Genomic DNA, 57671 nt, shown 5'->3' on the forward strand with positions numbered 1-57671 from the left:
TCGCGTAGTCCGTTTTCACATCGCTGAGCACATACCTCGATCCGCAGTAGGTCAGCCAGGCAGTTGCTAACCCGGCACCCAATGCGCCGATTGATCCAAGCAGTAGTTCCAGTTGTCCGTTCCCGAGCATGAGATTTACTCCCTCTCAATCCTGGCTGCTTACTCCAGCCCGCAAATTTGCGCTGTGCCAATGCTCCCACCATCGCAACCAATCCCAAGGATTTAGTGCGCTCCGAATCCGCTGTCCGCCCTCTCCCCGCCCGCAGGTGCTTGCTCACTTCCGATACACCCCCGTCACCCGCTTCGCGACACAGGTTCAGGAAAACCGCCCTCACACCACCTCGCTTGCTTATGGGAGTCTGACGGTTCACCTCACATAGAGAGAAAATCGCGTTGGGGCTAGTTTCATACGCGCCGCTCTGAAAGGCCCGAGCCACGGGGCGTGTAGCGATATCCACGCCAGATGGTTGCCGTGAAGGGGTGTCGTCATCGCCAAAGGGGTGTCGTGAAGGGGTGTTGTGAAGGGGTGTTGCTGGCCTGAAACGCCCGCCCGTTAAGGCGTCGCGGCTATTCAGTCGGGGCAGTTTGCAGCACGCGGTACTGTGAAGAGGTGTCGTCATCGTCGAAGGGTGTCGTGAAGGGGTGTTGTAGGTCGGAGCCCTTGATTTTGTTGGGCTCCACCATTTTTCGGCACCGTTACCTGGCGACGCGCTTAGTCGGACGTTGCGGGGTAGTCATGAGTGATGAACGCAGAAATCGAGCCGTCAACCACGCCAGCTTTCTTCACCGCAGGGACAAGCTGACGGCGGACTCGCTGAATGACTGAGCACGTTTCCCGGATCTCGGCGAGCTGGATTTCGTAGGCCCGAACGATGTTCTTCAAGGGCTCCCTCACGAATGAGAAAGACGAGACCGGGTACTTGCTACCTTGACCCTTGTTGATTGTCCGGATGACCCGCGGTTTCTTGGCTTCGCCTTCCTTGAGCCTCGGCAAAATGACTTTCGCCCATTCGATGGTGACGGCATTCGGGCTGGATTGCCGGATACGGATCACGATCGGTATGTGCCCTGGCTTGCCTGCGTGCAGTGAAAGGGCTGTCTGGAAGAAAGAGTCGCGCAGCTCCTCCGCTCGGCCGACAAGGCTGGAATAGACGCGATCAAGCTCCGCTACTGCTGGGTGCTTGGGGGCTTCAGAGGGTGAGTTCATATGTTGCTCCTTTGTGGATGGGAGCATTTTGCGGGTCGACAGCGAAGGCGTGGATCGTTTTCAGACGCTAAAACGTCCTGAAAACGAAGCCCAAAGCTTTCAGGAACGCTGATTATTACGGTGCGTCGTCATCTGGTGACCGGGTGATGCAGATATAGCGCTTGGGATTCTTCGGATGTGGGGTTTCATGTGCTGCGGGGTCATTTGCGTCGTCATTTGACGCACTTCTTTTGTCATTTTTTGCTGGGAGCGGCATTCGAATGGGTAACGCCTTAGGTCTGGATATTGGTTACAGCAACGTGATTGGCGTTTTTGGCAGTGGGGATGGGCATCCGGAGTCGATTACTCGCCCATCGCAGGCCGCTCCCTTGAGCGTTCTGCCTGGGGATTCTGGGTTACGCGCTGGTGAAGTAATTGTGGAGGTTGATGGAGCGCCCTGGGTGGCATTTGCCGCGCCCGGCCGTGTTCAGGATGGACGAGAACTGCACGAGGATTACACGTCTTCGCACGCATATGAGGCCCTGTTTAAGGGAGCTCTGCTGCATGCTGCGGGTGATAAAGACGTGATTGACTGCTTAGTAACTGGTCTTCCTGTCTCGCAGGCTCGCGATAAGGCCTATGTGGAAGCCCTAGTAAAGCGTATGACTGGGACACATCGCATTACGCCAAAGCGAGAGGTTACCGTTAAGCGAGTAGAGGTTGTTGCTCAGCCGATCGGGACTCTGACAGAGATCTACTGCAACTCAGATGCATCGGAAGTTATTGAGGAGTCAGTTTCGATCATTATCGATCCGGGATTTTTCAGTGTCGATTGGGTCGTATTTGACCATCGCGAGTTGGTAGTCAATTCCAGCAGCAGCAGCCTCAAGGCTATGTCTGTTGTACTTGAAGCGTGCAATGAAGAAATTGCGAAGGATCATGGCGGTATTCCTGGCGTAGAAAAGATTGAACATGCGCTCCAGTCGGGTAAGTCATACATCCTGATTTATGGCCGCAAGGTTGAACTTGCAGAATATCTAGAGCGTGCTGCCGAACGTGTTATCCCATCCGTTTTCACTGAGATTAAACAAGGACTTCGATTCCTGAAGGGCCGTGCTATCGACTGTGTGATCCTCGGCGGTGGGGGAGCCTCATTGTATGAGTCATTTGCCAGAAAAGAATTTCCCGATGCATTGGTAGTCAAGCCCGTGAACAGCGTAAAAAGCAATGCCGAAGGTTTCTGGCATATCGCACGCTCTTAATCTAAACGGGTGCGCAAGGACGCGCTGAGGAGGGAATGTGGATAAAACGATGAGACTACAATGTCGAGTCACGCCAGCGACACAAGAATTGCACGCGCATCTTGAAACTATTGACCCCGATTATCGGGGTAAAAGACTTGTTGCAATGGCAGCGTTATATCTAAGCATGATTAGTGCGACCGAAGATGCTAAAAGCAAGCAAGCAGATATTCAGCAAGACAATATTGTTGCTGATGACAAAAAAGAACAAATCAATAATGAGCAAGTCTCCCGCCCAGTTGCCAGCTGGATAAGGGGGGCAAATGTTTAATATTCGTGCCAGCTCTTTTATTGCAGTGTCTGCATGCATTGCCATATGCACTTCAGTGAGTGCTAAAGCTAATGGTTTTTCATTAAAAGGTACGATGTGGGAGCGAGCGTCCATGGCCTCCGTATGCAAGCCGGACCCTTTGCTTCTATATTCACTAGCTCTAAAGGAATCTAAAACATCTGCCGGTAAAGGCATGATTGCACCACACCCGTTTGCGCTTCGCAATGAACCTAGTGGCGCTCTGTACCCTAATACCTACATGGATGCCAAGGCTGTACTCGGCAAATATATTGCCGAAGACATCCTCACCGACATAGGAATTATGCAAATAAACTATCGTTGGAACGGCAATAGAGTAGCACGACCGGAGTTTCTTCTTGACCCCGAGGTGAACATCCGCGTTGGTGCTCAGATACTTTGCGAGTCGATTGCTCAATATCCTGTCGATATGCAACTTGCTATTGGTGGGTACCATACACGAAACCCAAAGCGTGAACTTGACGCACGCGAGTATGCGAGTAATGTGCTCAGCATTTGGCGTTCACTACAGCGTTTAAAGTAAGGGCAGGGACATGCGAGTTAAGATCAACGCATCGATGATACAAATGGGTCTGCGCTGGCTGACATCTGGCTTGCGGGATTTCAATGTCATTCTCGCCGAGCAGCGCTTGACTCAAAGCGATATGGTTTGGCTTTCGTCTTTGAGCGCGAACCAGCGTCAGTTGAACGCTGTAGATGCCCTTCCCGTTTCTCTCTACCGTGTTCACTACAACACCCTGAAAGTCGGCAGGGGCTACCTGGACGATGAGGAGTTCAGGGAGATTGGCAACAAGATGGTCATGTTTATGGAGTTTTGTCATTTCTCCCGCGTCAACGAAACAAGCCCTATTCTGGCTGTAGGCCTCGACGATGTTGGGTATAGGGTGTTCGAGGCAGGATCTTTCGACTCTCGCATGATGCTGGTGAGCCGCGGCGGGTTCTCGATTGGCACCAGGTGCAACCTCAGGAAGCTGAGGATGAACCTATCATCGCCAGATGATCAACTGAGAGACGTAACCACCGTATTGCTTGGCGACCTTCGGTACTTCCTAAAGCCTGGCGTGAGTGGCATAGGCCGGGTTAAAGACTATCCGTCTACGATGCCCCTCGATGTGGTTGCGACCGAGTTGCTTCAGCAGAAGCTACAGCCAAAGCTGGTCGCGCAATGGACAGGATTGAATGCAGACGAGGTAGTACGGATGAAGCGCTCCTTGCTACGGGATACCCCCCTTGTCCAGTCCCAAAGCGGGCGAATACAGGCACCGAATAAGACACTGGCTGAAAGCCCTCTTCACAGCCTGCTCTACCTCACTGTGTACAGGCTGCTCGCCGACAATCCTCTTCGGCGGACGAATGCTCGCGCGGTGGTTGCGGCTCATCGTGAGTATATGGAGTTGTGTAAAGCGGTTGGCGTCAAGGCCAGCGATATGATCTCCCCTTCCAATGGCTACCAGCTCAGCAACGCAATGAAGACCGGAGACATCACCCTCACCCCGTGCAGCAAGTGCAAGGAGATAAATGCTCGTTACGCGCTCAAGCCCGGCCGATGCATCTGGTGCAACCACTGAAACCCATCCACGAGAAGCCGTCTGCTAACCTGGCGACCTGGTAAGGCCTTGCGTTTGGGTTCTATTCAAGACGTGCGAGTATTTAGCTATAAAAGACCAGAGACTGGTGTCCAAGATGAAAAACGACAAGGTGTTGTGCCAATGCTGCGGCAAGATGATGGTCCCTACCGTCGTTCGGAGCCGAGGTCTTTGGATTAGCTGGGGAATGCGCATGGACGGTCACGTTTGCAATTCAGTTTGCCCTTTCTGTCTCAGCGAAAATTGGGACGGCGGCAAACGGCCTCAACACCGTTCGATGGCGCAAAAAACTGTGATCCTGCTGGGACTGATTTTTGTTGTTCTGGTTATTTACGGCGTCTGGACCGAATACGCCGGCATTGCCCAGATCACACTTCCCAAGAATGTTTCTATGGTCGGCCAATGGGCGATAATCCTCGGAGCCGTGTTGCTCTACAGAAAATTCAGGTACAAGTAAAAGGGGCCGTAAGGCCCCTTTTACTTAGTCGATTTTTGGGCTTTTTGGCCCGTCAGAAAGTATCTTTTCAGCGATGTTATTAACCGAGTCAGATATTTGAGCTGCTCCCATCTTCGCTGCCTGGACCGGAGATGTGAACGCATTTCGAGCGCTCTGCACAAACGCGTTGTCTGGCTCAGCACCAGCAAGGCTAGCCGCGCCATCAACCAATTGGCCAGCACCCGCGCCAATGGCAGAAATCGGATCTTGGACGTAGTGGCTAGCAGTGTCGGAAACAGGCGTAGTTGTGGCTACGTCAATATCTGGCGCGCTTAGTGGTTTGGCGTGCTCCTGCGCCTTAAGCCGTTCACTACTCATATCTGAATGTTCAGCCACGCGATTCTCTGCTGCACCAGCGTTCCCACTTACAACTAGGGCGCCATCCGCCTTCGTAGACGCATAACCATCGCTTGCCATTCCTACCGCTCCTGCGTAGGCAGAGCCAGCACCGGAGCTCGCAGCATTGTAGCGCGACGCAAGTCCCTCGGAGTCAACGGACGGGGCGCTCAGGCCAGCGTTTGCATTGGCATTGCCTGTAGCCACGTTGAAATCGAACGGATTCAAATTCGAGCTAACCAACTCACCTAACCTTCCTTGTTGCATCATAAACAAGGTGGAGGCCGCGATCTGCTGTTCATGTTGATCCGTAGACGTGCGTAAGATTGTTTCGGATTGCATTAGTCCTCGGATTGCATCGCGCTCACTCGCCGTACGGCCGGCCATGTCGAGCATTGCTCGTGCAGCCTCGGGCCGTGCCATACCGCTTTTCTCAAGCGTTCGACCAGCGGCCGTACCGAGGTCCAGATTTTGCTGCTGCGCCCAGGAGTCTCGGCTTTGCGCAGCTATCTGGTACGCCTCATTGGCTGACTTGGCGTTGGAAAGCGATTTAGCTAAGGTCTGAGACGTACTCGTCTGCTCTGTAGCTTGGCTACTCTGCATGAACGTATCGCCTGCCGTCAGTGTTGTGCCCTCGGTACTACTCGATTGCACTGCGTCACTCAGTTGAGAGGCTGCCTCCCTCACTGCGTTTTGCTGGGCCGATGACATTTGCTGGAATTTTTCTGATTGTTCCAATCTGGTGCCCGCGAGCCCAAAAGGCGCAGCTACACCCGACGAGGCAGCGAAAGTACCGGCAGCAATTTCGTCTTTGCTGATTCCGTTCGATTCGAGGGTCCTTGCAGCCGAGGAGTACTGCGAATTGCTCGACAAATTCAGCTGCTGGCTAACCTGAGATCCGAGGCCGGCCATGGTTTGCATACCGGAGGATGTTGAAGCCAGTTGTTGAACTCCCGCCTGCAGCGTTTCCTGGACCTGAGATGTAGCCGTTTCTGCAACCTGCCGACTGCTTTGAACCATCGCATCAGCTCCCTGAGCTGCTGAAAGCTGAGGCCCAGTGGAACGTTGCCCTGTCACGCTGACGCCTTGTGTCAATTGATCCGAGGCGTAGGTTGCTTCGGTGGTAAGCACGGGAGTGCTATTTTGGGCTCGAGGAGTAACGTCTTCGGACTTGAATTTGTCGCCTGCCGCCATTTGGCTCATTACGCTGTTGGCAACCATGGCAGAGCCGGAAACGATGAACAGTGCCAATGGAGGCACGGACGCCGCAAGCAGACCGCCAATACCCAGTGCCTTGCCGATGGCTTTGTCTATGTCCATGAGTTGAAGCATTGCGAAACCAGAACCTGTGGGGTCGTAGCCGTTGAATACGGCTTCCATCTGAGAGCCTGCATACCAGAGGGTAAAAGCATTCACGATACTCAACAGCGGCATCCATAAACCCACCGCCAGCGGCAACACGAGATACTTGCCGAGGATAGAAAGGCCAGGCCCACCCAGGAGCAAAGCAAAGGCCATGAACGGCGTCATCGCGTAAAGCATGCCCTCGAAGAAGGCGATCATCGGTCTCATGTAGTGTTTGAAGCTGTCGCCTTTCCCTGCCCATTGAATTTCTTGCTGGTTGAGCGATTCGCGAAGAGCCATTGCGGCTCTCTGCTCTTGCCAATGGTTCATGGCATCGACACGGGAATCGTTGAAAATCGGGGCAATTAGCGAAGTCAAAACGTAATCCTGAGCCGACTTGCTACTCAGTGCGAGGCTCTGAATAGCTTGGTCAGTAGCGGCTTGAACCTGGATACCGCTGGTCATGCGGTTGGTCTTGGCCTCTTCGCTGAACCCTTTCTGGAGAATGTCCTCTAGCACGTCTGTATAGACGTTCTGCAAATGGGCGTTGAGAAACGACCGCGCCTCAGCACAGCTTTTCATGGTGCCGGCGGTACCGTCATAGACGTAGATGAACATCGATGAGTTCTGGTTTGACAGCACCTCCGCCCAGCCAGGCGATCGGTACAAGTCGGTCAAGGTCTTATCCGTTCTCAGCGCCACGGGGTTCAGTGAACAGAATGTCATGTACTCGTTCACCGATCGGGGCAGATCCCACCCGTCCGCTTTTCGGTAGTTTTGGAAGCCGTCCAGTGCCATCGGGTTCCGAAGAGCGTCGCGCACTTTCGACAATGTGCTCAGGCTCGAGAACAGCCCGTAGTCGGTCATGCTTGGAGTAGAAAATGCCTGCTCCGCGGTTTTTGTAATACCGTAGGCCACCGTTGAGATGACTGAGCCGACAAAGGCAGGGCCGAGAGGCACGTTGTCCACCACCCGCACCTGCGACGACACCGTATCCTCGATAACAGTGGTGGCTGTAGGACCGTAGAACATCATGTAAAGGACGAGCACAAGGCCCGCCTTACCGAAGGTAATGGCCTGGTTGTTAAAAACTGCTTGGAACGCCAACAGAAAGAGGCCTATCAGCGCGCCAATACGGGCAAGATCTTCTGCGTCACCGCTGCCTGTGATCATTGCGCAGGCATTGAGCATGATCTCAAGGAACTCGGCGCTGCCTGTCGTGTAGATAGTGAAGTCCATGGATATCTCCGTTACGCGCCTGCGTTATCGTTGATGGTTCCCTGTGGCAGGGTTCCGCTATCAAACACAGGGGCCATCTGGAGCATTTTTTCTGCTTGGCCATCGGCATCTTTGCCCTGCATTGCGTCCTCGATGTACGAGCGGTATTCGTCCATGAGCTCACCCTTTGTAGCCCGCAGATCCTCGATCACCTTCCCAGCATCCGCCATGTTTAGGCTGGTCAGGCCCTTCTCTGTGTGCCCAAGCAGCTGGTAGATCAGGCTCATCGATGCATCAGCAGCAATTTTCTTGGCGAACTGATTCAGATAGTCATAACCGGATTGAGCCCCTGCCTTCTGGGTGATTTTCATCAGATTCACCCCTACGCGGCTTGATGCGAGGTATGCAATCCGGTTTCCGTCAGCAGCGGTTGCAGTGCCGTTGGCAAAACGCTCAAGGATTCCATTGTTTTGAAGATCCTCAAGGATTCGGGTTTCGAGGCCCTTGAAGCTGGTGAGAGTACGGATGTTCGGGTCTGAGCAGTCAGGGTCATCCTGGTCGCACTGGTAGACCTTGACATCGAGATTGGTTGAGCCCTCAACCAGAATCTTCAGACCTTCGCCGGTGATGAGCTTCGGCATGGGATGCGCAGCGAAGTTTTTCCCCCCGCTGGCGTCGTTGGTGAGCGACACGTTGTAGCTGCCAACCATCGACATGATGAATTCCGCGTTTTCATCGCTGCCGAATAGGATCTGCGACTGGAGGCCAGACTTCATCATGGCGCACCACAGAACGTTCCCTGTGTTCTCGCATTGAACGGCCTTACCAGAGGCAGCAATCCGGTTCGCTGGCGAGTCTTCTTTGGTGGATTTCGCGGTAAAGAAGTCAGATGAGACGTTCGACCCGAAGGCCGTCATCGCGGATTTGAAGTCGGTGCTTTCTTCGTATGCCTTTTTGGCATTCGTAACCAACCCACTCGCCAGCTGGCAGCTGTTGGAAAACATTTGATTGAGCGCCTGGATCTTGTTGGCCAGGTTGCGGATCACGCCACCTGTCTGAGCGTCCATCGCATCGAGGGCCAACTCAAAGGCAAAGCCCGAAACAATGCCAGCAGCGTTCGACGCCACATTCCTCATGAGCGCTACGAACTCTTCGCCGTTGATAAAGGAGAACGAGCCACTGTAAAGGTTGATCCCCCCGCATCCACCCTTAGCGCTTGGCGGGGTAATGCTGATGAGGTTGGCAGTGGATATCCGATTCCGAAGGACAACGGAGCCGCCGGTAATAACGCCGCGTGTGGCTGTTTTATATGCCCCTGGACTGGTGACGTTGATCATGCCGCTGAACATTTCGTTGACCTGCTGTTGAATGTTCGCGTGAGCCCCGAAGGGCACCATCAGCGCTACAGCAAGGGCGATCGGTTTGATTTTCACTGGGCACCTCCGTTGTCTTTTTGAAAGGCGCGACGAGCTTCATCGCGCATCCGATTCACGAATTCGTTAGGGTTTTTTATTGCGTCGGGCGGTGCGTCAGCCAGTTTCGTGGCGTCGATCAAACCCATGGTGTTAAGGCGGGATGTGGCGTTGTATTCCTGATCGGATATCAGCCCCGCTTCATTCGCCGCCATTAGAATCCGAGTGGTTGCCGTCTCCATTGAAACGGTGCTGAAGCTGACGATTTTCACGTCATTCGGTGGGATGACTAGGGCCAGCGCCGGCGAGGTGATGATGCCCAGCTGCTCTGCGAGCCCAGTGTCGTACTGTGTGTTTGGGTATTTGCCGCCAGGAAGGGGGGCCCCATCCATCGAGACGGGCATGACAGTAAACCCGTACCTGAACTCGAGAGCAGAGACCGCTGCCAGGGCCTGTTCGCACAAAATGCAGTCATTACCGTTGTAGAAGAACATCAGCGCAGAGCTGCCAGCGATGAGCTTCAACAGGGTTTCTTTCTGCTTGCCGGCCGCAGTTGCTAGAGCGTCAGAAGCGGCGTTGGAGGCGGGATAACGCATATCCTCGTCGAGGAATGGGTCATTACGGATTACGTCGACGGAGTGACGTGAGAATCGCTCGGCCTTGTCGAGCATGATTCGCTGAGCCCAGAAGTACGCACTCACATTCTCCTTGGTTGGGTTATCCATGGCTGCATCACGCAGTTTCGGAAGCATTTCGCGAATCCACGCCACGCTGCCGGTCGGTGGCAGCTCGGGCGCGGCTGGCTCGGAGGCTTCCGTTTCGGCTTGAGGTGGGGGCGCTGGAACCGGCGCGGGCTCAAGTTTTTCGGGGTCCTGTTCAGGAGGCGGATCTTCGTACCAGAACCAGCCGCGCTCTTTGTCCTGGTAGAACGAAGAACCAGCAACCTGGGGCGTTTTTGACTCGGCGGGCTTGGTCTCTCCCGCAAGGGAAGTGCTGCTTATAGCGGCAGCAAGCAACAAGATGGGAAATTTTAGGGGCGTCATGAGTCCGTCTGGCCAAGATGGGGATGCTCGAATTGTGAGCGTTGGCCAACAGGAGGGGGCGCGTTTTCAGGCGCTTTTACGGTCGGAAAAAGAGGGGGAAGTTGAGAAGGCCAGAGGCCTATCGCTGTGCGCGATAGACCTCGTGGCCGAGGAAGCCGAGAGAGCCACGTTCACGAAGAACGTCATTCCAGTCGACACCTTTGGAGCCGTCAGGGATGGGCATGTCGGGCAACATTATCTGTGCCTTGATCCCCATTTCCCACAGACGTTTTTTTAAGGTCAATGCCGCTTTCTGGCCACCCTCCTTGCGGTCCTTGTCAGCCCAGATTCGGACTGCTTTGGTGCAGGCTGGTGGTACGAAGCTCTCCAACAAGTAGGAATTCACCAATGGCCATACTGGTATACCCATGGCTGTTTCCACCGACAGAGCTGTTTCCAATCCTTCACATACATCCAAGACTTCTCCTGGATGCGAAGTTGGCACCGCACAACCGGGAAGCTTGCGGTTGCTGGGAATTGGAAACATTTTTTTCGGCTCCGCGAGATCGGCTTTCTCACCCTTCATCGTCAGGTAGTGACGGTTGATGGTCACAGCCTGGCCTTCAGGATCGATGAGCGTACACACTATCCCTGGATGCTTAGAACGCTTGCCGGCTTTGTCCTTGTAGGTCAATTCCGGGTGAAAGCGAACGTAGCGGCTCAGCTCTGGTCGATCCCAAGCAAGAATGCCTCGGGAGCGAAGATAGAGCCTTGCTGGTTCCGCTGATGGGTCTGTGAGAGGAACGGTTCCCTTCCACAGGTTGCGCATAGCTTCACGCAGCCAATCGTCTGAAGCCTCGGGTTTTGCTGGGGCTCGCTCCTTTCGGATTACAACGCTTGGGATAAATCCATCAGCGGTGCGTCCATACGGGTCTTTGACCCGGAGCAGTGCCCCAACCTCCTGTAAAGCATGGTGAAAGCTCCAGCGGTTTACCCACATCAGCAAGGCTATGCCATCAGCCTTGACTCCGCAGGTACGGCAGATACCACCGCTCGACGATCCAGCCGTCTTGCGGAAAATCTTAAACCCGTCTTCCCCACCATGCACCGGACATGGAACCCCACGTCCTGCTTTTTTGTGTGCCGCCACCAATGAAGATGCGAGGCTTGCGTAAATGTCATGCCAGCGGCCATCAGCGGCTACCAGCACATCTTGCTTCTCTGGGGCGTAATTGCCTTCTGAGTCTTTGGACATGGGTACCTCCGTTTGGTTGAGATGCGCCCCGAAGGGCGCATTGCTGGCTATTTCACGATCTTGATTTCCCAGGAGTTGCGGTAGGTATCAACCCACTCCTGTTCTTTCTTACCGTCGACAACGACCTCTTTGAGCACACTCACGGCGGTTTTGCCAAGGAATGTCAGCGAGATCTTGTCACCTTGTTGCGCTCCAGATTTGCGTAGCTGAGCGTTGAGCTCGATCCCCCAAACCAGGTGTTCACCGATACGCAAGAAGAACGACTTTCCGTTCTTCTTGAGAAACCGATAATGGGCAAAACCTGAACCGCGGTATTCGCCGGTAACAGACCTGCCAGCAACGCCTTGGAAATTGAGTTCAGGTACGCGCTCATCTTGATCTTCATCGCTTTGGGCGACTTGGATCTCTTGAGCTGTTTCTTGATGCGCGGGCTGGGATTCGCGAGGGATGAACTCCCCTTTGATCTCGCCCTGCTCTTGGTTCTCGATCGATGCAACCTGGTTGCGGCCTTCCGGCCGGTACAGTTTGTTGATCACCACCGGTTCAAGCGCCTGATGCATCGTTTCATTGGTTTCTGGCTCGGGAAGCTTATGAGCCAGGCGCTCTGAAACAATGCATAGCCCTTGTGGCAGTCGGAGATAGCTTGGAACATCGAAGTCAACACGGATCATTTCTCTTCTCCCTGGCGACGCAGGTAGGAGGGAATGTAGTAGTTGTCATAATCGACGCTGCTACACCAACGGGCGTTGGGTAAGGTCTTGGTTGCTTGAGGAGCCGAAGCCTTCAGACAACCGCGTAGGTAGCTCAGAACACCACGCAGGATCTGCTCAGCATTCAGGATCACCACAGCGAGGAACACGCAGAGTGTCAAAGGCAAAACATGCTTTGCAAACTGCGGTGCGTATACAGCTCCCAACATAGCAACGAGGAAGCCAAACGCGGTCAGCACTTTAACTTTGAGGGTTGTAGATGCCATTTTCAGTTCTCCATTTTTTGGAACGGAGAACGCCCTAACGGGAGTTCCCCGTCAGGGTTTTTTGACACAAAAAAAGGAAGCCAAATGGCTTCCTTTTTTGATCGGCGCTACGCGAACGTAGGCTTGGTTTTTAAGCTGATAAGCTCAGCTTGGCTTGCTCCCAGACGCATACACGTCTTGGGTACCAGTGGCAGCAGCATGCTGTCACTTAGGGTCAATGGCCTCCAGGAGGCAAATTCTTAATCGACCTTGGCCGATGAGTGCTGCAATTCTCGCTGCCATTTCAGTCTGTCGTCAACCAGAAAAACTCACCTCAAATTCCGACGCTATTCGTGCGTGAAATCGAAATCCAGAGGCTCCGCAAGCTGGTGCAATAGTCTGGCCACCAACATCCGGAGAAACCGCTAATGGCGACCGCTCAACCACAACCGACGAAATACCAATACTCCAAGCCATCCCTCAAAGGAAAAATGGTATTGAACACGGAGCAGGCAAAGTTCTTCGCCGGCAACCGTTTCGATAGCCTCATGACGGCCCTTTTCATCATCGACGTTACGTCCCGCAAACTGGCGAAACGCCTCAAGACCTTTGATCACAAAGCGGTGGTTGATGCGGTCTCGAAGAAGATCGAGCGCATGGAAGTAGCCGTGCGTGACGAGTCTGAGCGGATCGACGCGCTTTTGAAAAGCTTGGGCATCAAAGAGCTTGCCGGGTACAGCTCCCCACTGACTCGTGAGTTCGAAATCACCAGCCCAGAAATCAAGCGGATGAGCAGTCTGCTTCAGGCATTTGACCATCTGATCATCCAGGTCGATACCGCCTGGCTGCATGAAAAGATCGATAGCTCGGAAGCTGACGAATTCCGCGCAACCAAGAGCAACCAAATGGCCCGGCTGATCCGCTCACTGGTTGGCCTCGGTCAGAGCGCGCGAGCAAAGGCGTACGCAAGCAAGGTTGCAGAACTCCAGGAAGATATCGAAAAGGCAGAAGCCCAGGCCAGCGCCGAGAAGGAGCAGCGCGAGGCTTCCGGTTACATCGAGCCGGACGGCAATGCAGACGCACTCGATTCGCTTCCTGAAGAAGCGGTTGCCTGATAGCTCCAGTAATGAAAACGCCCCGCATTGCGGGGCGTTTTGCTTAGGAGGTTCATTATGCTTGATGATCTTACTGTCACACCGGCCAGATCCAGTAGAAGACGCAAACGAGCGACGGATCAGCCTCCTCCACGCGAAGCCACCCCACTGTGGACAGAAGAGTTGGCCACCGACGAATCACTTGAAGCGCCGCCAGAGGCAGTATTTTGGGATACGGTCGCGATCGTCTCTGTCACTGCTGCTGTTCTTGTTGGGGTGGCGATAGGTGTTCCTCTCGGGGTCTATCTTCATGGCACGTTGTAGATCCATCCTCGCCTCGGCGCTTCAGCTTTTCGACATGCCGTCTTGCAGCCCAATACCCCCCCTTGATTCTGCGCTCACTCAGCGCCCGGCAAATTGACACCACATGGCCCCGAGTAAAAACCGGGGCTTTGTAGGACTGGATTTTACGAATCACGCCCCAAATGCTGTAGACCCGCTCAGGCATTCCATAGGTGAAGCTGGCCTGCCCTGCCATCACTGCGTAGCTGTGGATTTTCTGAGAGTGGACTCCGGTGACCTTCTGAACTGCCTTCACGTGCGCGTAGTTCTGCATCAGCGGGTTTTGCACGCGATATTTCCTTCGGCCGACGATCTGCAACCAGCTCTCGGGGGCTTCTGGGTAGGTAATGATCTTCCCCTTGAAACACTTCGTTTCCAGGACAAAGATCCCGTAGCGCGACACGATGATGTGGTCAACCTGTGTTGACTCTCCCCTTGTCTTGCCACGATAGATCGCGTTGGCGAACACCTTGTATTCGCCACTGAGGCATAGGCGGAGCATGAAGTTCACCTTGTACTCCCCCCACCACCCTCGGTAGGCAGGGAATTCAAGTAGACGAACGTGGGCGATGCCCGCGAGAACCCCCAGAATCAAAACCGGGGGCAGGTACAGCATTAGAAAATCATTCATACCATCGCAAATCCGCCCTTAGGGGCGGATTCTCCATTAGAGCTTCGAGCAGCAATCTGTCCATCGCCAGAACATGTACATGGCATCGTTCCCAGTACCTGGAACATGCCGACTAGGCCCACCCTCCCAAGTCTGCGGCGGTTCTCCGAGCCACATTGCTCTGCTGTTCTGCGACTTTGGCCAGAACTGGGTCACTTTGTACTGGCTTTTCGGAATCGTCGGGTAGATACCCGCCTTGCACACGTTTTCATCACCCATAGTGCGTCGAGCGAGGCCCCTGCGGTGTTGCTGAGCGATCACTCGCGCAGCCAGCAATGCTGTCGTCCGGTTTGCATCTTGCGCCACGGTTACGCCGGCAAATGGGTAGATGCTCCCCCATGTACCGGTACACCACCAAAGCGACTCAAGAGGTTCCTTTCGAGCGGTAACCAGCGCGGATTCGGCAGCACAGGCCGCAATAGCGATTGGGTTTGCCACGGCCGCGGACTCAGGGTGCTGGAAGAAAGCCAACGTACCGTTGTTCCAGGTCGGGTCGATCTCAGTGAAAGAGATGATATCGAGGTCGAGATAACCGTCCGGGTTGCATTTGGTAGGCGTGTAGAGATCGAGGATCTGAAGTAGCGGAAATGCATACAGATGCGCGTGGTAGAACGACCCGGCAGCCTGACCTGTCTGGGTGCTGTTGTCCTGCCGAAGTCGGCCATAGCTGCGCTTGTTGCCAAGCGGCAGCGTGACACCACCTAGGGTTGGCGAGCAGCCTGGCTTACGGACAGTTTCAACCATCCGTGCCGGCTCCCACATTGCAGTGATGATTCCGGGCTTGTAGATCGAGGATGAGCCTTGCTGGCAGATGCAGAAGACCATTTTTGTAGCCTTCGCGGGGGCTGTGCCGGGGGTTATTTGCACACCAGAAACACGAATTGGGAAGAGGCACGCCCAGCAGATGTCGGTGAACAACTTCGGACCAAAAAGGCCAGAGTCCTCACACATCACCTCTCCGGAAGAGGACGCCTCAGCCGCTATCCCTGGCATGGAAAACATGCCTGCAATCACCAGAATTGCGGCGGTTATTACCTTATTGATGCTCATGATTGGCCTCCTCGAAGGCTGTTTGAGCAACCTCGCGGACGATAAAGTTTTTGGTGTCGGCTGTTACGACAGATGGGGCTCGACGGATTTGGAAGCGCTCCGCCATGTCAGGCGGCAGCAGGTACAAGGGCGCATCCAGGCTGTCCTGAACGCTGTTGAACAGATCCCAACCAGAGGCAGTGGGTATCTGAGTCGCCATCACAGTGACGGTCAGATTTACCCCATGGTCTGCATATTCACGCTTCGCCAGGGCAACCTGCCAAGGTTGCGTCGGATCAATCACGACCAGTTTCTGGTCAAAAGGCATCATGTCGAGTGGATTAATCCTCCCTGCCTTCTGAACAACCCTGCCTTGGCTATCGAGAATGTCATCGGGAACAATGACCGATGCATCGACGAGGCGGGTGGCACTCTCCGTTACCGGCGGCAATGGATGCCCTTTGTGGTTATCCCAAAACCGGGCGATTGCTCGCTTTTTCATGGCGTCGGTGTCCAGCTCTGCGATGCGCTGTTTCGCAACCTCCATGAGGTCTGGCTCGATGATTTCCTGTGTGGAGCCAATAGTGCCTAAATCCCCCCGCTTGCCCTCCTTAACCGCTCCCTCGATATAGCTGACAGAAGACGACCCAGCAGCTTTAGCGATCAAAGCATCATTCGGTGCTTCGAGAGCGACGGTGGGGACGGCTGAAACGCTATGACGCTGGAATGCGAGAGGATCGAGCAGAACACTCACTGTGCTTTGCGTCTCTTGCGTGAGGAGGTGCATTTTGGTCACAGCATCGCCCATCGACATACCATCAGGAATGCCTCGAAAAACGATGCCAACACCAGGCAGTCCGTCAAAGGACAGCAGTATGTCTTTGAGGGCAGTTGCCCCCATCGACCACGACACGAAAATTAGAGTGCGGTTTCCATCGCCCAGGGGATGTTTTTTCTCGCGATCTGAGCCATCTGCGCTGGCGAGCCCTGAATCGTTCTGCTGGGCTTCTTCATCACTGCCTTGAACGATGGCCTTTTCGGCCATCTCACTCACCCAGCTCATGTTATCTCGGCCGCTTACTTCTTCGCGCGCGGCTTTCGCATTTCGGCTGATTTCCCTGACCTGATCGAGGAGCGCAGGATCGAATTCATTTATGTCGTACTTGCGAATGCCAAGGTCATCGCCGGCGATGGCCATCGTGCAGCTGAAGGCCAGCCCAATGCACATGGCTAGTTGCTTTTTCACCATATTGGATACGCCTTCCCGATGATTTGGTCTGTCGACGCTGAGCCCCAGTAGCGGGAGTCGAATGAGTCTGGCGTGCGGCCGAAGAACCAGTAACGGCCCTCGCCTATTTCCCCTTCCCGAACGTATTTCTGGGGATCAATCCCGTGCTGGCTGGCTACCAGAAGCCCTTTGCCTACGGACACGCCATTGATGGTTGTTTCATCAAGCGTGACCTTGGCGCGATCGCCAGGCATTCCCTCAAGCACCTTCACGATGATCGTGCCGTCAGCAAAGATCGGACTCAGACCTTTGGAGTGAAAGGCATAGATTTCCCCTCGCACCAGGTCATCCTGCTTTTTATCGATGATCCATAGCCTGTAAGGGGGCAGGCATAGGGAGTCCTGGCTAGCGATAGCGATCGAATAACGGGATGCCAGCAGCACAACGCTGCCGGCAACCACTGCGGAAAAGAGTAGGCCTTTGCCGAGAAAAGCTGCCGAGAGTCGCTTTGGAGCTCGATCTCGCTCAACCTTCGCCATTGCCCTTCGCACCTTGGCCTCAATGCTGAAGGGGTTCGACAACGCCATTACGCGACTTCCGCCGGATTAGAGCTGTACTCGACACCTCGGTCACGGAGCACGCGCAGAATTGCCTCATCCTGCGGAACGCCAGTGAGCGTGTAGTTTCGGATCGCCTGCACATCTTCAGGTGCGGTCGAGTAGAGGAGGATCGAATATGGGTCCACCGTGAGGCGCACGATACCGGCCCCGCGGGGGGTGAGCATGAAGATCTCTGAGTAATGCCCCTTGTACGACTTAACAGTCTTCAGGATTCGATAGCCACCCTCTCCCAGCGGCAGACGCTTGTTTTCCTGGATAGCATCAATAGCTTCGGCCTTTTGACCGAGTAGGAGGGTGAACGCGGAGTTTTCAGCAATGGCCTGTCCGACTTTGTTCTGATAGAGGTCGTTGACCCCCTGGGTAATGACAATGGCACTACCGCCATATTTCCGGAATCGCCGGTAACCGTGCTCAATGAATTCACCAACGTTGCCCTGGGAGAGCAGCGACCAGGCTTCATCAATGATCACAATTTTCGGGCGGTCACGCTCACCAAGGTACATGTCCTGCTGGATTTGGTAGATCAGCTGAAGGAGCACAACTTGCTGAAGGTGTTGGCGACCCTTCAGCTCCTCAAGCTCGAGTACGGTGAAGGGATTCTTGAAGTTGAGATTGTTCTTGCCGTTAAAGAAACGGCCGTACTGCCCCTTCGAGGTGAATGCGAAGAGCTGATGGCCAATGTCTTGAATACGCGGGTCTGGGTCGCCAAGCAGAGAATCAGCGATGTTGTCGACGATCATCGTCTTGCCCAACTCTTCCCAGCATTGCGTGAGGTGCCTTTTTAGCCCGGCGGTTTGGAAGTCGATCAGGGGCACGGTTGGGGCAGCCATAGCAGAGAGCAGCCCAACCAGGACATCCTCTTCCTCGCTGTAGTCTTCAATCAGCTCGAAGGGGTTGAGACAGAGATTCGACTCCTGGTCAAAGCGTGCAAAGTCGCCCTTGTACGCCTCAGACAGCTTTAGGTAGGACAGGCCCACGTCGATGACCCACACCTTCGCTCCAATGCTCAGATACGACGTGATGAGATAGTTGGTCGCAAACGACTTACCGGAGCCCGACTGGGCCGCGATCATCGCGTTGTAATTGGTGTCGGAGTCAAAGAGGTTGAAGCTAACCGGCTGACCGTTTCGGGAAATGAACGGGGCCACCTGGGTTCCAGTGCCCTTCCAATCGCCATAGATCGGCAGCAAAGGTAATGCCTGGGTGAGGCTCAATGTCTTGAACCGGAACAGCTCCCTCATCGCATCCGGGTCGGCACACATAGGCAGGGAGTTCACGAACACGGGCAGCACACAGAACTTGTCCTCCATGAGGCTGAAGCCCTGCGTGGCAAAATGGCTCTTCGCATTCGACGCTGCCTGAATGAGGTCTTCCCGGTTCCGGCCGAATACCACGAGGGTCATTGTCGCCTGTACGTTGGGAAGCCCTTTGTCGAGATCTTCAAACAGCGTGTCATAGGCTTCCTTCGTCTTCCGTAGAACGGGTACGAAATGCACCATCGGGCCGAAGCTCTGGTTGATGGCCCATTGGCGGCGCTTCGACAGCTTGTCCTTTGTGTCCAGCTGGGGAGGGAAATACAGGGTCATGTTAATGATGCAGTTACCCCGGATTCCGCCGCGCTGGGACAGAATGTCAGCGAGGTACTGAGAGGCATCGCCCTGCCACATGACATCAGGAAAGCGCTTGGCCGACAGCGTTTTCACAAAGCAGTCATCTCCGATCTGAAGGTGGTCTTTCTTCACGTCGAGGCTGCGGTTGTAGTCGAGGATCTGCTCATTCAGGGGCTTGTCTGTGTCCGCCTTCATGTCCGGATCTTCGCGCCACGATGCTGATGGCCCCTGGTTCAGGATGGAGGAGAAAATTTCCCGGTAGGAGTCGTTGGTGAGCGGCACGGCTGCCAGGTTGCAGCTGTCCAGCGAGGTTCGCAGTCCGTCGAAAAGCTCCTTCGCCGCGTTCGCTTCTGTCTGGGTAGGCAACGCATTGGCGATCGGAATTGTTACGGATACGACCAGGCTCTGTTCACGAATGCGTACACCTGAGATTGAATCAACTGGGCGCATGGTTCGGTCACTGAAATACTCGGCCCGCGCGTTCGTCACTTTCTCCAGCAAGGCTTGGGTTTCCACGGGAAGGTCAGTGCGGCCGGATTCACGGAAGGCCCGACGCAGACGAAGGAATCCCGTCTTCATCTCATTGATATTTTCAGTGCAAATCAGGCTGAACTGGATCGTTGTCTTCTCAGGCCAGTCGACCGTCAAACCAGCTTTCAGGCGGTCGCCTTCATCCCCGTTTGAGCCTGAGAGCGGGGAACACAGGAATGCGAATCCTAGGCGGTTCCCTTCCAGCTGGAACAGGTAAAGATTCGGCTCGTAGGCGAGGCCGTTGATCAGCTTCGAGAGCCGAGGTGTTGAGCGGATAAGCGCTTTAAGCATTTCTGAATTCCTTAGAGGGTGCGATTCGATTCAATCCAGGCGCGCAGGCCTTCTTCAGGCTTGCCTTCTCGGGTCAAACCGTCATCACGAATGAGGAAAGGGACATTTCGAGCGCCAAGAAACTGAGCTGTCATCCGGCGCTTCGAGATCACATCGAGATCACACTGCGCGGTTGGGAGCTGTTCGAGAGGAGTTTTCATGTCGCCGGAAGCGCCAGCCTTCCACGCAGCAACCTTGTCTTTCGCGCAGAGGAGTTCTTTGGTGCGCACCGCGCTCTCTTGGCTGAGCAGCGGCAACATCAGCACGTCGAGTCGATACCCCTCCGGAAGGGATGAGCGGGCTTGTTGAATGATCTCTTTGCAGAAACCACAAGCAGGGTCGGAGAACATGGTGATTGCTTTCTCACCGTTGCCGACTGTGAGGGGGGCGAGATCCTTGAAACCGAGGTTGGTCTTATCCACTGGGATGTAGTGGGCGGCGATCCGAGCATCCTCGATGGTTTTTAACTCTTTCTTCGCCCACACGTCATAAACCGTTCCCTGGATGATGAATCGGCCGGTATCGCTGATGATGGCGAATTTGCCGTTCTTCTCGATCGCCAGCATTGCAGACGCAGGAAGCATCACTACCTTGTCTGCGTTCTTGTCCGCAGGGCTCGCTGCTACTGCGGTGCCAGCCAATGCAAGCAGCGTCATAGCAAGAATGGTTCGGGTTGGTTTGAACATGGGCTTACCTCCTGAGTCGATTCACCCAGAATATTTGGCCCGGAAAAGAAAAGGCCTCTTTTTCAGGACGTTTTAGCGTCGGAAAAAGAGGCCTTTCAGAGAGGCGTTCTGACTGAGATCAGAAGCCTACAGGCAGGGCTTGGAGAGCGTTGGTGACTACAGCTGCTGGGATAGTTGCCGACATTACCGACTCGATAACATCCGGCGCAGCATAGAGGCCAACACCGCCGCCAACGCCAGTAACGAACGGCATAAGCGATTGGCGGAGAACGCCCGCGCCGATGCCGGTGAGGATCATCAGACCGATCAGAATGCGGCCGAGGGTACCTTGCATCCACTCAGTCAAGGTAATCCACACGCTATCGAACGTATCGCCGCCGGTACCCGCGAGCGCGGTACCGGCGACCACCATTGCCGCTGCGATGGCCATCGTTTGGAGGGTTGCTTTGTTGACGTGCATTGGTCTTGCTCCTAGAGGTTGACATGCGCAGGGGCTGCGCTCAGGAGACATTTTTCGTGCTTTCCGTAAGCCTGTGTTTCGCTTTCAGGCGCATTTGTCGACGGAAATTAAAAAGGGCCGCTTTATGCGGCCCTTCTCTTTTACTTGTTGGAGACTGGAGGCGATTCCGCGCCGGAGTTATCGATACCTACCAGCGTAATTACCGGCTCGCCATCTGGATAACGCCACATGGGCACAGAGATGCTGTTTGAGCTGAGAGCCTGCTGCTCACCATTGATGAACCAAAGGTTTTTGGCCATGCGGCCATCTTCATCAGTACAAACGGCTTTTGCCAGCCAGGAGGTTCGACCGACCACAAGCTCCAGCTTGCAGACCGGGGGCTTATTCCTTGCCACCGAGATGTCAACCTGGCCTGTTGCTGTGTGCCCCATTGCGCTGGCGACATCCAGTTTCACCGTATACACGCCCTCCTCTTCAAGGGTCGCTCGCCCATAGTCCCCTGAGCTTGATAGCGTCTCCCCGTTGAGACTGAACGTTTTGCTGAGTATCTGATCCTTGGGATGCCCGCCGGTGATTGATGGTCGGATCAGAACGGCCAGCGGGGCACGATTCGCGTCGTTATCCCCACTCCAGGACAATTTCACATCCCACGGTATTGGCTCCAAAAACTCCATCTCTGCTTCGGCATAGCTGTAGTTGCCCCGCGAGTCGGTGATATGAGCACCGAATGTGTAGATCCCCGGCTCAGTCAGTCGAACGATGCGACTGGTCTGGCTGGAGTCCTTGATCATTTCGAGGCCGGCGTAGGGTGGGATATCCCACTCGATGGTCAAGCCCTCGAACTCTCGGAACAAGCCAAGAGAGCGAGCCGTCATGGTCAAGTCTGCCGGCGCATACTTGGCTGAGTATTTGGTGTTGATCTTCCACTCAGGCCAGTCGTACGACCAGAAAATAAGACGGTGCTGAGTTAGGCCCAAACCGCCTCGATCCTCATACCCATTGATCCAAGATCGGACGCTGATGTAGCTCTCTTCTTTCTCCATGTCCTCCCGAGTTGGGGTGTACTTCACCTCAGTGGAGTCGACGACTGTGCCGTCAGGCAGGATGAACTCACCATCCATTGTCATATCCATTTTCGGGTACGGCATCATCAAGTTGGCGACCCAGGTAGCTTCCTTTCCTACCTCAGGACGGCGCGGCCCGATGATCTGGACACGAGGCGGCCGGACAGGTCTAAACGCAACGCCTGCGCGGAGGGTTTTGTAGACGCGCTTATCCTCTGGTGAGTCTGAGTATTTCAGCCTGGCCGTGAGGTACACACGATCAGCAGAGTTGCGGCTCAGCCGGTAGGAGCCCTCCCCAGCGGCCCAGGTTTTACCGCGATCCTCCGACCATTCCACAACAATTCCGGTCGTATCGAGCGCATTACCTTTGAGGTCAGTGAGCGTGAACGTACCGCTATCACCAATAAACACGTTTGCTGGGCCTTTAATGCGGGCAACGGGCACGACATAGGCAATAACTTCAACGGTAGGGGTCATGGATTTCGCGCCGCTATGGCGGTTCGTCAACTCTGCCCTCAGCAGATATGTACCCCGCTGAAAGACCATGCTGAGCCGTTGCGGCAGCTTCGCATTGGCCTCAACGTCTTCCCACGTCACGCCGCCGTCCTTGCTCATTTCCCAGCGCACGTCACCAAGGTCTCCTGACTGGTAGCGATCGTTGGTGACGGCGTAGAAGCTGCTGCGAAGAGGAGCTGGGCCGATAACCCGCAATGCCTGGATTGAACCATCGAGAGATTCGCCGTTGAGAACGGAGAGAACCATTGGCGAACCCGACTCCCGAGTCAGCTCGTATTCCGGCACAGGGGAGCGAACACGCGCTTCAGCAATGATGCGAACCGCTTTGTTCGTCAACGATTGTAGATCGATCTCAAACTCAACCTCCCCGTTCTCGTCGATGGGCTCCCAGTTTGTCATCGGCTCATAATTCACTCCGGCAGTTGTCGAAAGCAGGCGAATATCCCAGTCGCCCATGCTGCTCAGCCGATATGCATCCTCCATGTAGCGGGTGTCTTTGATGGCCACGCGGATTGGAAGGCTGACCGTATCCAGGACAGTTCTCTCGTCGTTGAGAATGACAGGGAGAATTTTGTCGTGAGGGACCGCCAGGAGTGACGCGGTTTTGGTCGACCTCATCTCTGGCAACGCGGTGTATCCAACGTCAACGGAGTATGGCGTTACGCTCCACAGGGGAGCCTCGGCCCCCTCGATGTAGCGCCTAAACCGCTGGGCACGACCGTAACTCGGAATCGTAGACCGTTCGATCACTGCATCCGCCCGATTGATCGCCACGTCCAAGGAAGCTGCGATTGCAGTCACTGATGCGCTACCAACATAGCCGCCGAGTTGTGAGACCGAATACAGCCCTTCTTTCACCAGGTTGCTTGCCGGCATATCGATTTCGATTGCCGGCGGCTCGATCACGTTTACGGTGTGCTCTCCGTAGCCAATATCGATTTCCTGACCACTCGGCGTAAACATGGATGCCTTCCAGGAGATGATGTTCGCTCCAAGCAGGGTCATTGTTCCTTCCGCGAGTGGCGTGACGGTGTTGCGTTGCTGGGCCATGCCTTCTGGCATCTGCATCCAACGGATAAGGCACGATGGGCGGCTCGACCATTGCTGAGCCGTCTTTTTCGCAACGCCTTCGTTCGCCGTTGCATCACACACAGGACCATCCGTGTGACGGAGCAACAAGGAAAGTTGCTGCACATTCTGATAGGCCTCTGCCGGTGCTGGCTTCAGGCCAAAGCGGATCTGATTTGCAACCGGAAGGATCGTCAAGTCACGAGTGAAGCTCGCAATCTTGTGCTTCACGCCGCTAGGGTCAAACACATAGGCGGTAGCCTCGATAGTCTGGTTTCCCAAAGAACTCCCGCCGGCATCCATCATCAGATTGGCCAAGGTACTAGCGTTGCGCCATTCATCGGGGGTTTTCGTCCAAGTGACGTAGCAAGCACGATCTTGAAGTGCATTTTTCGGCTTCGCGACAGCTTCGCTGGTCAAGATGCTGCATGCCCCATTGCTCGGGCTGAAGCTGATTTGAGCACGGCCGGACGCTTGCAGAATCTCCCATGCATCAGCCGTCAGTACGCCCTCCGGAGCCCATACGGTTACCGGCACGGAATAGACAGGGCCGGTCATATCGGCGCGACTGAGATAGACCAGCGCCTGGCCATCGACCCCAACATCCAGGCCACCTAAACGGGCCTCCAGCAGATCGGCAGTCATTTTCGTAGGTACCAGACGCATACCCGTGCCTTGAGAAAGCTCACGATGCTCCAGTGTCACCCCAACTTTCGAGTCAGGCGTGACGATGGCGATGATCTCGCCGCCGAGAGCCTGAATCACTTCTTGGTCGGGAATTCGGAGCGCATAGGCACCCAAACGAGTCGTCATTTGGTGCTTCACGGCCGGGATGCTCGGGGCCACCGAGGTAGGCTGAACTTCGCGGTCTTTGAACATCTCCCAGGCCGGCAAAAGCTTCAGGACAACATCTTGATCGACATAGAGGCCATCCTGGTCAATGGCACGAATCTGTACTGAGGTTTCAGCCTGGCCGTCGGTCTTATAGGTGATGCTCATTCCCTCCACCGTCACGTGGCCATGTGCTGGCTGTTTGACGACTTGCAAGGTGTGCGAACCCCAGTTGTTCGGATCGATCACTTTCAGATCGGCCGTTCCACCGATTCCTGCGTACATCTTCAATGTCGAAGGGGTGATACCCGTTGGTGCAAAATTGAACTGAGTAACAGTGACCTTCCCCTCTCCTTCTACACTGAGCCCTTCCTGATCCGTGGCGCTGAAAGTGAACGAATCTTCCCCATAGAAACCCGGATTAGGGGTGTACTCCATACGGCCATAGAACACTCGGACAGTCCCGTGCGTCGGGTTCGTGAGGATCTTGAACGTATGGCTGTCCCAGAGATTGATGTCATGCACCTCAGGATCAACTTGGTCACTAACTTGCCCTTCACGGGCCTGAATGGTTACTCCCGTCCAGGTAGGGGCGTAATTGAACTTCGCGACATTCACAACCGCGGTGGCTTCAGCCTTCATCCCAGACACGTCCTGCACGCGGTACCTGAACTCATCGGGGCCAACGTATCCAGTGTTCGGGGTGTAGGTGAACCCGGTAGTGGTCGCTACTACAGAGCCCTGGGACGGGCTCGACAGAACTGAATAGGTTTTCTTCTCCCACGCCGCCGGGAAATCCTCTACGGGAGTTGCGTCCACCGATGAGCTTTCGTTGACGCTGACCGTCAGTTTCGTTGTTACAGGCGGCTCTATTACCTGAATGACCGATTGCCCCTCTTCGAGGGTGATCTTTTTCCCGGTTGTGTCGTAGACGCTAGCCGTCCAGCGGATCGGATGCTGCCCGGAACGGGTGAAAACTCCTGCCAACTCAAGAGGATCGAGCGCTTTGATGCTCAGGTCTTTCGGGATGACCGAGAACTCAATCAAGCACTTCAAGGCACCGCCGCTCATGCCAGCAGTCTTTGCCGCTGCGTCATCACCAGTGATCGAACACGTTGGGCCCGAGCGCTGCGTCATGGTGACGGATGCAGTCTCAATCGCACGAGTAACACTTTTCTCATGCAGCGATTGGATGAAGGTTGTTGAGCCGGCCGCAGCTTTGACGCTCAGCATTTCCTCACCGCTGCTCAGCAGTACCTTTTCCGTACCCTTGTTGAATACATAGAGGGAATAAGCGACCTTCTGCTGGCCTGCGTCGAGGACTCGCCCTGTCAGCTGAGTGACCGGGTGCGGTGCACCGGAAACCTCTACTTGCTGAAGGCCTCGGGGAATGCTCGTCCACTCAAGCAAGCAGATGGGCGACTTGATGGGATCGGCAGACCTTGCCACCGCGGAAGATGTCGTTAGAGGGCAAATGCTGCTAGCCGAAGCGGACAACTTTACCGTGGTGTCAGTCATTGCCTGTACAGGATTTTTATTGTTGATGCCAAGCGTGACCTTGGGCATCCAGGTATTGATATCGGCGTACACCACAGGAGCATTCGGCGCGGAGGTAGAAATGATCACACCATTACTTCCGGTAGCTCCCTCAGTTACCGGAACAACAGGTAGCGATATCTTACCGCCGGTACTGGTGAAGTTGTGTTGGCTAATCGTTACTGTTGCCCCCGGATTGACGAGAACACCGCCAACCTTTAGAGGTGTTGCTGCGTCAGACCTGAGCGTTGCCAGCAGATCATAAACACCAGAAACTGGCGTACCGTCTGCAAGCTTTAGCTGTTCGCTGTTTATCACCACAGAGCCATCGTTACGATTGAACTCTTTTGGCACCGCAGGGATATTAACGAGACCGTTTACGTGACCAACGATCCCAGCCATCTTAGGGCTGTAGAGGAACGTGGTTGAGCCAACACCCTTGTTCTGTTGTGAGTCCTGCGCATTGACTCTGAGCGTATAACTCTCTCCAGCCGTTAAGGACGGGAATAGGATCGGGTACTCAAGGCCATAGGTAGTAGCATTGAGCTTGCGGAACGAAAGAGCAATAGATTCGTTAGCCGGCCCCCCAGTCAAGCTGATCGATGTAATCTTTGGTGCGGGGTCTTTATTGTCAGTTACCGTAAAGGTGATTTTGTCGAGTGTATCAATAGAATCACTCACACCCTTGCTTACCGTAACAACTGGCTTTGTCCGATCGCTCTGAAACTTGAAAAGCGGTAGCTTTGTTATTGCGCCTAGATTTTCGCTAGCAACACCAACCAGATCATGGGAGCCTTCAGGCAGGGTTTTCAGATCGAACTCGTATTCAAAATATTCACCAGATGACGATGTGAGTTTTTTGGTAACGCTCAGTGCTGTTCCGCTAGTGTTTTCAAGCCATGACGTATTGTGACGAAGATAGTTTTGATACGCGCCTTGCTGCGGTTGCCTGACGTTGAGAGTCAGTATCATCTCCGAAGAGTTATAGGTATAAGTCAGGACTGGCAGATACAGGTCGTTCCACCAGACGTTCGCCCATTGGCCAGTTGCATTCAACGTGCCGTCTGCACTTTTCAGCACGCCTTGATCATGAAGATATCCAGATGTGCCTTTGCTCAGCTGGCGGGTGACTGCGATTTCGCATTGGGTCTGACCGGCAGGAATAGTACATGTGCCCATGTGAGTAGCCACTTGATCAAAAGGGCGTGCCTCGACGGTATACCTAACTTTCGTGATCGTGACAGGCAATTCCTGAGGCGAGACTACCCTGCTCGAATAGCTCATCCAGCCTTTGTCGCTAAAGTAATATTCGATACGGCTTATGACGGGAGTTTTCGGGGCAGACGGGTGCAATACTAAATCGTAACGGATAGTTCCTTGTGAGCCCCACTCGCCAAAGTTAGAGAACTTGATGTAGTTATTGTCCTCTGCTCGATATGGAAGCGACCCGACAAGGTAAACATAGGCCGAATCCTCGCCAACAATCTGGTTCTCTCCAAAACTGTTTGTGAAGCGTATACCTCCTTGCCGGTAGGTGTGCCAGTTGCTCTTTGGGATTCTCCATGCAAGCCGTATCGGATTAGTTTTGACATAAGATCCGGCGACATAGGGAACAAATCCCTTTAGTCCTGGCGCGAGAGTGGTTGATACACTTGGATCATACACACCAAACGGTTCAGTTGGCGCGTTGGCAATGTTGTCAAACATTACCTTTTGACGCTTGGTGGCCGTAGAGTTACCTGCTTTATCAGTGACAACGAACTCCAGTCCAAATACCTCATCCAAATCTGAATCAGGAAAGAAATCTGTTCTGTACTGAATTGAAGCCGATTTGCTCTCTTCCGAAAAAAGAACATTGTGAGCCTTATAAAGAGCACCGGACTCCCGATATACATTAGCGGTGACCTTGCTAATTCCCGATGGGTCAGATAACCCATCCAGGACGAAGCTCGAATATGTCAAAGCATCGATTGCTGCAAGGCCGAGTTTCCAAACTTCGCCAGTGAGAACGGGCTCACCCCATGTATATGGGCGCGGGGCAAATGTACCTGCTACTGGGCCAGCAGTATCAATAACGAGGGGAACATTTTCAGTTTTAACAACAGCTCCAGCGCTGGACAGAATTTCTGTTTTTACGGTGTAGCGTCCATCAGGTAGCTTCGGACTAACAAACTCTTCGGCGTAGTAATTTTCGCCGTTGTATGAAATAACGTCGCTCGCACCAAGAACCTTTGAACTTTCCTTAGTGAAGACAGGTGTGGCGGCACCGTTAGCAGTCACCGCTATGCGCAGTTTTCGGTCAATGCCACCGCTAACCATGAACGATATGCCAGTGGAGGGGTTGATAAACCCTGTGCCTGGCTCCGTATGGATTTGATCCCCCGCACTGTTCGTGTAACCGTATTTAACAAGGTCGGCATACGCACCATTGATTGGCACAATGGCCAAAGCGAGTGCGCCTAAAAGCGCACCACTCACCTTATTGAGGAACGATGGTCCTCGGGTCTTATTCTTACCCATCGTGGAACTCCTTTAACTCGCGTTGGCAAGCGAAACCTTAGAGTGTGTTTTGTTAGGTCTTGAAACGACCAAATGCGCCCGCTTTCGCAAGGCGCATTTCTGCTCCACCACCGGCACTTCGTTATTTTCTACTTGGCAGGTTTAGCCTGCGGCGGCTGAACAACTGTAAGGGGGCGTAAGGTTGGTGTTGGTAGGGGGTTTCGAGCGCCGATCTCCCAGCGTCGCGCTTCAACTTCGGTATAAATGAAACCTGGAACGTACAGGTCGCCTTTCTCGTCCTCCCATGGATCAATGGCAATACGCATCACAACAGCTTGCGAACGAATAGGAAGCGGATTCCGGGCTCTCATAGGCACCGGTGCGTTATCTGATCCTTCAGCTATCAGCACGCGGGTAGCATTGCCAGTTGATGGTTTATCGCTGCTCGCCGCGCCGCCCTCCTGTTCTTTTTTAAGCTGAGTCTTGTAATCATCACCTTCAGTGGCCGAATAAACATCTTTCGCAGACATGCAGGTAACGCCATTAGGCATGCCCTTACATGCATATTCATCTGAGCCCAAACCCATGATGCTAGTGCAACCAGAAGTCAGTGCCGCTACTGCAATCGCCAGGATAAGTTGCTTGATCATTACGATGTCCTTACTGATTAACGTCATTGACTTTAAGAGTGGTTGCATTGAACTTTACGGTCATGCCTTTATTAACGATGAAGTCGACTTCACGCATTGCGTCGATTTCAATAACAGGGAAGATGCTTTCCGCCATCTCCAAATAGAAGTCAGCTATGCGCTCAAGGGCTGAGCCCGCACCGCTGAACCCGGCTGACTGAAGCGCGTTGCTATCGAATGCCTGCTCGTAAACTGGAGCTACTGTCTTGCCGTCATCACTAGCTCGCGTCACATTGATTGTCGGTACCTTTTGGACGTTAAAAGCTCCAGCTATACCTTGGAGGAAACCCGCTCCCAAGCTTCGAGCAATGATCTGCCCTTGTTTGCTTACCAGCCGGCCGCGCAAGCCAGCTTTACCGTCTTCACCTGTGGCATACGCCTCAACGCTTGATTCAAGTACCGAGCCGTCATTGCGAACGCACGACAAACGTTCGGCACGCATATAGGCCCGTTCAGAACTGAGATCGCCCCAACCGCCAGCAATCATGAAACACTCACGGAAATCCGCTCTGAAGCGGTTGGGGAGAATTGCTTCACTCTTGATACGGATGAGGCTTGGAAAGGGGTCACGCTGTGCCTGCTTTCCTGTCGGCGCATCCATGCCTGTGACCAAGACACCCGACAAAATCGAACCCGCGGGCAGCGTCACAGAAAGCTCCTCTGGCTTATCGCTCTTTCCCTCATCTTCCTTCGCCTTGATCACCCGGATCTTCGGCGCTTCCGTTTTCTCGCTGGATCGCGACTTTGGGTCTTCCGGTTGCTCTGGAGGCAAGTTCGAGTAAACGTCTGTCAGCTCTGCCGGCGAGCTCGTTGCCTTGTTGACGAATACCGATTCGCGAGGCGGGATAGGGGATCGTGCCTGGTTGGCGGCAGAGCTATCTGATGAGTTATCCCCACCCTCACCGGTGCCTTTCTTTTCGCGTCCAACCCGCGCCAACTCTTTCTGAACCAGCTGGAGTTCTTGCTCCAGGCCGCTCACTTTTTCTTGCGTGTTTTTGAGTTGAACGTCTTTTTCTTTCTGCCCCATCGTCCGCTCAAGCCGGTTTTGCTGCGCCTGGAGCTGTCGAAGTTGGCTCGCAATGGAGTCCATGCCCAGCGCACGAGGATCTTCGTCGGTGAGGATGGCCTCGACCTGTGGCTTTGCCGCTGCGCGTGACTTACGCTCGGGAGTTGCTGCGTTCATGGCCACGCCAACGACAGTACCGACGATCAGAACCGTCCCACCGATGGCAAGCATGAGCTTGCCCCTCGGCGTGAGTTTTTCGAAGAATTGCTGAATCGCTTTCACGGATGGTTCCCCTTACTGCAACAGGCTTGGGCGGGTGGAGCTTTGCGGCACTTCGGTCGGAACCCGAGTGACTACAAACACCTCTGTTTTCTGGCCAGGCTCAAGCACCTCATCTGGCCATGCGCTTACAGCCGCTCGATGAGGGTGAGTGCAAGAGGCGTGATCGAACTCGACAGTCCTGGCCGACACGTTCTCCGCCGTGGCCACGAAAACTTTGAAGTCATGCCCTTCGATCAGCTGCGACTTGCTGAAATCGAAGCTGAGGCTTGGTTGCGCGCAGGCAGGGATCTTGTTGCCGTTCGTAAGAGCACCGAAGCTGTATCCACGTGGTAGCTTGCCCAGCGCCATTTCGCGCATCAGGGAGCGAAGCGTGTCCATGTACGGCTGAGAGCGTTCCCACTTCCGGGCCTGGCCGCTGTAGTTCGTAGACGAAGTGACTGGCAAGCCGCTCGCAAGGCCTTGCACATTTTTCGCCAGAATCAGGTTTGCTTGGATGGGGGGAACGCCCTGCGGCAATAAGGTCAGGGAGATTGCTACGGTCTCATCGTCGTCCGGCGTGACGTACATAGTCACCGGCTTATCTTCGAAAGTTGTGACATAAAGAACGTTACCGCTTACCGAAATGTCGGCCGTGCTCACTGTCTGGACTTTAGGTACATCGAACGGCGTGACGATACGGTTCATTTGGCCACGGCTGATCGGAATCAGGGTATTGGTGCCGCTCGAAACAACCACGTCTTGGCGGGACTCGATAGGCTGCGCTGGCACAGGCTTCTTCATAACGCTGGCCGGCACGCTGGGGTTTTCAGCAGAGCCCGGAGTGACGGCGACCAGACGTTGCTTCTTTTCCGTCTGAGGCTTCTCCTGTCGTTCCGGGACGCTCTCTGGAGTAGCGACAGGCTTGGCAACCACATGAGGCTGCACGCTGGCAGCAACTGGCATGTTCATGCCTGGTATCTGAATCTGGTCCTGGGCAATAGCTGGCAGTGCAGCCGCCATAGCCAGTACCAGCGCAGCTGGCTTGAAAAAATGGAGGGAAACTGGAAGTGACATCGAGACGACCTCTGCTCTGAGTTGTCGTCAATTCTGGGGGGCATTCCGCCGCTTGAGTTGCGTTTTCAAGCAACTTTTGCGTCTGAAAACAGAGGGCTATTCCGTATATGCGTTGACCGGCGATACCCACAAAAAAACCCATGCCAGGAACATCGACATGGGTTTCTTGTGCCTCAACTTGGCGCTACTGATTTTGTTTTCTTTTCTCGCGCTCTGCTTTTTTCTCGGCCTTGCTGTTCTCGCGATCAACCACATCCTGAGTTCGAGCATCGCCAGAGTTCGTGCTGAGCCAACTCAGTACTGGCTTGTAGTCTTTGATCACAAGCTCAAACTCATAGGTTCGGTTGCTACGCTTTTTATCGCCAGCCGGCCCTTCGCTAACGGAGCGGCCGGTAACGTAGAACTTGTTCTCGTTGAGGTTATCGCGGAGCACCTTCTGCGGCTCGAAGCTCAGGGTCACACGATCCTGGCGGATCTGATGAATCTGGGTATCGAGAACCTTCATCGTGTCTTGATAGATCGCCTTATCGAGGATAGGACCCAAGGCATCCTTCACTACAGAGGCATTATGCGGGGTGACGTTGCCCAGCATCATCGCGATGTACAGAGCCCATGCGTCTGCGTATTCACCGGAACTTTGCGTTTTGCTGACCCAGGCCGTCTCAGTCAGAGTGGGTGGTATCACGGTGACCACTTCATCCTTGTTGAGAGCAGAGCAGGACACCAGCAGATTGCTCAAGACAAGGCCAGCAACGGCAATGCGCAGAAACTGATTTTCTCCGCGCATGCCATCAAACGAATTGCTAAGCGACTTTAAAAGCATCAGACGAACTCTCTCTCGTAGGAATTGGGCATGGATCGCACTCTCTTCCGGCCGATAGCTCCCCAGTGCCAGTAAATGGCGTGAAGCAGAAAGCCGTCAGGGCGGTTGTCGCAGAAGCGGCGATAGAAGCGAGCGAGCAACAGACCTACCACCGTGCAGAGAATCAGCTGTGCCAGAAGAACGCCGGCAACCAAGCCGATTCCGATCGGCATCACCTCATCCAAACGCCAAAACATAACGTGAGGCGGCTGGTCGATGTATGCCGGGATTTTGATTGGCTCACTCACTTGGCACCCCCTTCTTTGCTGATGCTGGCAATCGCCTTGAGGATGCCTTCATGACTAGCGTTGGCACCTTGAAGAACCATCGACATACCTGTCTGATTGTCCAGGAGCAGGGTCGAAGGGGTCTGTTGGATGCCCAGCTTTATTGCTTGATCGAGGTCGCCAGTTACTCGCTCGATGGCCTGCTTTGAATCCGTGCAGGCTGCAAAACGCTTCCCATCCAGGCCGAGCTCGGTCGCAAGGGACACGAGCGATTCTGAAACCCCCTTGCCGTTGCCACCTGTTTTATCGAATACCGTCTGGGTGTACTTCCAGGCAGCATCTGAGCCACCTTGTTCACCAGCACACTCGATAGCTAGGGCTTGTCGCCGAGAGGCCTCACCAAGCGCGGGGACGTGGAGAATCGCGGCATTGATTTGCCCAGCCGACGACTCGATGAGTGCTTTCAACAGGGGAAAGTGATCGCGGCAGTAAGGGCATTCCGTGTCAGTCATCTCGATAAGCGTGTACCGAGCAGATGAGGAGCCATAGATCCAGTTGTCCGGAGCTGCGGGGATAACATCTTCTGGAAGCTGTTTGAGGTTATCGACGATCTCTTGGATCGCGGCGGGGTCAACTGCCTGTGCTTTCGCAACAGACAATTCACCTTCAAGGCTTTTGACCTGGCCTTGTAGCTGGCTCATCGTGGTGAAGTGGTAGTACGAGCCAACTACCAGAGCGGTGGCAAGGGCTGTGATAGCAATAGCAAAAGGGATCGTTTTTGATGGTGTCGTTTTCGGTGCCATAAGGATCAGCCTGTCGTGGTGTTAGGGGCATTTTGCGGACAAACACCGCCTGAAAGTTCCGTTTTCAGGCGGTTTTATGGTCAGAATTCAAATGCGCTTTGGCAGGTTGCTGATCAGCACGGACAGCACGACAGGCAGCATGATGACGATGAAGGTTGAGATAACGAGCGGCGGTAAAGGCAGAGGCATCAACACGCTGAGTACGATGAGCATTCCGCCCCATGACAGGACGATCGCGGCGTTGTTATTCAGGAACGGTGATGAGTAGTCGAATCCATGCCGCTTCGCATTCCAGCGCATCCATCCGGCGTAAATAGCCGGCACCAGAACCGCGATCAGCAGTGGTAACCAGTAAAGCGTTAGAACTATCCGGTAAACCATCTGGTAGATGATTTTCTGGACGGCCTCACCTCGGGACTCGAGGTACCGAAACCACCAATCCACGTTCTTTTCGAAGGCATCCACGGTGCCCCCTCGAGGCATCAACATGTCGGAGATAACCTTTTTTGCCCCGGAGTCGATGACAAGTGCCGAGTAGTAGCGATTGGTTTTCTCCAGCACCTTCTCCATGTCCGAATCGCCAAGCAATTCAATGCCCCACTTCCGCTCCTTCAGCATCACCGTATCCACAAGCTTGTTCGGCGCGACGGTTGCCAGCATCAGGATCAGGACGAAGAAGAACGCTATAGAGGCCATAACGCCCTTAGGCCACTTCTCTTCAAGCATCTCAGCCATTGATCAGGTACTCCCGGATAGGTTGCGGGACATTGGTTGTTTCGCACCACAGGACAACATCATCCGGTGCAGGGGCGTTGCCGTAGCTCGTGAGGATCTGGAGGATGTGGCCAAGCACTACGCGAAGCCGGATGAAGTCGCTGACGCCCTCGCGACACATACGCTGGTAAGCCACCAGCACGTCGATCAGGGCTGCGCCAATCACCTCGGGTTTATGACCCGCCTCAAGCATCTTGAAGATGAATTGCGTGCCACAACGCCATTCCAGGTCAAACGTGCGCAGCCGAGTTGTTGAGGCCTCATCCAGGCCAGTGAGCCGCTGAATTTCTAGTGGAATCGAGACAGTCATTTCTTACTCCGGAATCAGTTGGCAGTCGGGCTGGTGAGAATAGGGAGTCGCCCCTTACGGATATCGCCGCCGGCGAATATCGCAAGGAATTCCAAGTCGGGTAGTTCTCCGAGAAGAGCGGCAGGGAAGCGCTCACCCTCCTCCTGCATAAGACGCTCGCCGACATTACCTCCCTGCAACACTCCACCCTCACCTGCTGAGTTACCCTGAGTTCGCATCACGTATTTGAACCGCGTCGGTGTCATTTTTTTCGATACAAACTCTTGGGTATCGGAGTCCAAGACGCGGAAACAAATGATGTTGTTGCAGTTACCAAGTACCTGCATTGCCTTAGCCTCGTCGCCCATACGGGCTACGAAATCGGCAATTGTCTGCGTTGCAATGTAAAGGTTGATTCCCGCGCCACGCCCCTTGTTGAGCAGTTGAATGAGCTGGTCGTTGATAACTTCAGCAGCCTCGTCAACAAATATGTTTACTGGTTTCGGCAACCTATGGTTGTAGATCTCACCAGCTGTAGAGGCCAGGTCTGCTAGAGCGAGCGAACCGATAGTCGAACCAACCATTGGGTCAGAAAGTGAGTCGAGACCGAGGTAAAGAACCTGGTCAGCGTTAATTACCGAGTTGAGATCGCTTATTAGTCGAGGATCTTCGTCGTCGGTGTGCGGAGATAGCAATGGCCCCATCTCCCCCGATGTGAGCATTGTAAGAATAGGTAATAGACCAGCGATCATTTTGCTGAAGTGTGCCCGCTCGTGTTCGAGCATTGTCAGCAAACCTTCAAGGTCGGTATTCGCTTTGACCTTCGCAATGTCGTTGTAGTAAACGCGGCGTAATACTTTTGCTTTCTGCTCAATATCTTTCACTTTTGCGGACAAAACTGCTGAGTCCGCCATACGTGCAAATTCAGCTTCCCCGAAAACTTCCGCTCCATAGGCCATCACAACTTTTATTGTTAGACCAGGAACGTCACCTTCGAGTGTCCGCCTGATTCCTACGAGTGTTGGAAGAATGTTGCATATCAGCATGGCCTGTATGACGCTGTTCAACGACATTTGGGCAAAGGCTTGGAAAGGATCACCTGCCTTGCTTTGCATCAACACCGCAACCCTTGACGCAATTTCAGTAGCTCGGCCAAAGTTTTTTGTCAGAGATAAGCGAACAGATTTGTCTGGATGCGCCGGATGGAAATATTTGAACAAGCTCGGTTTACCAACCGCAGCACAGGCGCGCTTACATGTAGCTGCAAGACCTTTATCCCCTTTTGGATCAATTACGATAACCGCCTCTCCGCGGGCAACGCACTGAGCAATAGCGATATCAAACCATCGACTTTTTCCGGCACCGGTAGTACCAGTTATTAAATGATGAATAGAACGTTGATCGTGTGGCCGAAAGCATGGCTCCTCTTCTGCCATACCAATCCCATGTATCCACCGCGTGCCCTTCACATCTGCCTGGCGCCTACCTCTCTTTCCTAGAATGGCCTCTACATCCATTGCCTGAAGCTCAAAAGCGTATTGCCCGTGCATTTGCCTCCAAGAAAAGGCCTCGCCGAAATAGAACTCGTGAGGATGACGCTTTACTAACTCCATCACCTCCTCCAAGGTGATGAACGACAATTCTTTTCCGAGCAGGCAAGCTTTTGCTTGGTAAACGCGTAATGCCCGTGGGATAGCAGCTAACGCGAATCCAGCCTGCACTCCAAGCGTTATCAGATATGGGGTTACCGGCATCTGCGTCATCAGTTGAACGGCGGTGCCGGCGAGCATTGACGAACCCCACGCAGCTGCTTCCCTCGCCTCGTAGTTTTTCCGCCAGTAACTGGTGTAATCCCATTCACTCATTTTTTCGGAAGCTCCTCGTAAAGGGGGCGAACGAAGATTTTTCTGCGCTTGGCGACCTTGACGGCATCGCGGAAGCAGAACACTGCGTTCTCTAGGGATGTTGATGTGATGCCGAACCGCTCAGCGACATTCGTGAGCATGTAGGTTGTGAGGCTGAGCACAGGTGAGCCGCCTATATCCTCAAGTACGGCCTTCTCGATCAGCGACTTCACAGCCTGCTCGAGGCTTGGGATGTCGGCTTCACGAAGCCGCGAAAGGTGAGGAATAGCCCAGTCCAGCTCCGCTAACTTGCAGTAGATGACGCTGTAGTCGGCAGTGAGCATGAAGCCTTCACGGGACTGTAGGGTCCGGGTCAGGGCCGGACCTTCGACCGTAATGTCCTGCCACAACCAGCCCGCATGGACGAGCGGGTGGATGTCCTCAGCAAGGAAGGAAGATTTTCCCAGTCGAACGAATACCTTGTTTCTTGCTAATGCCGCGTTCTCGGGGTCTTGAGTCGCGGTGATGAGCTTCTGGGCAAGATCAGGTTGTTGTTCCAACAGGTAGCATTCGTGCGCTGTAAGCTTCGAGACGACATCGGCTGGCAAGATGCTGGAAGCGCATGGCACCTCCTCCGCCACGCGTCCGACCTCTCCGTCTTTCTGCTTCTTCGACTCCGCCGGAGGCGTAGTTTTAGGCGTGCGTTTGCCTTGCCCCATGATGGAGTTGAGGGAAATCTTTTCCTGACGAGGCAAAAGCTCCTGCGCAACTTGCCCTGATCCAGCCTGCGGATCAGCATCAGAGGGATCGGAGCTAATTTCAGCCTCAGCGGCCGGGAGTGTTTCTTCTTGATGTGAATCAGCCTCCGGCGAGTGAGGACTCAAGAAAAGCAGCATTTCCTCAAGGCTGGCAGGTGGCTCCTGAGGTGCTTCTTCCTCCTCCTCAGCATCCAAAGCTTCCTCTGGTTGGGAGGAAGCAATTACCGCCGTTTCGTCAGCCGCCGGCTCTGAATCCACATTAACAGGGGTGTCTTCGACGGGGTTCTGCGCTTGTTTGAGGCTAACCCCTGAAGAGGCGGTTGTTGGTACCGGAGCTGCTTGCCTTGGAGCCGCTTTTTTCTTTCTTGCTGTCTTCGACGATGTGGATTCTTTAGGAGGTGTAGGACCCGAATCAGCGTCAGTATCCCCGCTCGAGTCTCCAGTTAGATCGGCCCCAAACAGGTCTTCCTGATGCTCGCTCAGCGCGTTCGCTGCTGCGCCAGCCGTATCGTTAGGAGCAATGACATCCTTCTGCTTTCCCTCCTTCCCAAGGCCGATGGAAACTGGCGGCGGAATCGGTGTGGTTGGAAAAAGGATGTCCGGATTCACAAGCTTCATGCAGCGCAGCGCCGGGCCTTTGCCGTTCTTGCGGAGAAGGTGGGGCGTAACCAGCCAGTACAAGTCGCCGGTTGGGGCTCTCTCTGCTATTCCGTGCTCTACCAAGGAACCAATTAGCGTGTCAGGTGATCGCGGGATGGCCACAACCCCATCACCGACCAGCAAGCTCACAATCTCCTCGGCACCTTGGTTCCAAACGATGTAGATGCCATCAGTTGCAACCCATACGCGGCCGCCAGGCATGTTGATCTTCCAGGTTCCGTCACTCAGCAACCGCAGCATTGCATCCGACACCAACCGCGGAACCGGAACACCTGTTGCATTGCCGCCGCCATTATTCGAGCCTCGATTGAGGTCACGCTTGGTGGATGCAGAGTCGGCCCACTTGACCAACTCGGTCAGAGGCGAGCTTCCGCTCCCGGAAATTGCATCGAGGAGCGCTTCGTAGATGTCGTGGCCACCTTCAATCAACCATGCCTGTACGGCTGGCGGAATGATCCGTGTTGCTTGCGCCACAGAGACCTGAACGTGATTACCATGCCTATTGGAATTCCAATGCAGGAAATAGCGGGTCAGCTTGTTGCGCACAGACCAGTCATGAAGCGTTTCCTGCGCGTAGATCCACTGGTTGTTGCCTTCAAAATCGGTGGCACGAATATCTGTGAGAGGCTTCCCTGCGTCGTGTAGCAGCCCCGACGCGATGCCCGCGACGTACCACCGACGCAAGCGCATGCTTCGCCGTGCCGGGGTCTCGTTTGTATCAAAGGCTGTGGTAAGGCACCCATCCAGGGTGAGCGAGGCGACCTCAAGGCTATGTCGGAGCAATCCGCCTGGGCCGGAGTGATGGTGGTTCTCCGACGCCGGCAGCATGTGCGCCAATTCGGCGAAATTCACCAGGATCGGCTCAACGTAGAGCTTGAGGTCACTGGCAGGCATCCCGACTGAATGAATAATCCGATCGAACAGTTCGTGCTGATAATTGCGCATGAACCACTGCCCGCTAACCAGCCCAGGATAACCCTCTTGGTAGGGTGGGTACCGAAGATTTCGCCAGTTATGGTTCTCCAGGTACCGCTTGATCTCAGGAGTAATCATCTGCTCGGCCGGATGCGCGAAGCTGTCCGTAAGGGCACGCTCGCTTCGAGGCCACAGGCGTTTCAGGAATGAAAATGGAGGCATACGCTTCTCGGCCATGTTGTGTGCTGAGAATGATGCGTGAGGGATACCGCCTTGAGTTTCGTTTTCAGGCAGTTTTATGGTCGAAAAAAAACCCGGCAAGTGCCGGGCTGAGGGGTTAGAACCAGAAGGTTCCGAAAAACTGTGACGGCTCTTCGACCGTCTCATTTATTGTGTCCACCTTTTGCCGTATGCGGGGCAACGGCTCAGGTTTGGCCTTACTTTCATCGTAGGAGGCATCCACAGAGAACCGCGTAGCCATTGACGAACCGGTTTGGTGTCTCGCGATCACATCGGGCGGAATAACCGCCTCCAGCTCCTGCGCAACACCTTTCCAATCCACAGTGCCAGCCACTTCGTAGCTCGTGACTTTCACACCCAGAGCATCGGCCCGGCGGAACTCCCCCAGCAACGGCAGGATCTCGGCCTCAAGGTCTTTTGCTTCCTTGGTGAGCACTTTCAACTGGGCCTTCAGCTCAGCAATCTTGCTCTCCTTCGCCCTCCTGGCATTTGCTAGCGGACGCCATGCAGCCAGGTCCAGCCTATCCAGCGGAATAACGTCCCGCTTTGGATCGGCCTCAGGCGGCACACCGCGCATCACCAGCCCCCAGAAGATTTCTTCTGCCTGAATGATTCGTCTCACCAGAAGGTCATCCCAGTCAACGATCAAACAGCAGGGTTCATGCTTCGGCGACCAAAACCACAGGTAACCGCGCCGTGCTCCACTGACGATCATCTGATGCATCACTTGCCAGCGGTACAGCTTAAATGCCTTGCTATGCTCCCTGAGTTGCAGCACCTCCAGATGGTTGGTTTCGGAGAGATTCTTGATCTCTACCGGAGACTTGTCATCCAGAACCCCATCGAACGATGCCCGAATAAAAGGGTATGCGGTCGACTCTGCACAGAACGGCAAAGCCATCTTGCCGTACTTATCCTCAAAGGCTTGTAGCGCTAGCGGTTCGAATTTGACTCCCCTCCTAACCTGCGGGATTACCGACAAGTCAGCTGGCTCGACAATTCCGACCAGTTCTTTCCAGAGTTCCAGTGGCGTTTTATCAGGGTTCTCCTCCATGACGACCGCGCAACTGGTTGCACTCATGCCTTCCCTTCGCCACGCATGCCACTCGGGAGTCCGCTGTGCGATGTCAACGATCTTCATTGCTGACACCCTCATAGAACTCCAGCAAGCAGCTGGATTCAAAGGTCTTCATCTGATTTCTCCTTTTCTCAAGTTCACCACCCTGGCTCGAAAACCCAAGTGGCACCCCCGAAAAGGCGTAACCCCAGAGGGCTTTCGCCCCCTGGGGGATATTCTTTCTCTGGTGTTCCAGTGATGCTCACGCTTACGCAACCTTCGCGTAGCGGGAGTAGATATCTTCTCGCTTGCGCATGGCATCCTCGAAGCTCAACTGACCTGCATTGCAAGCCTGAATCACTGCGACGATCTCCATGCCGCGCTGCCATTCAGCAGTACCCGACAATCGATCAAGCGCCCCCATATCTAGAAGTGCGTATCCATCGTCAAGCATGTCGCCGATGCACAGCTCCGGCGTGTCATGCGTGCAATGGCCGGTGAAGCCATCGCGTTGAAACGCCTGCCACCGAAAGCGCCCTTGCTGAGATGCGTCTGGGATAAGAACACCCCAGGCATCCCGGCTCCGATGCTTCAGCGTCAAGCCAAGTCCGTGGATAGTGAACTGACAAAGCAGGTACTCCAGGAGAATGAGCTTCACCTGAAATTGCTCGATCATTTCGTCAGCGTATTCCGCGAACGCCCCACCCTCTTCTTTCATCTCCCCCCAGCTAGCAAGGGAGTCCTTCAGCCCCTCAACGGTTGACGGTCGCATTGTTCTTCTCTCCTGGAAGGGAGTGGGTCAGAACGGCAAAAAAACCCGGATGGGCCTTCTCTGCTTTGTCGATCGCGTCGCCGAAGGTGGTTGCTTCACAACGGAAGGTAACCTTCTGCTGTGTATGCAGGATGGTCATCGATAGGATGTAAGTCCGCATGGTGTATCTCCTTCTCAGATTTTTAGCCCTGAAAAAGAGGCACCTTCCCTGTGGGGGCGATGCCCCTCAGGGTGATGCAAATGCATTTTTTAATCAGCAAGTTGTCTTGTTTTCACAGACAAATGCTCTCGTTAAAAAGCGTTAGCTTGTTCGTCGATCCTAGAACAAAGAGCCCTAACCAAATCGAGGTCGCGAACTCGAATTATCCGAGCCTCGCGATTTGCCTGAGATAGCAACTTTCGTGAGCAAGGTGACTCGGCGCTAACAGATTTTATTTCCTCGGCAGATGCATCACTGAATTCTTTACTCAGGGTGACTCCGGCGAAAAATAGAGCCGCTAAAACAACAACAGCGACCCCCACAATGGCGATCATTTTTTTCATCACTTAATTTCCTTATTGGGAGCGACGAAGGGCAATCACCTAGCGGTGATATGCCCCGTCAGGGAGTTTATTTGCAGATGCCTTACGGCAGCAGCAGGGTCAGAATGAAGACGATCAAGTCAGCCATCTGATTGGTTCCTTTTTAACTGACGGAGCCCCCCTTTACGGGGAAGCCCCGTAGGGTTGTGGTCAGTTCGAAGCGCCCTATGCAAAAAGGCCCCCCAAAGCGTTTTTTTGGCGTCACTCGCCTTGCGACTGAGCAACGTATTGCGCAAATTTCAACTGAGTTACAGCGTAATCCCGAGCAACTACAGGCCACGTTGAAACGTACTCGAAAGCAGGTTCCCAACAATTGGCAGCACGGGCGCGCCGAACGACTTCCGCAACCTTGTTGATCGTCTTCTTAGGCAGATCAGCAGGGGGCGGAACTTGGCTTTCTTCACGGACAACTTCACCTTCAATCACGTCATCTGCCGGGGCAGGATCTGCAACTTTTGGATTAGCCGCCTGTTCGGGCTGAGCATCAGATGCCGGGTGCTGATCAACCTGGTTAGAGGTAGGCAGCGGTTCAGGTTCCACGACATCAGCAGCGCCCATGTATCGCTCAACAACTTCAACTGGCACATCGTTGGAAGAGAACCCTTCCCCAGCGTCTGTATTGAGGTACTGAATCACTCCGTCCAGCTTTGAGCCGGTCTGAGGCCAGTATTTCCTTGCAATCTTGATAGCCGACTTCTTGCGCATGGAGTCTTCGAAGTCGACCCAGGGGCCTTTCTTCTTACGTTTCCACAGCTCCGAAGCATCTCGAGCAGCATTGATTTCATCCGCGGTCACCGCCTCAACGTGAACGCGGCCATCAGGCAGAAGAGCTTCGACGTAGCAACCTACAAACTCCCCACGATCAGCCTTCTTGTCGAAAGGGTTGAACGTATGGGTCGGGCTCTGTCGCTTCCCTCTGTACTCGAACTTGTCTTTCGAGTAGACCAATTCAACGATGCAATCACGGATCGCACCGTCGTTCACAGCGACCTTGACCATGCCCCTCCAGGACACGTCCAAAACCACCTGCCCGTCTCGGGGCACCAAGTACGCGAGCTGTCGGGATTGATTAAGAGTCAATCCGTAAGCCGCAACCTGGCTAAAGGCATTTCTAAGGCTTAGCGGGTTAGTCGTAGCGCACTTGCACAGATAGTCGTTGTTCATCATGGCCTGCGATGCAAACAGCAGCTCATTTTTGAACATCACGTCAGTCTTCGACGACTCCACTAGCTTGATGAACTTTTCTTCTTGCTTCGCAATAATTGCAACTGCGTTTTGGAAGTTATCGCTCATTTCATTTTCCTTTCTAAAAAGAAAACGCACCCGAAGATGCGTTAATTCTTGACTGACTTCTGCCTGATTAGATGATGTTTAGAAGCAAACGGCTAATTGGGGCAAAAGGGATGTCGTCGTCGAAGCTGTCATAACTCGGTTGCTGCTGTTGCTGCTGGGGAGCAGGCTGCCGAGGAGACTGGTTAGGACGTGATTGCTGTTGCGGACGTTGCTCGCGGGGTTGCCCTTGAGAATCGCTCCGATCTGGTTTGCCACCCAGGAGCTGCATGGTGCCCTGCATGTCGACGATAATTTCGGTGGTGTACCGTTTGATACCGTCTTTTTCCCACTCTCGTGTTTGAAGCTTACCTTCGATGTATACCTGCGATCCTTTCCGCAGATACTCACCAGCGATTTCAGCGACTTTCCCAAACAATGAAACACGGTGCCATTCGGTCCTTTCGACTTTCTGTCCCGTTTGCTTGTCAGTCCACTGCTCACTTGTTGCAAGGCTGAGATTGGTTACTGCATTACCGTTAGGTAAGTAGCGAGTTTCTGGATCTTGACCACAGGTGCCAACCAAGATCACTTTATTTACGCCGCGAGCCATAGTATTTCTCCATTCAGATAGAACTACGGGGCGGCATTACCCCAATACGGGGGCAATAGCAGCCCCGTTGGGGTTTGGTTTTTCATGAGTTTTTGGTTGTACTTTTGAGACGGCCAACAAGCCGACCATGCGACGAAGCGCATGACTAAATCAGTCCACACATGTGGGCTGACTTAATCTGGGAATTCATGATGGTTGAAATTCAACCATGAGGCGCTGGGCCTGTAGATGGACTGCAAGGCATGCAATCCGGATTTATAACGCCGAGCTACTCGACGTGATAGGAAGTCTGCAACAAGCTGAATCCAATGGCAAGCGGGTTTTTTGCCCGCGTTTTTTCAGTCGCTTTTTCGTCCTGAAAACGGGCCATCCCCTTTTCTGTACGGAGGAAAATGATCCTTACCAGCCTCAGAGGATCAACCATGCACCACCTTAAATCTCTATTGCCGCTAGGCCTGGCCATTGGCTTGGCGCTCACAGCGGGTTGTGCCAACAAGCCAGAACCCCCTGCCCCAGGCACGCCATTCGAGGTCGCAAGCTACAAGCCCGACATGCGCGAATACCACACCAGCTGGGGGCATACTGGCCGAGGCGGTGCAGCATTGCGAAAACCCACCTATCAACCCGTTCTTGGCAGCCTCGATGTTCTCGAGACCCCGGCCGGGAAGCTTCACCCAGAGCTGCAAGCACGCCTTACAACGAACGATAGCGTTGCAGTCCCCTCATCCATGTTCCAGGCCAACTGTGCTGACTCCGAAAATGTGGCGCAGGCCTTTGCTCTTGGCCAACCCGCCGCAAGCGAGCGCATCGTCACCTTGGCCAACGCGGCCGGTTCGGTCGATGACTACATTGCCGTCCGGAACAAGCTCTGCAAAGGGGCTCAACGGTTGAGCTACGAGGAGTGGGTCATTCTCGTCGAAGGCACCCCGAAGGATGTCCCTCTTCACCTGAAACCATCTCTTCCGCCCTCTTATAAGTGATCAGTCATGCCTAAATTCAATCCCACTCTTGCTACAGCCATCGGCGTTTCAATCGTGACCTCTGCCGTTGCTGTCGGTGTCTCTGTCTACATGGGGCAGAGCTACACCGAAATGGCGGTGAAGAAAGCCCTCGTTGAACAGCTGCCAGGGGCCGTCGACAAGACCCTCAAGGATCGCGAGATCGAGAAGATCAACGCAGCGAAAGCGAAAATCCTCTCGAATTGGAGCGGCGCAGCTGACACCAGCATCGAAGGTCGGCACATCTACGGCAGCATGGATGCGCAATTTACCCTGGTCGAGTTCAGTGACCTGGAATGCCCGTATTGCAAGCGCTTCCATGACACGCCGAAGCAGATGGCTGACAAGTCCGAAGGACGTATTAACTGGGAATGGCAGCATTACCCCCTGGCCTTCCATAACCCTGCGGCCGAAGTGGCAGCTCACGCATCTGAGTGCGTGGGAGAGGTCGCCGGCAACAAAGCCTTCTGGGCATTTACTGGCGAATGGTTCGCTCGCACTCAACTCAATGGCCAAGGTGTCGAGGACGTAGAGCGTCTTGCTCAGGAGGTTGGCGCTCCCCTTGATGCCTATCGTCAGTGCATGGAAAGCGGCAAATACCAAGCCTTGATCGAAGGCCAGGTGAAGAAAGGCACGAACATGGGCGTCACTGGCACGCCAGCAACGGTCGTAGTCGACAACCTCACAGGCAACAAACTGCTGGTGAAAGGTGCGCAAAGCACACAGGTGCTACTCCAGACCATGCAGCAGCTGGTCAAAATGCGCGACGAGGCTCCCAACCAAGACAAGCTGGATACCCCTGCTGAGGGCGCGGCCAATGAGATCGGTGCTCAATAGGCTGGGTGAATGGCCCGACCAGCTAGATTTCGGGGGCAGTCATGCGCTTTCTAGCGCTCGTGTCGCTATGACACAGCAGCTTGAAGGTCGGGCGGGTCTTTTCCATGCGCTACGCAGGGCCAGTACCTGGGATGAGGTTTTCGATCTCATCTCAGCCAACGGATACAGCCTCATTCCAAACGGAGAGGATTTTATCGCCGCGGACACGAGTACAGGACTTATGTTCTCTCTCTGGGATTGTGGTCATAGCCGGCTAGTATTTGAGGAGAGGCTTGGTCGTTTACCGGATTTACCACCCATGAGTCGATGACTCCAACCCCGCCCCGGCGGGGTTTTTCTTGTGTTTGGGATATTCCAGAGCGGTGATGTACTGGGCACGACCTCAACGAACGTATCAGGGAGAGCGGCCTTACAGGAAGCCTGCGTGATCAACTCAAGTCCGGGGGCGATGCGCAGCATGAGTTGCGGCTTGACTCGAAGGCGGCGGAATCGCTGCTGAAGATCCTGGAGAAGTATGAGGCCAGCCAGAACACGGCTGAAGCCTGAGGAGGCAGTAATGCTGCACATTGAGCGCAAGGTAGGGGAGTCAATTCGGCTCGGCAACGACATACAGGTGATCGTCACAAAGGCTGCGAACGGTACGGTCAGATTGGCGTTTGAAGCGCCGAAAGAGGTGAAGATCTACCGCGAAGAGATCTACCAGCGCATCCAGAACGAAAAAACACCCTGATCACACAGTCAGTCGTTCGACTTCGCTTGGGATCACCGCCGAAGACGGTAACCTATGGCTATCGAAAAAAGGAGTTTCACCATGAAGAACCGCAGTATAACGATCCGCACCGGGCTTCTCGCCGCAGCTATTGCCCTCCTGGTCGGGTGCTCTTCCTCGCCGAAGGCTACCTCCGTGCAGCTGCCTGATCCGCAGAATGTACCGAAGGAAAAATGGTCTGATGCAATGCACGTTCTGACTGCAATGAACATTTCTGGCCAGCGTGATGTTCCTCTCGAGCTGGCTACATCCGGCCCGACAACAGCGACTCCAGGTACGGGCGGTTCGTCTGTGGGCGATGTCGCTATTGCCGCAGGCGGTTATGCGTCCCCGCCCTCAGGCGTAAGCAGCAATGCCGCTCTTGGGCTAGGCATTGGTCTCTTTCTCCTGGGTGGTTCGAGCGATCCAGCCCGCACTTACCAGACAGCCGCATGGGTGCCATCCACGCTTGCAAGCTCGCCCGAGGAGGCCTCAGCCCTAGTGCTTAAATTGGTTGAAGAGGCTCGGGTAAAGGCATTTCCAAGTGAGCGCTCGAAGCTCTCTCCTAGGGTTGGCCAGTACCCGTCTAATCACGGTAAGGCATATGGCAGCCCCGCAGCGCTCTTGAAAGAAACTCCCACTCCATTTACAGAAGCTGCGATACCCGCTCCGAGTTTTATCACCGCCGCCAATCAGGTTTACGGCCCAATCTTTGTACTTAATGGGCAGTATACAATTGACGGCATGAAGAACGACATGACGACAGTGGAAGCGATGACTCAGATGTCCAAGTTTTTACCTGACTGGTTCTATATGTATCATCCTGGGCAGAAGCTCAGGAAGAACTCTGTTCCGGCACGAATTATTAACAAAGGACAGTCGCTATATTTTGTTGGCAAATAAAAGCCAACAACTAAAAAGCCCCGCGATCGCGGGGCTTTCATTTTAACGCATATCTTCCTCTGCCTTTTTCTTCACTGCATCAACATCGAACCCCTCAAGTCTTTTCAGGTTTCGGTCTAAGGTATTCAACCGTGTTTCACCTTGAGATATTTCAAGACGACTTCCACTACCTGTTACATCCTCAAGCGATACAGTATTTGCTGTTGGCAACCGACCGGCCAGGTTTAACATGCCGATCCACTCCGACAAATCCACACGCGACCAATCCATCTGGCCCAGCTGATCAGGGGTAATCCCTTCGCACGTAGGCGACTTCACGTCACCCCATCCCAACCCCAGCTGCTCACGAGCGGACTCCTGAATGATTCGTGCTACAACAGAGCCGAAACAGCAATGGGCCTCTCTTTTTTCTACACAAGACCCGAGCACTTCGGATGCACAGTAACTGCCAACAAAATGGCATTGGCGAGTTTCCTTTTTCGCCCCCAGCTCGAATTCTTTCTCTTCGCATTCCCAGATGATGTTGATCAGCAGATCTACAATCACGTAGACCATGTACACCCAGCCTATGATGTTCACCACCATTGCGGCGTTTGCACCAAGTCCAGTTACTGCGCCATCGGCACCCGTTGCAAACACAGCATCTGCCGCCGCTGTTGCCCCCATATCCACCATCGCATCATAGGCTTGTTGCATGAGCCATTTTTGCAGCTCACCCATGAGAGTTTCTTGCGCTACACCTGCGAAGGCATCATTGAAAGCCGCGGTTGCAGAGTCAACAATCGTCCCCCATTGTCCCTTAATAACAGATGAGCCCACGGACATTGCGGCTTCAGTACCAGCAGCCCAGTAGCCGGGTGCGAATAGACTGCCAGTTCGGTTCAAAGCCTCGAGTGAGCTGGTCATCTTGAGCGTGTTCATCGTCAAATTTACGTAGTCGAAGATGGACACGCTTTCTGGGGCTTCGCAGCAGTCAACATACCCCCCGAGCGCCTTCTTGCACTCCATCGCCTCGCCTTTGAACACCTTGCAGTCATTCGCCTGGTTGATATCGGTACCATCACCACCGCAGTCCAAGTCGTGCTCAGCAAACTGAGCAACCTGAAGCATGGCCACCGCATAGGCAAAATCGCCGCTTTTCGTGTTCGACGAGTCGAAACACTCACTGCCCATGCACCGTGCGCCACCAGGGCATTCGATTTGGGCTCCAGTGTTCACGATAGTTTCGTAGCTGGTGTCATAACCGCAGTCCCAGACCTCCTCGAAGGCATAGCAAGAGCCTGTCTCGCCTTTTGCGCCATCAATACAGCCTTGAGAGATAAAACCGCAGCTGGGATTCTGCTCGTACTGGGCGCAGGTGTTCAGGTTACCGCCATCATTTGTTGGGCACCGCTGCACCCCCTTGGCGTCCGTGTAGCAATCCATTTTCCCCTTGTAGTAGGAGCACTCGGCGCTTACCTGGGCCTTATTGCAAAGAGGATCGATACTCGGGTGCGGGGATGGTGGCATGTCAGAGCGGCAGATCCGAACACCATTGGTTTCAGTACAGCCATTGGCGTCCACCGCCGGCATAGACGTGCACGACATCTGAGCGTTGGTGCAGAACCCATCCTCAATCATGTCGAACATGGGCAGGCGCTCTTCGGGCCCCCAACCATTATCGACAAACGCCTTTGCCGGGTCATAGATGATCTTGATGCGGGCGTAACCCTCACCACCACCGGTAACCGAGGTGCGGGTTTTGAACGTGATCACGTCGTCATCGCTGTCGAACTTGTTAGTGATCACCTTGTTCGGAGCTACGTTCCAGCTTGTTCCGCGTTCGCAGCTTCCAGCTGTTTCCGGCGGGAAGATACCAGGAGTATGCGTCCAAAGCATTTCGTCATTGAAAAGGATTTGGAAATAATCGTCGAAAACAGCCCTATCGATGGTTGCTGAAATGATGGCGTCCTTGGCTATCACGCGGAATCGGGTGTACTCCTCATAGATTTTGCAGTTCCCGCTCCAGTAGTTGTCCCCGACCGTGCCGACCCAGATATACAAGCAGCCGCGGCCGCACGACTGGAAGTTTGGCTGCCCGGAAACATATTCGATTACACCTACCTTGTAATCATGCAGGAACTCGACGTTTCCGCCCTGATCCACGACGCGCTCACATGTTTTGTAATTGGCAACATGAGCGTTCTTCGTCACGTTCTCAAATACATCGGTTGATTTGCAATCTGCGAAATTTTGCTTAAACCCGTCCATGAAGTCGGGCGAGCGCACTTTATCAGCCTGGTTGAGCATAGGGTCTTTGGACAGATCTACAGACATGCGATTGCCGCTGTCGATCAGCGTTCTATATGCCTCTCCCTCAGAGGACGATTCCGATTTCAGACGAGTATTGGCACGCAACCCGAGATCAATAGTCTTCACATCGTCGCCATAGACATTCTCTAGCGACACCGTATCGCCGGCATCAGGGAAAAGGTCTTGGAGCGTGACCGAGGCATTCCCACCGTCGAAAACCTGAAGTGCCTGTTGGCCTACCGATTGGCCGGCCGCCGATCCTGCCGTTACTGCGTCGGCCCAAGCAGTGAAGGTCATGCTGTTGAGATACAGGCCTATGACGGTCGCGTTGACCAGGCGTATGAGCGTGGTTTTGAGTGGTTGTCGCATCGATCGCATGTCCATAAATAGGGATGCTTTGATGCTATGGCAGGGGGGAAACACAATGGCGCGGTTTCAGGCAATAAAACCGCCTGAAAAAGCAAAGCCCCGGCTGGTGGTGTCACCGGCCGGGGCTCGCTATGTTTTTGATCATGCCTGAGGCACTACTAAGACCTGACCATCACTCGGGATCAAGCGATGAATCACCGCCCATGATTTGACGAACCGGGTATCCGGATCAGAGGATGAAACAGTTCTGGCGATCTGCTCGGGGACTTTGAACACCCGACCAGACTCGACCATCAGTTCTTTGAGTTCTTGGCAGAATAGTGCGTTTGCTGCGGTCATGTTCAACTCTCCTGGTGTGGGTGATCCCCAGAGCCCTTCACACGGAAGGGCTCTGGTGGATCACCCACGGAGGGTGACCACGCAGCGGCCTAGCCGAAGCTAGACTTGAATCCGTTCACTGGGCAAACCCCTAAGGGATGGCTCAGTGGGCCTTGATGTTGGTGCCGTGCTTCTTGTCGAGACGGTCAGCAACCACATAACCGATCACGCCGGTTAGGGCCAAAACGCTGACCACACCTACGATTGCGTAAACAAGCATCTGCATCGAGTCCATTTCATTCTCCTTTCGGATTGCTCATCGCTGTAATCAAGGATACCACCAAATCGGCGATCATCATTACCACGCCAAGCACCAGACAGAACGATACGACAAGCGGATGCGTCCCTGGTGTAACGATGGAAACGAAAGCGGCTGCCAACAAGCTACAGCCAACGCCCATAAGTGAAGCCTTAATCCAGTCGAACAGTATTTTTTTGTACATGATTTTTACTCCTCAAAAAGACGAGGAGTCCCAACGGGATTCCCCGTCAGGGTTTAATTATTTCCAACTCCGAGCCGTTCGGCTGAGTCAGTAGAACAACAATAAAGCCATTTGCCTGCGAATAAATCGCATAGGCACATTTCGATTTTTCAGCCAACGATGATGCGCTGCGAACAGCGTCAATTGCGTTTACATGAAACATCGGAAAGACCTCTTATGGAGCAAAGACTCCCGGAGAACCGAAAGTAATTTGCCAAGAGCCTTATTGAATCAAAGCGCGTGACGTGCCTTGATCATTTCTGCGGTGTGAGACTGCTGAGCAGTTTCAACGCCTGCATCGAACGCCTTGAAGCCAAGTTGAATGCCACCAACAACAAGAGCGGTAAGGACGATGAGAGTTTTCATGGCGTTCTCCGTTAGCAAAAGATGCAGACGGAGAACCACCCTGGCGGGAAGTAATCTCCCCGCTGCGGGTTTTTTATGCACGCAGAAAAACCAATATCCAGTTGCCTGGATGTCGATAATTTGAGTGCTATTTTTAAGCCGGTTTGAAAGCGTGGCTCTGCTTTTTGTGACTCATCACATACATGATGAAACACTGCCTGAACGCATACACGTTTCAGGCCTTGGCGGACATGCTCATGCATGGCGCTAAGTTCTAAGCACAGAGGGCTCTGTGCTGGAGGGGTTCTTGAGAGCTCGACCTGAGGCCCGCTCTATGCCTGCGATGATACCAAACCGATGCCCTTTAACAAGATGGCGAACCAAAAAAAAGGGTGACCCGAAGGCCACCCTTTCACACTCATAGCCCACTAGGTGAGAACACCTTGTGGCCGCATTTATTCCGGAAACGGTCAACAACCATCTCCATTGGCTCCTCCAGCTTTATCGGCTGGAAAAAACCTTCTCCCCGCGAGTGCTTCAGGAGGATGACTCCCCCTGATGACAGCTCCCATAGGTGAACCTTTGTGCCCCCTTTGGTTACCCAAGCCTTACGGCTTATCGAGGCCTGGCCTTGCAAACGAGCAGCTTCGAGGATCGCGTTCATCAACTTCTCCATACATCCGTGCAGGGAGAAGTCCCGTGGGGGATTTCTCCCCCTAGGGTGGTTTGATTAGACCGTTAGGTCTCGGCTTTCGAGCTTCAATTTATCCGGTGATACCGGGAACCAGTAGCAATCCCAGTCCAGAAAAATGAACGCTTCGGGACGAAACTCAGGATCGATCTCCCGGACGAATCCAAGGATTTTCTTTCCCTGGATTTCGACTCCGTATCCATTTGTCACCGTCACGGTATCGCCAAGGATGAAGTCGCATGGAACAGGCGCGACTTTTGCCATCTTTTCTTCCACAAACCGGTGCATTTTCATCTCCATTTTCATGGAGAACCCCGCCGGGGTTCCCCGGTAGGGTTATTTGCAGATTGCGTTGGCCAGCTCTTCAGCGTGCAGCAGAGCGTACGCTCTTCGCTCCTGGCTCATGTATGGCCAGCAAGAGCCAACTGCGTCCGAATAGCTCCCGAAGGCATCAATCCAGTCCCAGTAAATGTTCTTGCTGTCCACACGTCGCATTTGGTCAGCAGCCGGACGAACAAGGCTGAAAACCTTGTACAGCTCGCCACGCTCAACCGCCTGCTTTACAACCTGAAGCTCGCCTTCCGTCATAGCCTTGCGGCAAACCTTCTCGACGAGAACGCCGGCAGCGCGTTTCAGCAGCCTTTCAACTAGCTTGACCACCTGATCGTTACGAGTAACGAACGTCCTGGCTTCGCCGGCCTGGGCATCCTTATAAGCATTCATCTGATTCTCCATTTCTACGAAACGCAGAAAGGGAGAAAGCCCGTAGGGGGCTTTCCCCCTATCGGGCTTCTATTTACTTAAACAGTTCTTTGGCTGCGATTTTCAATGTGGTAGCGCGAACATCTTCGAAGTCGCACATCATTGCTTCACAACAGACTCGGAAGCTAAACGGATGAACTTCGTCCGAAAGTACCCAATCCATTGCTTCGCGCCAATTCTGCTCACTGACCTGAGGATGAATGATTTGCCTCAGAGTGATTTTCAGCAGGTATTCCCGCATCCACTCAACGTAATCATCGGTGATTTCGTCTCGTGTCCGCAGGGCTTCCAACTCAGCGTCTGACATTTCCAGAATGTCGAGAAATCCAAGTTGAAAGACTCGCGCATGGCTTGCCTTTCTCCGTGGTCTCCGCTCAAACGAGCGGCGCTGAATAATTACTTGTTCCCCAAACAGATCCAGCAAGGGCAACGCAGTCGCAGTATTTTCCATTTCAGACCTCCTCAAACCGACAGAGGCCTCCCACTAGGGAAAGCCCCTAGTGGGTTGAATGGTTATTTGTCAGGCGGCTAATGCTTCGCGAACAAGCTCAAAGAGCGAGTTCTTGAGATTCGCAACCTCCCCAACAGCACGGTATTGGCTGAACAATGCTTTCAGGATGTGCTCATTGGCACTTCCGAAACCAAGTCCAATCACTTCGATGCCGCTGACCTCACACCGCTGAATAAACTCTTTCGCTGCATGAGTAGTACCTGCGTTCGGTTCCCCATCCGTTATGACGAAAAGAATCTTCTTCTCGCCCTTCGAACGAAGAACTTCAACAGCAGCCGGCCACAGTGCTTGCGCAAGAGGCGTACCGCCCTCCGACATCGCACCAAAGCCACCTTCGCTTACCGCCCTGATCAATCGCTCTTTCGGGCTCTTGATCAGTGCGCAGCGCTCAACGCCATCGTTTGCCTTGTTGGGAAACGACATCGCGCCGGTTGTCACCAGCGGAAGTCCCTCCAGCGCGCTTAGCACCGCATAGACTGCGGCTTCGGCCTGATCCATCGCAGACTTCATACTCCCCGACTTGTCGAGAAGAATCTGGATTGATGCAGACTGACGCTCTGCTCGAGACTTACTTCTAAACACCCGCGTTTCGCCGCCTTTCATCATGGCGATACGGCCAGTGTCGATCCGCTTGCCCTGCCGCTTCAGCCGAACACGGCAATCAACCTGCGCCTGTAACAGCCCATTAAGGCACTGTCGTAGACCGGCCGATTGCTCGATGCCCAATTGCACACGTCGGACGCTCGCTTGATCGGATCGGTTCCTCCCCCTCCCATCCAGAGAGAATGGTCGGAGCGGATTACCGTCGCGCACTGCCTTACGGCCTAGCAACTCACCCGCCTTGTCGCCAACTTCCGAGATCAACCCTTTCAGGTCGGCTTCGGTTGCATCCTTGGCCTGCTCGCGCAGGTTGCTGGCTTCTGGGGAAGGTTTGCCGCTGCCATTGCTGGACTGCGAGGTTTCTTGGCCATCGTCGCCGGCATTGCTGCCGCTACTTGGTTGGGATTGGTCTTGCGGCTCGGAGCCGGACTGGCCTCCATCAGATGTTTCCTGCTTGGATTCGGGTTGCCCCTCCTCTTTGCCTTCATCACCTGCACCCGCACCACCGTCTTGCTTCTGCTCCTGCTGCTGATCGCCTCCACCCGACTCTTGCGAGTCCTGAGGAGCACCCTCCGAGCCTTGCTCGGGCTGCGGTTGCTCATCTTCCTGCTCATCCTCTTGCGAAGGCAGCAGGTCGATAATCGCGTCCACCAGAGCGAGAACATCTGTTGTGCTCTCGCACGTCAGGGTGTTCTTCACCAGGGTCAGGATCTGATCCGTAAGGTCAGCCCCAAGAAGGGTCTCCATACGGGCCAGGTAGGCTTTTGCTGGAACCTCAAGCTGCGGTTCCTGGAGTAGCCAGTAACCGCCGTAGAGAATTCCGTTGTGAATCACATGGAGCGCCGGGCAGTCATCCACCTGCTCAGGCCGAAACGGCTCAAGCAGAACCTTGCGGTTCAGGTAGCGGATGTCCGACTCAGTACCTGGGTACTGATCCATGCTCAATCGTTCAATGCGGATGTCCTCAAGAATGTTCAGCAGATTCTTGCGGAAGGGTGTCGGGCATGAGTCGCGAAAGCAGCCCATGTCTGTGTTGCGGACATGGGAGCATTCATGTGCGATGTACCCGAAGGACAGCGGCAGATCGTCCTCGGTGAAGGGGACAAATACGTTTTTTCCATCTGTCTTAGCCTGGATACCCTCAACGTGCACTTTGACGCCAGTTAGCTCGGCAAGGTGCTGTGCATAGATCGGCAGAGTGCCGACCAGGGATTGATTGCTCATCGTTTATCTCCTTTCTCGCCACCGCGAAAAGGAGTAACCCCGCGAGGAGGGTTACTCCCACGCGGGGTTTGTTTGTGATGTCAGAACCAGAAGGTGCCGAAGGGCATATCGGGTTCGGACGGATTGATTACGAGGGGTTCTTCAGACTGCTCCACTGGAACGGATTCAGCTGGTTCAACAACCTCGGGTGTTGCTGGTACTTCGTTGATGCTGTCGTGACAACTCGGAGTAGCTACGCTTGCGCTCAGCTCTTTCTCGACCATCGTTACGGCATCCGCGGGTACTTCAGCATCAGGTACAGCAACAACAGCGACAGTCTCGGCCGGGGCCTCGGTTTCAACTGAAGGCAATGCTGGAACGAAGGCCATCGATGCATCTTCATGACCGTTGGCAATGTTCAGGTTTTTGATCAGCCGCTTGATCGAGTCCTCATCAGAGAGGGCCGACACAAGGGCTACAACGCTGTTGTACTGAGAGCCATTAACCACCCCGGACTTAGGGAGAGCCGCAAGGACTTCCTCAATGTGTTCGGTTAGGGCTTTGACCTCACTGGACAGGAACATCAGGCCGCGAAGCTTGGCGTTGATCTTCCGAACAGTGTTCAGCGTCGTTTGTGTGACATGGCCACGAGTGGCCAAGCCTGTTTCAAGCAAGCGCTCGGCTGTATCTGCCGTCTCAGCGTACAGCTGATCTGACAAACCACGAACCTGCGTACCCAGCGTGTTAGAGAGGTGCTTGTCGCCATCAGGGGAAACACGGCATGCCGCGTACCCAAAATGCATCCCTGCATCTACCTGCGCCTTCGGTGTCACCGAGGTGCGGATAGCATCACGCCATTCTTGCTTCTCCCAGCCCTTGTCGATCCACTCAGTGATCCAGCGTTCGTAGTTAGGGAGAAAGTTGTTTTTCAAGTCGTAGAATTGCGATTTGAGCGCTTCCAGTCGGTCAACAACCTCTTGGATCTTGTCCTGGGAAACTGCATAGCCACCCAGGAACCGCACACCACACTCTTCCACCACCTTTGTAGCCTGCCGCTTGATCTTCTCAAACGGTTTCAGCTTCTCCGGGTCGATTACACGCATCGAGCCGAGTGAAGCCAAAATAGCAGGAGGAATCTTCCCCTCCAGCATTTCAGGTTTAAGCTTTTTCCGAGCAGTCCACAGATGGATACCGGAAAGATCGACCAGCAGTAGTTGGTCTAGGATTTTAATCTCATTCTGTTGAATGGACATTTCACGATTCTCCTTTCTCACATGCATGAAAAAGGGGGAATCGCGCCCGATGGGGGAGATTCCCCCTTAGGGTTTTTACACAGCAACTTTCCAATCGCCACCAAAGACACTCTGGGCGATCTTACGAATTGCTGTCTTCTGAACTAAATCGCAGCGATTGAGCAGCGATTCATCCAGCGAAAGTTGAAGCGGATTAGCTGCGCCCTGGTGAGTGTATCCACAAGAGATACGCCCCCAGCGAAGCAATGTCCGAGTGGACATCGTGACGCTTAGGTAATTACCCCCTAACCCTTGATGTTGATTACGAATGGAGTTCGCAACCTTCACCATGTTTTTCGCCATCTCTTCCGGAAGCATTGGCAAAGCAGATATCAAAGTTGCTACTTCGTTATCAGCCTCAAGGTACGGAACCTCAAACACTCGGAAGCGATCCAGCGATGCCAGGTTCTGCTGCATGGTGCCAGCATGAACTCCCGACGCATCACCCTGTCCCGCCGTATTGCCGCAAGCGACAAACCGGAAGTTGGCATGAGGCTTCACAACCTCACCATTGTTTTCCGCAATCACCAAGGGTCTCCCCTCCATGACAGCGTGCAGACCTACAGTTACTGCCGGATCAAGCGTGTCGTACTCATCGAGCACGAACACAAACCCATTACGCATTGCTTGGGTCAGCGGCCCATCCACAAACTTCGTGTTCAGGTCGCCGCTCACCGGATCAGTGACAGGCAGGTTGTAACCAGTAAGCTCCGGCATTTCCATCCGACTATGTGCCGAAACGGTGATGCAGGGCCAATTAAGATGGGCAGTGACTTGCTCTACGAGCGAAGACTTACCCGATCCAGTTGGGCCGAGGAGCATGCAGCTATCCCCAAACGGAGCGTAGAGCCAACTCATGAACGGCTTGACCAGCATCTCGCGGAAGAAATACTTCTTCTTCGGCGCGACGTGATGCATCCACTGGTGTCCTTCTGCAAAACCTGGCGCTTGCGCGTTGGTATTGAAGCCGAACTCTTTCATCTCAACTTTTGCATTGAATTGCATTTTATATTCTCCGTTCTCGAAAGCAGTTGCCCAAGAAAAGGAGAATCCCCATAGGGGAAGACTCCCCCAGTGGGCGGTTTATTTTGTGCAGGTTCTACGCAGCAACTACCAGATCAATCACAGACAGGCTGTCTTCAGTGGTTTTTTTGGTGAAGCTTACGACTGGTGTGAGCCCGTGATAAACCAGCTCGGCACACAGCGAATGCATCATCCATGGCGGGCAACTGACCAGAACGGTAGTTGTGCCAGATTTCTTTGCTTCAGCAAGGGCAATTTCGGCAAGACGCTCAACGCGCTTTGCAACACTTTCCTTGGTCGGCAACACCGGGAAGAAAAGGAGACTACGAATCTCCTGAAATTCCTTCCAACTCGTAAGATCACGAACCCCGAAGGCTTCGAGTTCACGGGTAGTTTTAAACTTGGTCAGATTAACGACTTCGTTGGTATTACTCATATTCTCAACTCCAGTTTTCAGAGCGGAGAAATCCCATACGGGTTTCCCCGCATGGGTAGGTTTTTAAGCTGATTAGAGTCGCAGCTAACGACCCGTGCCAGGCACGGACAAACATCTACGCTCATGCGTGGATGGTTGATTCTGGGGGGTAGCATAGGACAGACGGACTTATGCTTACTTGAACAGCCCCGATCGGGACTGTGAGGGTTCTTGAGCTGCAATAGCGCGCAGCTTACGCACCTTTCGGTTGGACCATGATGCCTAATTAGAGGGTTGCCTGCAACCCTCTCACATCACGCAAATTTGCGGACCGGCGCGCCCAAAGGGGAACATCTCCGATTTTTTCTTAGTGCTCAGCGGGTCCTAATCTCCAATCATCAAGGCTTTGACTCAACCTGGGAGTCAGGGGGGAATTCCAGCTCGAACTTCAGGGATGATAATAGCTTTTGGAGGGGTCGAGATGGATATCGACCTTGGCAAAATCCCCGGCCGGGACGAAGACGTCCAGCCCATACTCTCGGCAGACTCCTGGTTTGCCTGGAACCCAGTCACCAGTCACAGAGCTGTCGAT

55 protein-coding genes (1 of these 55 running past the window's edge) are annotated in these 57671 nt (G+C 54.1%); 10 read left to right on the plus strand and 45 right to left on the minus strand.

Annotated features, from left to right (window positions below):
* Nucleotides 1-712: 712 nt before the first annotated feature.
* A complete protein-coding gene (gene mobI, locus J3P90_RS26185) occupies nt 713-1207 on the minus strand; it encodes a conjugative transfer protein MobI(A/C) (protein ID WP_434676692.1) in 495 nt (164 codons plus the stop codon).
* Between the two features lie 260 nt (nt 1208-1467).
* Here mobI and J3P90_RS26190 point away from each other — a divergent pair, with 260 nt between their 5' ends.
* From J3P90_RS26190 to J3P90_RS26210, 5 genes are all read left to right on the plus strand, one after another.
* Complete coding sequence (locus tag J3P90_RS26190; RefSeq protein WP_434676693.1) at nt 1468-2448, plus strand: ParM/StbA family protein; 981 nt, start codon at nt 1468-1470, stop codon at nt 2446-2448.
* 37 nt (nt 2449-2485) lie between these two features.
* Nucleotides 2486-2758: a hypothetical protein gene (locus J3P90_RS26195; protein WP_434676694.1), complete on the plus strand. Its 273-nt coding sequence runs from the start codon at nt 2486-2488 to the stop codon at nt 2756-2758.
* Nucleotides 2751-3320 (plus strand): transglycosylase SLT domain-containing protein, encoded by a 570-nt coding sequence (locus tag J3P90_RS26200; RefSeq protein WP_434676695.1) that lies wholly within the window; start codon nt 2751-2753, stop codon nt 3318-3320. Before J3P90_RS26195 ends, J3P90_RS26200 begins: the two co-directional genes overlap by 8 nt.
* A gap of 10 nt (nt 3321-3330) precedes the next feature.
* The gene (locus tag J3P90_RS26205) at nt 3331-4365 is read left to right on the plus strand and encodes a hypothetical protein (protein WP_434676696.1); all 1035 of its coding nucleotides are present in this window, start codon (nt 3331-3333) and stop codon (nt 4363-4365) included.
* A 115-nt stretch (nt 4366-4480) separates the two neighbouring features.
* The gene (locus J3P90_RS26210; RefSeq protein ID WP_434676697.1) at nt 4481-4840 is read left to right on the plus strand and encodes a hypothetical protein; all 360 of its coding nucleotides are present in this window, start codon (nt 4481-4483) and stop codon (nt 4838-4840) included.
* A 24-nt stretch (nt 4841-4864) separates the two neighbouring features.
* On the opposite strand, the gene J3P90_RS26215 is transcribed toward J3P90_RS26210, so the two are convergent.
* The 6 genes from J3P90_RS26215 to J3P90_RS26240 form a co-directional block, all read right to left on the minus strand.
* A complete protein-coding gene (locus tag J3P90_RS26215; protein ID WP_434676698.1) occupies nt 4865-7798 on the minus strand; it encodes a conjugal transfer protein TraG N-terminal domain-containing protein in 2934 nt (977 codons plus the stop codon).
* An 11-nt stretch (nt 7799-7809) separates the two neighbouring features.
* Nucleotides 7810-9210 carry a conjugal transfer protein TraH gene (locus J3P90_RS26220; protein ID WP_013100919.1) on the minus strand — a complete coding sequence of 467 codons (1401 nt, stop codon included), beginning with the start codon at nt 9208-9210 and terminating at the stop codon, nt 7810-7812.
* Nucleotides 9207-10232: a thioredoxin family protein gene (locus J3P90_RS26225; RefSeq protein ID WP_434676699.1), complete on the minus strand. Its 1026-nt coding sequence runs from the start codon at nt 10230-10232 to the stop codon at nt 9207-9209. The genes J3P90_RS26220 and J3P90_RS26225 overlap by 4 nt, the downstream gene beginning before the upstream one ends.
* 118 nt (nt 10233-10350) lie before the next feature.
* Nucleotides 10351-11466: a DUF7146 domain-containing protein gene (locus tag J3P90_RS26230; RefSeq protein ID WP_434676700.1), complete on the minus strand. Its 1116-nt coding sequence runs from the start codon at nt 11464-11466 to the stop codon at nt 10351-10353.
* A 47-nt stretch (nt 11467-11513) separates the two neighbouring features.
* Nucleotides 11514-12137, minus strand: coding sequence for a DNA primase (locus tag J3P90_RS26235; protein ID WP_434676701.1), 624 nt, complete (start codon nt 12135-12137; stop codon nt 11514-11516).
* On the minus strand, nt 12134-12442 hold the full coding sequence (locus J3P90_RS26240; protein ID WP_033050417.1) for a hypothetical protein: 309 nt from the start codon (nt 12440-12442) through the stop codon (nt 12134-12136). Before J3P90_RS26240 ends, J3P90_RS26235 begins: the two co-directional genes overlap by 4 nt.
* Nucleotides 12443-12849: 407 nt before the next feature.
* Between J3P90_RS26240 and J3P90_RS26245 the strand changes: the two genes are divergently transcribed.
* Nucleotides 12850-13536, plus strand: a complete 687-nt coding sequence (locus tag J3P90_RS26245) for a hypothetical protein (protein ID WP_434676702.1) — start codon at nt 12850-12852, stop codon at nt 13534-13536.
* A 232-nt stretch (nt 13537-13768) separates the two neighbouring features.
* Here J3P90_RS26245 and J3P90_RS26250 read toward each other — a convergent pair whose 3' ends face one another.
* From J3P90_RS26250 to J3P90_RS26365, 24 genes are all read right to left on the minus strand, one after another.
* Entirely contained in the window at nt 13769-14488 is a 720-nt protein-coding gene (locus J3P90_RS26250) for a nuclease-related domain-containing protein (RefSeq protein WP_262384240.1), read from the minus strand.
* 36 nt (nt 14489-14524) lie between these two features.
* Nucleotides 14525-15577 (minus strand): TraU family protein, encoded by a 1053-nt coding sequence (locus J3P90_RS26255; protein ID WP_434676703.1) that lies wholly within the window; start codon nt 15575-15577, stop codon nt 14525-14527.
* Nucleotides 15564-16805, minus strand: coding sequence for a TrbC family F-type conjugative pilus assembly protein (locus tag J3P90_RS26260; protein WP_434676704.1), 1242 nt, complete (start codon nt 16803-16805; stop codon nt 15564-15566). Before J3P90_RS26260 ends, J3P90_RS26255 begins: the two co-directional genes overlap by 14 nt.
* Complete coding sequence (locus tag J3P90_RS26265; protein WP_013100911.1) at nt 16799-17371, minus strand: S26 family signal peptidase; 573 nt, start codon at nt 17369-17371, stop codon at nt 16799-16801. Before J3P90_RS26265 ends, J3P90_RS26260 begins: the two co-directional genes overlap by 7 nt.
* Nucleotides 17371-19836: a type IV secretion system protein TraC gene (traC, locus tag J3P90_RS26270; protein ID WP_434676705.1), complete on the minus strand. Its 2466-nt coding sequence runs from the start codon at nt 19834-19836 to the stop codon at nt 17371-17373. Before traC ends, J3P90_RS26265 begins: the two co-directional genes overlap by 1 nt.
* A gap of 11 nt (nt 19837-19847) precedes the next feature.
* Entirely contained in the window at nt 19848-20561 is a 714-nt protein-coding gene (locus J3P90_RS26275) for a DsbC family protein (RefSeq protein WP_013100909.1), read from the minus strand.
* 118 nt (nt 20562-20679) lie between these two features.
* Nucleotides 20680-21021: a TraA family conjugative transfer protein gene (gene traA, locus J3P90_RS26280; RefSeq protein ID WP_434676706.1), complete on the minus strand. Its 342-nt coding sequence runs from the start codon at nt 21019-21021 to the stop codon at nt 20680-20682.
* A gap of 140 nt (nt 21022-21161) precedes the next feature.
* Complete coding sequence (locus J3P90_RS26285) at nt 21162-28556, minus strand: DUF4165 domain-containing protein (protein WP_434676707.1); 7395 nt, start codon at nt 28554-28556, stop codon at nt 21162-21164.
* Nucleotides 28557-28684: 128 nt separating this feature from the next.
* Nucleotides 28685-29185, minus strand: coding sequence for a type IV conjugative transfer system lipoprotein TraV (gene traV, locus J3P90_RS26290; RefSeq protein WP_434676708.1), 501 nt, complete (start codon nt 29183-29185; stop codon nt 28685-28687).
* A 10-nt stretch (nt 29186-29195) separates the two neighbouring features.
* Nucleotides 29196-30512 (minus strand): TrbI/VirB10 family protein, encoded by a 1317-nt coding sequence (locus tag J3P90_RS26295; protein WP_434676709.1) that lies wholly within the window; start codon nt 30510-30512, stop codon nt 29196-29198.
* A gap of 12 nt (nt 30513-30524) precedes the next feature.
* On the minus strand, nt 30525-31565 hold the full coding sequence (locus J3P90_RS26300) for a type-F conjugative transfer system secretin TraK (protein ID WP_434676710.1): 1041 nt from the start codon (nt 31563-31565) through the stop codon (nt 30525-30527).
* A gap of 184 nt (nt 31566-31749) precedes the next feature.
* Nucleotides 31750-32388 (minus strand): TraE/TraK family type IV conjugative transfer system protein, encoded by a 639-nt coding sequence (locus J3P90_RS26305; RefSeq protein WP_434676711.1) that lies wholly within the window; start codon nt 32386-32388, stop codon nt 31750-31752.
* Nucleotides 32388-32675: a type IV conjugative transfer system protein TraL gene (traL, locus tag J3P90_RS26310; protein ID WP_011077985.1), complete on the minus strand. Its 288-nt coding sequence runs from the start codon at nt 32673-32675 to the stop codon at nt 32388-32390. The genes J3P90_RS26305 and traL overlap by 1 nt, the downstream gene beginning before the upstream one ends.
* A complete protein-coding gene (locus J3P90_RS26315; RefSeq protein ID WP_434676712.1) occupies nt 32672-33457 on the minus strand; it encodes a DsbA family protein in 786 nt (261 codons plus the stop codon). Before J3P90_RS26315 ends, traL begins: the two co-directional genes overlap by 4 nt.
* Nucleotides 33458-33544: 87 nt before the next feature.
* Complete coding sequence (locus tag J3P90_RS26320) at nt 33545-34192, minus strand: DUF4400 domain-containing protein (RefSeq protein ID WP_434676713.1); 648 nt, start codon at nt 34190-34192, stop codon at nt 33545-33547.
* Nucleotides 34185-34541, minus strand: coding sequence for a hypothetical protein (locus J3P90_RS26325; protein WP_434676714.1), 357 nt, complete (start codon nt 34539-34541; stop codon nt 34185-34187). The genes J3P90_RS26320 and J3P90_RS26325 overlap by 8 nt, the downstream gene beginning before the upstream one ends.
* 14 nt (nt 34542-34555) lie before the next feature.
* Nucleotides 34556-36385 (minus strand): conjugative transfer system coupling protein TraD, encoded by a 1830-nt coding sequence (gene traD / locus J3P90_RS26330; RefSeq protein ID WP_434676715.1) that lies wholly within the window; start codon nt 36383-36385, stop codon nt 34556-34558.
* On the minus strand, nt 36382-39084 hold the full coding sequence (gene mobH, locus J3P90_RS26335) for a MobH family relaxase (RefSeq protein WP_434676716.1): 2703 nt from the start codon (nt 39082-39084) through the stop codon (nt 36382-36384). The genes traD and mobH overlap by 4 nt, the downstream gene beginning before the upstream one ends.
* A complete protein-coding gene (locus J3P90_RS26340) occupies nt 39035-40078 on the minus strand; it encodes a lambda-exonuclease family protein (protein ID WP_434676717.1) in 1044 nt (347 codons plus the stop codon). The genes mobH and J3P90_RS26340 overlap by 50 nt, the downstream gene beginning before the upstream one ends.
* Nucleotides 40079-40262: 184 nt before the next feature.
* Nucleotides 40263-40766, minus strand: coding sequence for a hypothetical protein (locus J3P90_RS26345; protein ID WP_434676718.1), 504 nt, complete (start codon nt 40764-40766; stop codon nt 40263-40265).
* The gene (locus J3P90_RS26350; protein ID WP_434676719.1) at nt 40747-40926 is read right to left on the minus strand and encodes a hypothetical protein; all 180 of its coding nucleotides are present in this window, start codon (nt 40924-40926) and stop codon (nt 40747-40749) included. The genes J3P90_RS26345 and J3P90_RS26350 overlap by 20 nt, the downstream gene beginning before the upstream one ends.
* 131 nt (nt 40927-41057) lie before the next feature.
* Nucleotides 41058-41309, minus strand: coding sequence for a hypothetical protein (locus J3P90_RS26355; RefSeq protein ID WP_434676720.1), 252 nt, complete (start codon nt 41307-41309; stop codon nt 41058-41060).
* 240 nt (nt 41310-41549) lie between these two features.
* Nucleotides 41550-42641 (minus strand): recombinase RecT, encoded by a 1092-nt coding sequence (locus J3P90_RS26360; RefSeq protein ID WP_434676721.1) that lies wholly within the window; start codon nt 42639-42641, stop codon nt 41550-41552.
* Between the two features lie 67 nt (nt 42642-42708).
* Nucleotides 42709-43230: a single-stranded DNA-binding protein gene (locus J3P90_RS26365; RefSeq protein WP_434676722.1), complete on the minus strand. Its 522-nt coding sequence runs from the start codon at nt 43228-43230 to the stop codon at nt 42709-42711.
* Between the two features lie 422 nt (nt 43231-43652).
* Here J3P90_RS26365 and J3P90_RS26370 point away from each other — a divergent pair, with 422 nt between their 5' ends.
* The 4 genes from J3P90_RS26370 (at nt 43653) to J3P90_RS26385 (ending at nt 46716) form a co-directional block, all read left to right on the plus strand.
* Nucleotides 43653-44210 carry a hypothetical protein gene (locus J3P90_RS26370; protein WP_434676723.1) on the plus strand — a complete coding sequence of 186 codons (558 nt, stop codon included), beginning with the start codon at nt 43653-43655 and terminating at the stop codon, nt 44208-44210.
* Nucleotides 44211-44216: 6 nt separating this feature from the next.
* Complete coding sequence (locus J3P90_RS26375; RefSeq protein WP_434676724.1) at nt 44217-45065, plus strand: DsbA family protein; 849 nt, start codon at nt 44217-44219, stop codon at nt 45063-45065.
* A 556-nt stretch (nt 45066-45621) separates the two neighbouring features.
* Entirely contained in the window at nt 45622-45795 is a 174-nt protein-coding gene (gene csrA, locus J3P90_RS26380) for a carbon storage regulator CsrA (RefSeq protein ID WP_102685502.1), read from the plus strand.
* A gap of 81 nt (nt 45796-45876) precedes the next feature.
* Nucleotides 45877-46716 (plus strand): hypothetical protein, encoded by an 840-nt coding sequence (locus J3P90_RS26385; RefSeq protein ID WP_434676725.1) that lies wholly within the window; start codon nt 45877-45879, stop codon nt 46714-46716.
* Between the two features lie 42 nt (nt 46717-46758).
* Here the strand turns inward: J3P90_RS26385 and traN are convergent, their stop codons facing one another.
* The 14 genes from traN to J3P90_RS26455 all read right to left on the minus strand — a co-directional run.
* Nucleotides 46759-49392, minus strand: a complete 2634-nt coding sequence (gene traN / locus J3P90_RS26390; RefSeq protein WP_434676726.1) for a conjugal transfer mating pair stabilization protein TraN — start codon at nt 49390-49392, stop codon at nt 46759-46761.
* 126 nt (nt 49393-49518) lie between these two features.
* A complete protein-coding gene (locus J3P90_RS26395; RefSeq protein WP_011077967.1) occupies nt 49519-49716 on the minus strand; it encodes a hypothetical protein in 198 nt (65 codons plus the stop codon).
* Nucleotides 49717-49858: 142 nt separating this feature from the next.
* Complete coding sequence (locus J3P90_RS26400; protein ID WP_011077966.1) at nt 49859-49990, minus strand: hypothetical protein; 132 nt, start codon at nt 49988-49990, stop codon at nt 49859-49861.
* Between the two features lies 1 nt (nt 49991).
* Nucleotides 49992-50198, minus strand: coding sequence for a hypothetical protein (locus J3P90_RS26405; protein ID WP_011077965.1), 207 nt, complete (start codon nt 50196-50198; stop codon nt 49992-49994).
* Between the two features lie 270 nt (nt 50199-50468).
* Nucleotides 50469-50603 (minus strand): hypothetical protein, encoded by a 135-nt coding sequence (locus J3P90_RS26410; RefSeq protein WP_013100880.1) that lies wholly within the window; start codon nt 50601-50603, stop codon nt 50469-50471.
* A gap of 397 nt (nt 50604-51000) precedes the next feature.
* On the minus strand, nt 51001-51246 hold the full coding sequence (locus J3P90_RS26415; protein ID WP_043859960.1) for a hypothetical protein: 246 nt from the start codon (nt 51244-51246) through the stop codon (nt 51001-51003).
* Between the two features lie 66 nt (nt 51247-51312).
* Entirely contained in the window at nt 51313-51579 is a 267-nt protein-coding gene (locus tag J3P90_RS26420; protein WP_169715571.1) for a hypothetical protein, read from the minus strand.
* A gap of 30 nt (nt 51580-51609) precedes the next feature.
* The gene (locus tag J3P90_RS26425; RefSeq protein WP_013100877.1) at nt 51610-51996 is read right to left on the minus strand and encodes a hypothetical protein; all 387 of its coding nucleotides are present in this window, start codon (nt 51994-51996) and stop codon (nt 51610-51612) included.
* Nucleotides 51997-52069: 73 nt separating this feature from the next.
* Complete coding sequence (locus J3P90_RS26430) at nt 52070-52486, minus strand: hypothetical protein (protein WP_013100876.1); 417 nt, start codon at nt 52484-52486, stop codon at nt 52070-52072.
* 69 nt (nt 52487-52555) lie between these two features.
* Nucleotides 52556-54370 (minus strand): VWA domain-containing protein, encoded by a 1815-nt coding sequence (locus tag J3P90_RS26435; RefSeq protein WP_434676727.1) that lies wholly within the window; start codon nt 54368-54370, stop codon nt 52556-52558.
* An 80-nt stretch (nt 54371-54450) separates the two neighbouring features.
* Complete coding sequence (locus J3P90_RS26440) at nt 54451-55602, minus strand: DUF3150 domain-containing protein (protein WP_434676728.1); 1152 nt, start codon at nt 55600-55602, stop codon at nt 54451-54453.
* 75 nt (nt 55603-55677) lie between these two features.
* A complete protein-coding gene (locus J3P90_RS26445; protein WP_023049099.1) occupies nt 55678-56646 on the minus strand; it encodes an AAA family ATPase in 969 nt (322 codons plus the stop codon).
* A 94-nt stretch (nt 56647-56740) separates the two neighbouring features.
* Nucleotides 56741-57100: a hypothetical protein gene (locus J3P90_RS26450; RefSeq protein WP_434676729.1), complete on the minus strand. Its 360-nt coding sequence runs from the start codon at nt 57098-57100 to the stop codon at nt 56741-56743.
* 427 nt (nt 57101-57527) lie between these two features.
* A protein-coding gene (locus J3P90_RS26455) for a hypothetical protein (protein ID WP_434676730.1) crosses the window boundary here: on the minus strand, nt 57528-57671 show its 3' portion. 324 nt of this gene lie beyond the right edge of the window; the window shows 144 of its 468 coding nt (coding positions 325-468); its start codon lies beyond the right edge, outside the window; the stop codon is at nt 57528-57530.

This window comes from Pseudomonas sp. D3-10 (assembly GCF_051132175.1).
In the GTDB taxonomy this organism is placed as follows: domain Bacteria; phylum Pseudomonadota; class Gammaproteobacteria; order Pseudomonadales; family Pseudomonadaceae; genus Aquipseudomonas.

Bases quoted from the DNA above. Each gene is read 5' to 3' on its own strand.
- J3P90_RS26250 (WP_262384240.1), bottom strand. From the start codon at position 14,488: ATGAATGATTTTCTAATGCTGTACCTGCCCCCGGTTTTGATTCTGGGG.
- J3P90_RS26230 (WP_434676700.1), bottom strand. From the start codon at position 11,466: ATGTCCAAAGACTCAGAAGGCAATTACGCCCCAGAGAAGCAAGATGTG.
- J3P90_RS26420 (WP_169715571.1), bottom strand. From the start codon at position 51,579: ATGAAAATGGAGATGAAAATGCACCGGTTTGTGGAAGAAAAGATGGCA.
- traV (WP_434676708.1), bottom strand. From the start codon at position 29,185: ATGATCAAGCAACTTATCCTGGCGATTGCAGTAGCGGCACTGACTTCT.
- J3P90_RS26300 (WP_434676710.1), bottom strand. From the start codon at position 31,565: ATGTCACTTCCAGTTTCCCTCCATTTTTTCAAGCCAGCTGCGCTGGTA.
- traN (WP_434676726.1), bottom strand. From the start codon at position 49,392: ATGGACATGCGATCGATGCGACAACCACTCAAAACCACGCTCATACGC.
- traC (WP_434676705.1), bottom strand. From the start codon at position 19,836: ATGCTTAAAGCGCTTATCCGCTCAACACCTCGGCTCTCGAAGCTGATC.
- J3P90_RS26430 (WP_013100876.1), bottom strand. From the start codon at position 52,486: ATGGAAAATACTGCGACTGCGTTGCCCTTGCTGGATCTGTTTGGGGAA.
- J3P90_RS26445 (WP_023049099.1), bottom strand. From the start codon at position 56,646: ATGCAATTCAATGCAAAAGTTGAGATGAAAGAGTTCGGCTTCAATACC.
- J3P90_RS26275 (WP_013100909.1), bottom strand. From the start codon at position 20,561: ATGTTCAAACCAACCCGAACCATTCTTGCTATGACGCTGCTTGCATTG.
- J3P90_RS26375 (WP_434676724.1), top strand. From the start codon at position 44,217: ATGCCTAAATTCAATCCCACTCTTGCTACAGCCATCGGCGTTTCAATC.
- J3P90_RS26305 (WP_434676711.1), bottom strand. From the start codon at position 32,388: ATGCTTTTAAAGTCGCTTAGCAATTCGTTTGATGGCATGCGCGGAGAA.
- J3P90_RS26200 (WP_434676695.1), top strand. From the start codon at position 2,751: ATGTTTAATATTCGTGCCAGCTCTTTTATTGCAGTGTCTGCATGCATT.
- J3P90_RS26355 (WP_434676720.1), bottom strand. From the start codon at position 41,309: ATGAAAAAAATGATCGCCATTGTGGGGGTCGCTGTTGTTGTTTTAGCG.
- J3P90_RS26240 (WP_033050417.1), bottom strand. From the start codon at position 12,442: ATGGCATCTACAACCCTCAAAGTTAAAGTGCTGACCGCGTTTGGCTTC.
- J3P90_RS26265 (WP_013100911.1), bottom strand. From the start codon at position 17,371: ATGGCGTTGTCGAACCCCTTCAGCATTGAGGCCAAGGTGCGAAGGGCA.
- J3P90_RS26245 (WP_434676702.1), top strand. From the start codon at position 12,850: ATGGCGACCGCTCAACCACAACCGACGAAATACCAATACTCCAAGCCA.
- J3P90_RS26360 (WP_434676721.1), bottom strand. From the start codon at position 42,641: ATGAGCGATAACTTCCAAAACGCAGTTGCAATTATTGCGAAGCAAGAA.
- J3P90_RS26410 (WP_013100880.1), bottom strand. From the start codon at position 50,603: ATGAAAACTCTCATCGTCCTTACCGCTCTTGTTGTTGGTGGCATTCAA.
- J3P90_RS26450 (WP_434676729.1), bottom strand. From the start codon at position 57,100: ATGAGTAATACCAACGAAGTCGTTAATCTGACCAAGTTTAAAACTACC.
- J3P90_RS26415 (WP_043859960.1), bottom strand. From the start codon at position 51,246: ATGAACGCGATCCTCGAAGCTGCTCGTTTGCAAGGCCAGGCCTCGATA.
- J3P90_RS26395 (WP_011077967.1), bottom strand. From the start codon at position 49,716: ATGACCGCAGCAAACGCACTATTCTGCCAAGAACTCAAAGAACTGATG.
- traA (WP_434676706.1), bottom strand. From the start codon at position 21,021: ATGCACGTCAACAAAGCAACCCTCCAAACGATGGCCATCGCAGCGGCA.
- J3P90_RS26235 (WP_434676701.1), bottom strand. From the start codon at position 12,137: ATGATCCGTGTTGACTTCGATGTTCCAAGCTATCTCCGACTGCCACAA.
- csrA (WP_102685502.1), top strand. From the start codon at position 45,622: ATGCTGCACATTGAGCGCAAGGTAGGGGAGTCAATTCGGCTCGGCAAC.
- J3P90_RS26205 (WP_434676696.1), top strand. From the start codon at position 3,331: ATGCGAGTTAAGATCAACGCATCGATGATACAAATGGGTCTGCGCTGG.
- J3P90_RS26440 (WP_434676728.1), bottom strand. From the start codon at position 55,602: ATGTCCATTCAACAGAATGAGATTAAAATCCTAGACCAACTACTGCTG.
- J3P90_RS26260 (WP_434676704.1), bottom strand. From the start codon at position 16,805: ATGGTGAAAAAGCAACTAGCCATGTGCATTGGGCTGGCCTTCAGCTGC.
- J3P90_RS26315 (WP_434676712.1), bottom strand. From the start codon at position 33,457: ATGGCACCGAAAACGACACCATCAAAAACGATCCCTTTTGCTATTGCT.
- traD (WP_434676715.1), bottom strand. From the start codon at position 36,385: ATGAGTGAATGGGATTACACCAGTTACTGGCGGAAAAACTACGAGGCG.
- J3P90_RS26425 (WP_013100877.1), bottom strand. From the start codon at position 51,996: ATGAATGCTTATAAGGATGCCCAGGCCGGCGAAGCCAGGACGTTCGTT.
- J3P90_RS26210 (WP_434676697.1), top strand. From the start codon at position 4,481: ATGAAAAACGACAAGGTGTTGTGCCAATGCTGCGGCAAGATGATGGTC.
- mobH (WP_434676716.1), bottom strand. From the start codon at position 39,084: ATGAGACGGTCGAAGAGCCGTCACAGTTTTTCGGAACCTTCTGGTTCT.
- J3P90_RS26190 (WP_434676693.1), top strand. From the start codon at position 1,468: ATGGGTAACGCCTTAGGTCTGGATATTGGTTACAGCAACGTGATTGGC.
- J3P90_RS26325 (WP_434676714.1), bottom strand. From the start codon at position 34,541: ATGACTGTCTCGATTCCACTAGAAATTCAGCGGCTCACTGGCCTGGAT.
- J3P90_RS26405 (WP_011077965.1), bottom strand. From the start codon at position 50,198: ATGTACAAAAAAATACTGTTCGACTGGATTAAGGCTTCACTTATGGGC.
- J3P90_RS26385 (WP_434676725.1), top strand. From the start codon at position 45,877: ATGAAGAACCGCAGTATAACGATCCGCACCGGGCTTCTCGCCGCAGCT.
- J3P90_RS26435 (WP_434676727.1), bottom strand. From the start codon at position 54,370: ATGAGCAATCAATCCCTGGTCGGCACTCTGCCGATCTATGCACAGCAC.
- J3P90_RS26215 (WP_434676698.1), bottom strand. From the start codon at position 7,798: ATGGACTTCACTATCTACACGACAGGCAGCGCCGAGTTCCTTGAGATC.
- J3P90_RS26365 (WP_434676722.1), bottom strand. From the start codon at position 43,230: ATGGCTCGCGGCGTAAATAAAGTGATCTTGGTTGGCACCTGTGGTCAA.
- J3P90_RS26345 (WP_434676718.1), bottom strand. From the start codon at position 40,766: ATGCGACCGTCAACCGTTGAGGGGCTGAAGGACTCCCTTGCTAGCTGG.
- J3P90_RS26350 (WP_434676719.1), bottom strand. From the start codon at position 40,926: ATGCGGACTTACATCCTATCGATGACCATCCTGCATACACAGCAGAAG.
- J3P90_RS26340 (WP_434676717.1), bottom strand. From the start codon at position 40,078: ATGAAGATCGTTGACATCGCACAGCGGACTCCCGAGTGGCATGCGTGG.
- J3P90_RS26320 (WP_434676713.1), bottom strand. From the start codon at position 34,192: ATGGCTGAGATGCTTGAAGAGAAGTGGCCTAAGGGCGTTATGGCCTCT.
- mobI (WP_434676692.1), bottom strand. From the start codon at position 1,207: ATGAACTCACCCTCTGAAGCCCCCAAGCACCCAGCAGTAGCGGAGCTT.
- J3P90_RS26285 (WP_434676707.1), bottom strand. From the start codon at position 28,556: ATGGGTAAGAATAAGACCCGAGGACCATCGTTCCTCAATAAGGTGAGT.
- J3P90_RS26255 (WP_434676703.1), bottom strand. From the start codon at position 15,577: ATGAGCATCAATAAGGTAATAACCGCCGCAATTCTGGTGATTGCAGGC.
- J3P90_RS26370 (WP_434676723.1), top strand. From the start codon at position 43,653: ATGCACCACCTTAAATCTCTATTGCCGCTAGGCCTGGCCATTGGCTTG.
- J3P90_RS26225 (WP_434676699.1), bottom strand. From the start codon at position 10,232: ATGACGCCCCTAAAATTTCCCATCTTGTTGCTTGCTGCCGCTATAAGC.
- J3P90_RS26400 (WP_011077966.1), bottom strand. From the start codon at position 49,990: ATGGACTCGATGCAGATGCTTGTTTACGCAATCGTAGGTGTGGTCAGC.